We start from the raw sequence: 57,254 nt of genomic DNA on the forward strand, positions 1-57,254 counted from the left end.
TTCCAGCGCCCGACTGAGCCGCTGAGGATCGTTCGGATGAATACGTGCCGCGGACTCCGGGTCAATCAGCGCCAACTGCTCGTGCAGGGCCTGCCAGCCAAGACGCGTAGCCTCTTCCTCGATTTGCGCACGCACATCGGGATCGGCCGCTGGCATGTCTGCCAGCCCTTCAACCAGAGCCTTGTAGTAGAGCATCGTGCCGCCCACCAGCAGCGGGATTTTTCCGCGGGCGGTGATATCGGCCATCGCTTCCAGGGCATCGCGACGAAAATCGGCGGCCGAATAGCTCTCGGCCGGATCGAGAATATCGATCAGACGGTGCGGGTATTGCGCCAGCAGTTCCTTGGAAGGTTTCGCCGTGCCGATATCCATACCGCGATAAACCAGCGCCGAATCGACACTGATCAGTTCGCAAGGCAGGACTTTGGTGAGCTCGATGGCCAGGTCGGTCTTGCCGGCGGCGGTCGGGCCCATCAGGAAAATCGCAGGTGGGAGCTGGCTCATCAACGACCGCGCAAGAACAGTTTGTCCAGATCGTCCAGGCCCAATTGGGTCCAGGTCGGTCGGCCATGGTTGCATTGACCGCTGCGCTCGGTGTTTTCCATATCGCGCAGCAGACCGTTCATTTCTGGCAAGGCCAGCCGCCGATTCGCCCGCACCGCGCCGTGGCAGGCCATGGTGCCGAGCAATTCGTTGATGTGCGCCTGAATACGATCGCTGGTGCCGTATTCCATCAGGTCCGCCAGCACATCGGCGACCAGCCGGTTGGCTTCTGCCTGCTTGAGCAAGGCCGGGATCTGGCGGATGGCCAGGGTTTCCGGGCCCAGACGTTGTAGTTCGAAGCCCAGGCGCTGGAACCAGGCCACATGCTCTTCGGCGCAATCGGCTTCCCGCTGGCTCAGGGCCAGGGTTTCAGGCACCAGCAGCGGCTGGCCGCTCAGGCCTTCGCTGGCCATGGCCACTTTCAGGCGCTCGTACATGATCCGCTCGTGGGCGGCGTGCATGTCCACCAGCACCAGACCCTGGGCGTTTTCCGAAAGAATGTAGATGCCCTTGAGCTGTGCCAGCGCATAACCGAGCGGTGGAATATCGTCCTTGCCGTCCGGCAGCGCCACGGCATTGGCCTCAGGCAACGGCGCGAAGAACTCGCGATAGGCCGCCTGAGCCTCTCCCGCCGGCAAAGCCGACTGTGGACGCGGTGTGTATTGATACTGGTAGCTGGCACCCGCACCCGAACCGGCCGGGCTATTGAAGGACGGTTGGGACTGCGGTTGCTCCAGCAGCGCATTGGCGGCCAGACGCATTTCACCCTGTGGGCCGAACTCACCGGCCTCCAGACCGCTAGGCCGAACGATAGCCGTGGCAACCGGTGCCGCCAGGTGATCATCAGGACGCACGTCGCCCAAGGCACGGTGCAAGGTCCCGTAAAGGAAATCATGGACCATGCGCCCTTCACGGAAGCGCACTTCGTGCTTGGTCGGATGCACGTTGACGTCGACGCCGGTCGGGTCGACTTCGAAAAACAGCACGAAGGTCGGGTGGCGACCATTGAACAGCACATCGCGATAGGCCTGGCGCACCGCGTGAGCGACCAGTTTGTCGCGCACCGCACGGCCATTGACGAAGAAGTACTGCAAATCCGCCTGGCTACGGTTGAAGGTCGGCAAACCGACCCAACCCCACAGGTGCAGGCCATTGCGCTCGATCTCGATCGGCAATGCCTGCTCGAGGAAGCCCGGACCGCAAATCGCCGCCACACGCCGAGCACGGGCCGCATCATCGTGGGCCTCGTGCAGGCTGAGGATGGTCTTGCCGTTGTGGCGCAAATGGAACGCCACGTCAAAGCGCGCCAGTGCCAGGCGCCTGATCACTTCCTGCAAATGATCGAATTCGGTTTTTTCGGTCTTGAGAAACTTGCGTCGCGCCGGCGTGTTGAAGAACAGGTCGCGTACCTCGACCGAAGTACCTACCGGATGCGCCGCCGGCTGCACCCGGGGCGCCATGTCGCGCCCTTCGGTCTCGACCTGCCAGGCCTGATCGGCATCACGGGTGCGGGACGTCAGGGTCAGGCGCGCCACGGAGCTGATCGACGCCAGGGCTTCACCGCGAAAACCCAGGCTCATCACCTGTTCGAGGTCTTCCAGATTGCGGATCTTGCTGGTGGCGTGACGCGCCAGGGCCAACGGCAGGTCATCGGCCGAGATGCCGCTGCCATCGTCGCGCACCCGCAACAGCTTGACACCGCCCTGCTCGACATCGACGTCGATACGCTTGGCGCCAGAGTCGAGGCTGTTTTCCAGCAGTTCCTTGATCACCGACGCCGGGCGTTCAACCACTTCCCCCGCAGCAATCTGGTTCGCCAGTCGCGGGCTGAGCAGTTCGATGCGCGCACCGCCATTCACTGCCTGATTCATTCTTTGGCCGCCAGTTCAGTGCCTGGAATGGTCAGGTGCTGACCGATCTTGAGTTCATCGCTCGACAGGTTGTTCGCGCTGCGCAGCGTGGCCGGTGAAACCTGGTAACGCACGGCGATCATGGCCAGCGTCTCGCCCGGGCTGACCCGATGGTCGCGCGGTCCCTGGGCGATCTTGCCGGAGTCACGCAGCCAGGCAATGTAGGTGCCCGGTGGCGGGTTCTGCTGGAAGAACTGGCGTACGCCGCTGCTGATCGAACGCGCCAGCGCCTGCTGGTGGCTGGACGCGGCGAGCTTCGACGCTTCGTTGGCGTTGGAAATGAACCCGGTTTCCACGAGGATCGACGGAATATCTGGCGACTTCAGCACCATGAACCCGGCTTGCTCCACCCGTTGCTTGTGCAGAGGCGTGACGCGACCGATGTTGCTCAGGACCTTCTGGCCAACGTTGAGGCTGGACGTCAGGGATGCGGTCATCGACAGGTCGAGCAATACGCCGGCGAGCATGCGGTCCTTGTCATCAAGGCTGACGTTGCCGGCACCGCCGATCAGGTCGGAACGGTTTTCACTGTCGGCCAGCCAGCGCGCCGTCTCGGACGTGGCGCCGCGATCAGACAGGGCAAACACCGATGCACCGAAAGCCGCCGCGGAAGGCGCAGCGTCGGCGTGGATCGACACGAACAGGTCGGCGCCTTTCTTGCGGGCGATTTCGGTACGGCCGCGCAACGGGATGAAATAGTCGCCGGTACGGGTCAGTTCGGCGCGGAAGCCTTTCATGCCGTTGATCTGGCGCTGCAGCTCGCGGGCGATCTGCAACACCACGTCTTTTTCACGCTGACCGCGCGAACCTGAGGCACCCGGGTCCTCGCCACCGTGGCCGGCATCGATCACCACGATGATGTCGCGCTTGCCGGCCGGAGCCGGTGGCAACTTGATCGCAGGTTCTGTCGGCGTGACCGGCACCGCAGGCACAGTCGCCACCGAAGGCGTCGGCGTGGGCGGCGGCGCGGCATCGGCGGCGTTATCGAACAGGTCGACCACCAGGCGGTTGCCGTACTGGGCATTCGGCGCCAGGGAGAAGCTTTTCGGGGTGACGGCTTTTTTCAGGTCGATGACCACCCGCAGGTCGGTCGGCGTCCGTTGGGCCGAGCGCATGGCGGTAATCGGAGTATTGGAAGTGTTGACGTTCAGTGGCGCACCCAGGGTTGCGCCGTTGATGTCGATCACCAGACGGTCAGGTGCGGTCAGGGTAAAGACGCTGTGCTGCACCGGGCCGGTCAGGTCAAACACCAGCCGCGTGTTGTCCGGCGCCCGCCACAAGCGAACACTGTTGACCTTCGCATCGGCCACAGCGTCGACGGTCACCGCCAGAAACAACACCCCAACGGCAGCAACCAACGCGCGAAAGCGCATACCTAACCCCATCATCTATTTGGATTCCAATGCCAAAGCGGCACACCAGGCCTCGCCACGCGAGCCCTGGGGCAAAATTTTCAGCGATCGCCCGCTGTTATGCGGGCTAATGGTAATGGTCAGGTCAGGCTTTGGCAAAAAGCCTGCGCCCTTGTCGGGCCATTCGATCAGACACAGGGCGTCGTCTTCGAAGTAGTCACGGATACCGAGAAACTCCAGCTCCTCCGGATCGACCAGACGATACAAGTCGAAGTGGAAGGCACGGGCGTCACCGATTTCATAGGGTTCGACCAGGGTAAAGGTCGGGCTCTTGACCGCCCCGACATGGCCCAGGCCACGGATGATGCCCCGGGACAGCGTGGTTTTGCCCATGCCGAGGTTGCCTTCGAGAAAGATCAGGCCATGGCCCTGGGTAACGCGGGCAATACGTGCGCCAAAGTCGCTCATGGCCTGCTCATCGGCCAGGTACAGGGTTACTTCAGACACGGTGCTTGCTCCTCCAACAACTGACGAATGGCTGGTATCAGATCACTGGCCGCCAGCCCACGGCCGAATTTACCTTGTTGCGCCCCCGCGTTGGCGTGCAGCCAGACCGCCAGACAGGCGGCATCGAATGCTTTCATCCCTTGGGCAAGCAATGCACCGATCAATCCCGCCAGCACATCCCCCAGACCGGCGGTGGCCATGGCCGGGTGACCCTGATGACAGACCGACAAGCGCCCGTCCGGATGAGCAATCAGGCTGCCCGCCCCTTTGAGGACGACGACCGCTGTATATTTTTCACTCAATGCGCGAGCTGCCGCCGGGCGATTCGCCTGCACTTCAGCAGTGCTGATGCCCAACAGGCGTGCGGCCTCGCCAGGATGCGGCGTGATCACGCAATCCCCGGGCAGGCTGACATGCTCACTGGCCAACAGATTCAAGGCATCGGCGTCCCAGACTTGTGGCAGCGGCGCATTGGCCGCCGCCGACAGCAGGCTGCGCCCCCACGCGGCCTGGCCCAGACCGGGCCCGACCACCAGCACTGAAACCTTCTCCAGCAAACCCATCAACTGGTTGGCCGACGATGTACCCAGCACCATGGCTTCGGGAATACGCGCAAGCGCCGCCGGAACATGTTCCGGGCGGGTGGCCAGCGACACCATGCCGGCACCGCTGCGTAATGCCGATTGCGCGCTCAACAGAATCGCGCCGCCGAAACCGCGGTCACCGCCAATCAGCAGCACGTGGCCGAATTTGCCTTTATGGGCGGCCGGTGGCCGACAGGCGAGACGCGGCAAGTTGCCCGCACTCAAGCGTGCGGCGACAGAGGCGGCCTGGCTCAACAATTCTGGGTCAGCCTGCAAATCGTTGAACATCAGCTGGCCGACCACGTCGGCGGCTTCACCGGTGAACAACCCGAGCTTCAACCCGATAAAGGTCACCGTCAGGTCAGCCCGAACGGCATGACCGAGGATACGACCGGTGTCGGCACATAAACCTGACGGAATATCCACCGCTACCACAGGCAGACCACTGGCATTGATCGCAGCGATCGCCTGCGCATAAGGCTGGCGAACATCACCACTCAGACCGGTCCCGAGCAACGCATCCAGGACAACGCCGCGCAATTCGGACTGTGTTGTCCACGACACAATAGAAACATTTTCAGAAACCGCTTCTGCGTGGGCCAATGCCGCGTCGCCCTGCAATCGCGACGGATCCCCCACCGCCAGAACTCGAACCGTCCAGCCGGCGCGCCGGGCCAGCACAGCCACCAGATAACCGTCGCCGGCGTTGTTGCCATGCCCGGTCAGCACACTCAGTTCGTTCGCCGCCGGCCACCGACGCACCAGCGCGCGCCATGTCGCATAGGCCGCTCGCTGCATCAATTCGAAGCCCGGCGTGCCTGCCGCGATCAGGCTCGAATCCAGCGCTCGCACCTGCGCGGCGCTGTACAGCACGTCGGGTAATTCATCTTTAGTGTGCGGCATGCGTCTTCGGGCTCCGATGTCTGGCAGAATTATACGCACCTCAGCTCCGGTTTCTCTTGTCTCATGCCTGCTATTACCACCGATTTGCCCGCCCTCGCCCAATCCATCAAGGACTGGGGCCGCGAGCTCGGCTTTCAGCAAGTGGGCATCAGCGGTCTCGACCTGGCCGAGCACGAGCAACACCTGGAACGCTGGCTCGCCGCCGGCTACCACGGTGAAATGGAATACATGGGCGCCCATGGCAGCAAGCGCTCACATCCGGAGGAACTGGTCCCCGGTACGCTGCGCGTGGTATCGCTGCGCATGGACTACCTGTCCGGCGATACACAAATGGCGAAAATGCTCGCCCAACCAGAAAAAGCCTACGTCTCCCGTTACGCCCTGGGCCGCGATTATCACAAGCTGATCCGCAAGCGAGTGCAACAGTTGGCGGAAAAAATCCAGGCCGAGATCGGCCCCTTTGGCTACCGGGCCTTTGTCGACAGCGCCCCCGTTCTGGAAAAAGCCATCGCTGAACAGGCCGGCCTTGGCTGGATCGGCAAAAACACACTGGTCTTGAATAAAAAGGCCGGCAGCTACTTCTTTCTCAGCGAACTGTTCGTCGACCTGCCCTTGCCGGTCGACCCGCCCCACGCCACCGAACACTGTGGCCGTTGCACCGCGTGCCTCGACATCTGCCCGACCAACGCCTTCGTCAGCCCTTATGTGCTCGACGCCCGGCGCTGCATTTCCTACCTGACCATCGAACTCAAGGGCGCCATTCCCGAGGACTTGCGTCCGTTGATCGGCAATCGGGTATTCGGTTGCGATGACTGCCAGATCGTCTGCCCGTGGAACCGCTTTGCCCGTCCGTCCGGTGAAAACGACTTCAAACCCCGGCACAACCTCGACAACGCCGGCCTGGCAGAACTATTCATGTGGGACGAGGACAAGTTCCTGAGCAATACCGAAGGCTCGCCATTGCGCCGGGCCGGTTACCAGAGCTGGTTACGCAACCTGGCCGTCGGATTGGGCAACGCCCCGTCGACGATTCCGGTACTGGAGGCGTTGAAAGCGCGGCGCGAATATCCGTCCGAACTGGTGCGCGAGCACGTCGAGTGGGCACTCAAACAACATGCCGAGCGTCAGGCTTCGTCGTTGTAGACGAACTTGGGCATTTCCCAATGGAAGCGGATCGCCAGCAAGCGCAGCAGAAAACCGCCAAACAAGGTGATCAGGATCGATTGTTCGTTGGGTAATTGCAGATAGATGCAGAGCATGTAGCACCATGCCGCCGCGAACGACACGCTGGCGTAGAGCTCACGGCGGAAGATCAGTGGAATATCGTTGCAGAAAATATCCCTGAGGATGCCGCCGAACACCCCGGTGATCACACCGCTGACAGACGCCACCAGCATGCCATGGCCCATTTCCAGCGCAGTGATGCAGCCGATCAGGGTAAACGCCACCAACCCCATGGCGTCGAGTACCAGAAACATTGAGCGCAAGTGGCGCATCCAGCGCGCGGTGAACACCGTGATCATCGCAGCGACCGACGTCAACACCAGGTATTCCGGGTGCTTGACCCAGGTCAGCGGGTAATGCCCAAGCAGCACATCGCGTACCGAACCACCGCCCAGGGCTGTGACGCAGGCGATCAACACCACCCCAAACCAGTCCATGCCTCGCCGCCCGGCGGACAAGGCGCCGGTCATTGCTTCGGTGGTGATGGCGATCAGGTAGAGCATCAACAGCATGGTGGCGGTCCTTGCACAAAGGCGCGCAGTCTACTCAGTTCGTTCAGGCACCAAAAGAGGGCGAAACGCTTTGTAGTAGACGGCTTGCTAGCGAAGGCGTCTTCGCCAACAAGCCGGCTCTTACCCTTTGCATATCAAGCCTTGATGAAGTGCTTGCGATAATGCTGCAGCTCGGCGATTGACTCGCGGATGTCGTCCAGAGCCAGGTGGGTGCTGCCCTTCTTGAAGCTGTCACGCACGTCCGGCGCCCAGCGCGCAGCCAGTTCCTTGAGCGTGGAAACGTCGAGGTTGCGGTAATGGAAATAGCTTTCCAGGGATTTCATGTGGGTATAAAGGAAGCGACGGTCCTGGCAGATGCTGTTGCCGCAGATCGGCGACTTGCCCCTCGGCACCCATTTTTCCAGAAAGGCGATGGTCTCGGCTTCAGCCTCGGCCATGCTGATGCGGCTGTCACGCACACGTTGGGTCAGGCCCGAGTTGCCGTGGGTGCGGGTGTTCCACTCGTCCATGCGTGCGAGCACTTCGTCGCTGTGGTGAATGGCGATCACCGGACCTTCAGCCAGGGTATTCAGCTCACTGTCGGTGACAATGGTGGCCATTTCGATGATGACGTCGTTGTCCGGATCCAGGCCGGTCATTTCCAGGTCGATCCAGATCAGGTTCTGTGGGTTTTGCATGTGTCGGCTCCTAGGCAATGCTGCGCAGTTTAGCCTAGGCCGGTGGCCGGGCGTGCTAAACTCGCGGCCGTTTTACCTAATCGCTGCATTCTTGATACGGAACACCCATGGCCAAACGCCAACTCAATCGTCGTCAAAACTGGCGCATCGAAAAGATTCAGGGCGAACGCGCTGCCCGCGCCGCCAAACGCGAGTCCTCGGCTGTCGAGGCACTTGAGGGCGGCGACCTGGGCCCGGAACAGCACGGTCTGGTGATCGCGCACTTCGGTGTGCAGGTCGAAGTCGAGGCTCGCGACGGTGAACTGGCCGGTCAGGTGTTTCGTTGCCACCTGCGCGCCAACCTGCCGGCGCTGGTGACCGGCGATCAGGTGGTCTGGCGTGCCGGCAACCAGGGCATCGGTGTGATCGTCGCGCAACTGCCACGCAACACCGAGCTTTGCCGTCCGGACAGCCGTGGACAGCTCAAGCCGGTAGCAGCCAACGTCGACATGATTGTCATCGTCTTCGCCCCGCTGCCCGAGCCGCACGCCAACCTGATCGACCGTTACCTGGTCGCGGCTGAGCACGCGGGTATCAAGCCGCTGTTGCTACTGAACAAATTCGACCTGATCGACGAAAACAACGCGCCAGCGCTCAATGCCCTGCTCGCGGTGTATCGCACCCTGGGTTATCCGGTGCTGGAAGTGTCGGCGCACCACGGCAACGGCATGGAACAGTTGCAGAAGCAGTTGGACGGGCGCATCAGTGTGTTCGTCGGCCAGTCCGGCGTAGGCAAGTCCTCGCTGGTCAACAGCCTGTTGCCGAACGTCGAAACCCGCGTCGGCCCGCTGTCCGAGCTGTCGGGCCAGGGCACTCACACGACGACGACCGCGCGTCTGTTCCACTTCCCCGGTGGCGGCGAGCTGATCGACTCCCCGGGTATCCGCGAGTTCGGCCTGGGTCACGTCAGTCGCGCCGACGTCGAAGCCGGCTTCATCGAGTTCAACGACCTGCTCGGCACCTGCCGCTTCCGCGACTGCAAGCACGACCGCGAACCCGGTTGCGCCCTGCTCAAGGCGCTTGAAGACGGCCGTGTGCAACAACAACGCATGAACAGCTATCGCTCGATCATCGCCAGCTTGCCGGAAAACGGCTACTAAACAGCCCCATCGACCGCACCGCCTCAAGCGAGGCGGTCGGTGGCAGGATTTCCCCTCCACTTAAACATCAGAGATTTCTGTAAGGCGCCCGCACGCGCTCTTGTAGGACATTTCTCTTTCCACTCCGCCCCCTTGTGGCCGCCCTGCAATCGCCTAATTTCAAACCCTCTTCGCACAGCTGCGACACCGAGGGATCCCCATGCAAACCTACCACCTGTTCATCAGCCACTCGTGGACCTACTCCGATGCCCACGACAAGCTGGTGAAAATGCTCACCGCCCACCCGACTTTTACCTTCAAGAATTTCTCGGTGCCGACGCACAACCCGATAGTCGGAGCACAAACCGACAAACAACTCATCGACGCCATTGAAAACAAAATCCGCCCCTGCTCTGCCGTACTGATCATGGCCGGGATGTATTCCACCTACAGCAAGTGGATCAACAAGGAAATCGAAATCGCCAAGCGCATGGGCAAGGTGATCGTCGCGATCAAACCGTTCGGTGCCGAGCGAATTTCCACGGTGGTGCGTGATGCGGCGCATGCCGAATGCGCCTGGAATACCAACAGCATCGTCAATGCGATTCGCCAGCATACGGCGGTGTAATCATGCGCAAGGGACTGTTTATCGGTATTAATCACTACGAACATATCACCCCGTTAAGCGGTTGCAGCAACGACGCCATGGCCATGGCATCCGTGCTGAAAACCGACGCCAATGGCGATCCCAACTTCAAGAACCTGGTGCTGACTTCTGCTGAGGACTATCTGAGTCGGGAAAGACTCGAAGATCAGATACGCGATCTGTTTTCCGGAGATTGCAACGTGGCGCTGTTGTACTTCGCCGGTCATGGCAGCTTTGACAGCGATACCGACGAAGGCATGCTGGTCCCGCAGGACTACAGGACAGCCAAGGATGGCATCCGCATCAGCGATATCCTGAACTGGGCGACCAAAGCGACGAAGATCAAGAACAAGGTGATCATTCTCGACTGCTGCCAGAGCGGCTCCGCGGGGGAAGTGCGTGCGCTGCGCAGCGAAAGCAGCGTGGTTGGCGAGGGCCTGACCATTCTCACGGCGTGCAAAAAGGAACAACCGGCGATGGAAGGCGCCGGACACGGTGTCTTTACAGGATTGCTGCTTCAGGCGCTGCATGGCGGTGCAGCGAATATCCTCGGCAAAATCACCCCGGGCAGCCTTTACTCGTTCGTCGACAATGCCCTCGACGCCTGGGAACAACGCCCGGTGTTCAAGACCAATGTCTCGCAATTCATTTCGCTGCGCGAAGTCTCGCCACTGATTCCCAAGGAAATATTGCGCAAACTGCCCGAGTGGTTTGCCGAAGCAGAATCGATCTACCCCCTCGCCCCGAGCTTCGAGCCCACCGAACCAGACTTTAACCCGGAACAGGGCGAAGTCTTCGCTCAACTGCAAAAGTGCAACCGCCATAGCCTGGTCGAACCGGTGGACGCCGAGCACATGTACTACGCCGCCATCCAGTCCAGCGGCTGCCGCCTCACCGCCCTCGGTGCCTACTACCGCGAACTCGCGATCAAGGGACATTTCTGATGCCAGTGTTTATCAGCTACCGCCACATGGACCGCGCCCACGCGATCCACATCAACACGCGCCTGATGCAGGCCAACATCCGGACCTACCTCGACGTACTGGACCCCGAATCCCAGACCACTGAAGACATCACCGGGGTGATCACCCGCAACATCAGTGAATGCACGCACCTGCTGGCGGTGGTGTCGGAAAGAACCGCGCAGTCCTGGTGGGTGCCGTTCGAAATCGGCGAGGCGACCATCACCCACCGACGCATCTGCTCGTTCAAGACGGGCCCGACAGAACTGCCGCTGTACCTCGACAAATGGCCGAAGCTCAGCAGCGATCGGGATATCGAGTTCTTCATTGACGCTTATCGCAATGAAGTTACCCACAAGCGTTCGATGTCACTGGAGTCCATACACGGCAGCGAATCAGCCCGCAGCTACAACAGAAGCAACGCCGATCACTTCCACGCCGACCTCAAGGCTCGAGTCCTGCGCGGCTTTTGACGTAAAGGACGCCAACAAAAAAGCCGACATCGCTGTCGGCTTTTTGTTGGGTCACTGCTTCGGCGTCTCAGCCGCTTTGGCCGGCTCGCCCGGTTTGGGTACCGGGTCGTCGAACAGGTTCAGCCGCTCGCGCAACTCGTGGGCCGGCAAGGGTTCCTTGTCCGCCGGTAACGCATTCGGATCGACCGGCACAGCGGGTGCTCCTGGCGTTGCGGCCGGTGCAGCCGAACCTTGCGGCGCTTCGGTTGCAGGTGCCGGTTCCGCCCCTTGCGAGCCTTCGATGGCGCGCTGGGCTTTCTTGGTCAGGACCACGATATCGATACGACGGTTGACCGGGTTGAACGGATGCTCGCGGTCAAACAGTGCGGACGAGGCATAACCGACCACCCGCGCCACCTGCGCATCCGGATAGCTGCCGGCCACCAGCGCACGCCGTGCGGCGTTGGCCCGGTTGGCCGAAAGCTCCCAGTTACCGAAGTCACCGGTGCCGGTGTACGGCTTGGCGTCGGTATGGCCGCTGATGCTGATCTTGTTCGGCACCGCTTTGATGGTGTCGGCCATGGCCAGCAGGATGTCCTCGAAATACGGCTTCAGACGCGCACTGCCGGAATCGAACATCGGCCGGTTCTCCGCGTCCATGATCTGGATGCGCAGGCCGTCCGGAGTGATTTCAAACGAAATCTGATCCTTGAATTTCTGCAGTTGCGGGTTCTCTTCAACCTTGTTTTGCAGCTCTTGCAGCAACAGTTCAAGACGTTCTTTCTCGACCTGCTCGGCCATACCTTCGACTTGATCGGTATCGACGGTCACTTTGTCCGGCTGTGGCTGCGACTTCACCTCGGGGTTGAGGGTGTTTTCCGGCGCCAGGGTCGGCGTACCGCCCAGATCGATGATGTAGGGCGTACCGCTTTCGGAAAAGCCGATCGGGTCCTTGAAGTAGCCGGCGATGGCGATCTTCTGTTCCGGCGTGGCGGTGGACAGCAGCCACAACACAAGAAAGAACGCCATCATCGCCGTGGCGAAGTCGGCGAAGGCGATTTTCCAGGCGCCCCCGTGATGCCCGCCGGCGATGCGCTTGACGCGCTTGATGATTATCGGCTGGTTATTTTCCATTGAGAGTGCTCTGTCTCACAAATACTGTTCCTTTTTGACGGTGCCTGTTGTCGCCATACTGCGTTGCCGCTCCTCGCCATAGCGCGCTATGACTCGTCGCGGCGCCTTGTCCGGCAACAGCAGTCACTCGCCAAAAAAGGAACGTATTTGCGAAACAAAGCACTATCGACCACGAACCGCTTGTTCCAGCTCGGCGAAGCTTGGACGGTGCGCCGGGTACAGCACCTTGCGCCCGAACTCCACGGCCAGCGATGGCGGCATGCCGGAAGCCGAAGCCACCAGCGAAGCCTTGATGGCTTCATAAACGTTCAACTCTTCCTTGGCATCGTGAGCCAGGGAATGGGCCAACGGGCCGAAGAATCCGTAAGCCGCGAGAATACCGAAGAAGGTACCGACCAGTGCCGCACCCACATGCAGGCCGATGGACTTCTGGTCGCCTTCACCCAGGGAGGCCATGGTCACCACGATACCCAATACCGCCGCGACAATACCGAAGCCGGGCATGGCGTCGGCGATGCCGTTGACCGCATGGGATGGGTGTTCCAGGTCTTCCTTGAGACTGTACAGCTCCATGTCGAACAGGCCTTCCAGCTCATGGGGAGCCATGTTGCCGGAGGACATGATGCGCAGGTAGTCGCAGATGAATGCGGTCATGCGCTCATCTTTCAGGACGGTCGGGTATTTCGCGAAGATCGGGCTCGCGGCGGCATCTTCGATATCGCCTTCAATGGCCATCATGCCTTCGCGACGGCTCTTGTTGAGGATCTCGTAGATCAGGCCCAGCACTTCCAGGTAGAAGGCGTGGCTGAAGCGCGAGCTGAACATGCTCAAGGATTTCTTGAGCACGTGCATAGTCATGTAGCCGGGGTTGGCCTGCAGGAAAGCACCCAGTGCCGCACCACCGATGATCATCACCTCGAAAGGCTGGATCAGGGCGGCAATCTTGCCGTGGGAGAGCACGTATCCGCCGAGCACGCTCGCGAATACGACGATGATGCCGATAATTTTAGCCATAGGTAGGAAAGTACTTACTGAGTCGGGTTCAAGGTCATATTCGGAAGTTAAAAAATCTCTTCTTCTACTTATCGGCAAAACTGCGCCAGACTATAGCCAGTTCAGGCGAAAAGCTAATTTGACCCCATCCGGGCACAGGTAATGTTGACAATGATCGCCTCCCACCATGGTTAACGAAACGAACGTCCCAACACCAAAACCCTCAACACTCGAAGGCTGGGTCAAGCTTCTCGATGGCGTGCGCCTGCCCGTTCCGCAGGCCAGCCACGACCGGGTCTGCAAGGCCATCCGCGATAATCGCAGCTCATTGCGCGACATCGCCGAGCTGATGCAAGGCAGCCCAGCGCTTGCTTTGAGCGTTATCCGTGAAGCCAATCGGCACAGCCATGCCGGCATGACCGAGCCTGCGGAAAACCTCGAGGTGGCGATCAATCGCCTTGGTTTGAAGCGCACCGAAGAACTGCTCGCACGCCTGCCGGCCGAACCTGAGGCCGAGATTCCCAAGGCTTTGCGCCAGCTGCAGTTGATCAGTCAGCACGCCACGCAGCAGGCCAACGGTTTTTTTGCCAGCCGCCTGGCGCGGCTGTGGCAGGACATCCATTGGGGCAGCCTGTTGTTTTTGTCGCCGTTGTGGCCGCTGGCCCTAACCCATCCGAAGCTGCTCGAAGAGTGGGAGCTGCGGGTCATCCACAAAGGCGAGTCGGCACGCAAAGTCGAGAAACAACTGTTCGGCGTACGCCTGCTGGAGATCGGCCAGGCGCTGGTGGATATCTGGCGTCTGCCGATCTGGGTGCAGCAGGGTTATCGATTGCTGCTCACTGAACAGCGGGAACTGGTGAAAGTTCTGCGCATTGCCCGTGACAGCGAACACCCGTTGCGTCAGCAGAACCGCCTGGATGACGACCCGGACCTGCGTCGCTGGCTCAATCAGCCGGCCAACACCGTGTTGCTGGCCAATGGCCTTGCGCTGTCGGCGCAACAGGCCTGGGACAGCCCGCACAGCCAGCGCTGGCAGTACCTGACCAGTCTTTACCTGCAAATTCCGATGGAAGAAGTGCAGCAACAACTGCATCAGCAAGCGGCCAACAGCGCTCGCCATCACGCTATGTCCGACCTCTGGCACCCCGCCGAATCACTGATCTGGCCGTGGGGCATGAACCGTATCCACGCAGGGTTATTGCCAGCGGCGGCGCCCAGTGCAGAAGAGCTGGCGAAGTGGCGCAAGCAATGCGCCGAGCTACTCGTCGAGCCAAGTCGGTTCACCAATGCCATGCACCTGACCATCGCCGCCCGCGACGCGCTGGTGGCGTGTGGCATGCGTCGGGTGATGATCCTGATGGCCGATCGCACCCATGCCAATCTGCGGGTACACCAGACCGCCGGGTTGCCGAAGGAAGCGGCCGGACTGAATTTCGTGGTCAGTCAGAGCACGGTGTTACAGCGCCTGCTGGCCCAACAGGCGCAGGTACGTTTGACCCCGAGCAACAACGCGCAGTTTTCCGCGCTGCTGCCCAACAGCCTGCGCTCGCAGTTCAACGGCGAACACCTGCTGCTGCGTTCACTGGTCAACAATGGTCGGGTGATCATGATTGTCGTGGCCGATCAGGGCGGCAGCCAGTTTTCGGAGATCACCGTGCAAGCCTTCGGTAAAACCGCGCAGTGCATCGAAAAGGCCTTGCACAGCTTTAGCACCCGAGGCCAATGACCCTGCGCTACAATCCTCCCTTTTGTGCCCTGGAGACCTCACATGTCTGACTTCTCTGGCTTGCCGCTGGTGATCGAGCCGAGCGACTTGCTCCCTCGCCTCGACGCCCGCGATCTGATTCTGGTCGATCTGACCAGCAGCGTCCGCTATGCCGAAGGGCATATTCCCGGCGCGCGTTTTGTCGACCCCAAGCGCACGCAGCTGGGCCAGCCACCGGCGCCGGGCCTGATGCCGCCGCAAGCGGCGCTTGAGGCGCTGTTCGGTGAACTGGGCCACAACAAGGACGCGGTCTACGTGGTCTATGACGACGAAGGCGGCGGCTGGGCCGGGCGCTTCATCTGGTTGCTGGACGTGATCGGCCATACGAAGTACCACTACGTCGATGGCGGCCTGCTGTCTTGGCTGGCCGAAGGCTTGCCGGTTTCGACCGAGGTGCCTGCTTCGGCTGGCGGCCCGGTCAGCCTGACCTTTCACGAAGAACCCACGGCCACCCGCGAATACCTGCAAAGCCGCCTCGGCGCCGCCGACCTGGCGATCTGGGATGCACGCGGACCGCTGGAATATTCGGGCGAAAAAGTCCTCGCAGCCAAGGGTGGGCACATCCCCGGCGCGGTGAATTTCGAATGGACGGCCGGCATGGATCAGGCGCGCCAGTTGCGCATCCGTACCGATATGCCGCAGATCCTCGAACAGCTCGGGATCAGCAAGGACAAAGAAGTGATTACCCACTGCCAGACACACCACCGTTCTGGCTTCACCTATCTGGTGGCCAAGGCTCTCGGTTATCCGCGGGTCAAAGGCTACGCCGGCTCATGGGGCGAATGGGGCAACCATCCCGATACGCCCGTAGAAATGTAAGGTTTTTAAGGACCGTTAATGAACAAGCGTCTGTTTATCATCAGCCAGTACCTGCTGCCTCACCACTTGCTCTCGCGATTGGCCGGCTGCATTGCCGAATGCCGCGTGCGCTGGTTCAAGAATGCCTTCACCGCGTGGTTCGCCAAGCGTTATCAGGTGGACATGTCCCAGGCGCTGGTCGAAGACCTGACCGCCTACGAGCACTTCAACGCCTTCTTCACCCGTGCCCTGAAAGACGGCGCGCGCCCGCTGGACCAGACGCCGGGCGCGATCCTCAGCCCGGCCGACGGCGCCATCAGCCAACTGGGCCCGATCGAGCATGGTCGCGTATTCCAGGCCAAGGGCCACAGTTTCAGCGTGCTGGAACTGCTCGGTGGTGACGAGGCGAATGCGGCTCCGTTCATGGGTGGTGACTTTGCCACCATTTACCTGTCGCCGAAGGATTACCACCGCGTGCACATGCCGCTGGCCGGTACCCTGCGCGAAATGGTCTACATTCCGGGTCGCCTGTTCTCGGTCAACCAGACCACCGCTGAAAACGTGCCGGAACTGTTTGCCCGCAACGAGCGTGTTGCGTGCATTTTCGACACCGAGCGCGGGCCGATGGCCGTGGTACTGGTAGGTGCGATGATCGTTGCGTCGATCGAAACCGTCTGGGCCGGTCTGGTCACACCGCCGAAACGCGAGTTGAAGACTTTCCGCTACGACGAAGCTGCTCGCGCGCCGATTCACCTGGAGAAAGGTGCAGAACTGGGTCGCTTCAAGCTGGGTTCGACCGCCGTCGTGCTGTTCGGGCCGGATCAGGTGAAGTGGGACGACGACATGGTTGCCGGCTTGTCGGTGCAGATGGGTCAGGGTATGGGCTCGCCAAAAGCCTGATCCATAAAACACTTGTGGGAGCGCGCTTGCTCGCGATGCAGGCACTGCGGTCCATCTGCTGAACCGCGGTGATGCTATCGCGAGCAAGCTCGCTCCCACAGGGATTTACAGTTGTTTTGCGGCGTTAGAGCTGGCCGTCGCGATCGCGAAAGCCCAGCAGATACAGCACGCCATCCAGCCCCAGGGTAGAAATCGCCTGCTTGGCCGACTGCTTGACCAGTGGCTTGGCACGGAATGCCACGCCCAACCCGGCAATCGCCAGCATCGGCAAGTCGTTCGCACCGTCACCGACCGCAATGGTCTGCTCCAGACGCAAACCTTCCTTGTGCGCCAGCTCCTTGAGCAAATCCGCCTTGCGCTGTGCATCGACAATCGGCTCGACCGCAACACCGGTCACCTTGCCGTCCACCACTTCCAGTTCGTTGGCGAACACATAGTCGATGCCCAGTTTGGCCTGCAATTGCTTGGCAAAGTAAGTGAAGCCGCCCGAGAGAATGGCGGTTTTGTAGCCCAGGCGCTTGAGTTCGGCGAACAGGGTTTCGGCGCCTTCGGTCAGGCGCAACGAAGCACCGATGGAATCCAGCACGCCCACATCCAGGCCCTTGAGCAACGCCAGGCGCTCTTTGAAGCTGGCGCGGAAGTCCAGTTCGCCGGCCATCGCGCGCTCGGTGATTTCCGAGACCTTGTCACCGACACCGGCAGCCTTGGCCAACTCGTCGATCACTTCGGCTTCGATCAGGGTCGAGTCCATGTCGAATACCGCCAGGCGACGGTTACGGCGGAACAGCGAATCTTCCTGGAAGGCGATGTCGACGTTCAGTTCCTGGGCGACGCTGAGGAATTCGGCACGCAGCGCCTGCGGATCAGCCGCCTCACCGCGCACGGAAAATTCGATGCAACCCTTGCCCTTGTCCGCCGGCGTGTCCAGCGGCATACGCCCGGACAAGCGATCGATGTGATCGATGTTCAGACCATATTTGGCAGTGATCGAGCTCACCGCCTGCAATTGGCCAGCGGTGACCTTGCGGGTCAGCAAGGTCACGATATGACGCTTCTTGCCCTGGTTACCGACCCATTGCTGGTAGTCCTCTTCGGACACCGGCGTGAAGCGGACCTGTTGATCGAGCTCATAGCCCTTGAACAGGATGTCCTTGAGCACGGACTTGCCTTGCTCGGTGTCAGGAATTTCAACCAGGATGCCGAACGACAAGGTGTCGTGGATCACCGCCTGACCGATGTCGAGAATGTTCACACCACCCTGGGCCAGAACGCCAGTAATGGCCGCCGTCAGACCCGGACGGTCGGACCCCGTGATGTTTATCAGGACGATTTCGCGCAAGGCGCACCCCCGCAGGTGGAAAAAAACCGCATTCTACCCACTTTCAGTGACCATCGGGCACCGTGAGCGCTTTGCCGGTCTTGGGCCTGTCGCTATACTGCGCGTCAACTTCACGGACAAAAGAGCCGAGCTCAAGTGAACCGGCCCACGCCAGTAAAAACCGATAACTTCTTTCTGCTGATCTTCCGTGCACTGCGCCACCGCCGTGTACCGATTGCATTGCGCATTGCCAGCCATAACGTGATCCTGGTCGCCCTGGCCCTGGTCATCTATGCCGGTGTGATGGGTTTGCAGTTCAAGCAGGCCATGCACGAGCAGGCGGATGCGCTGGGCGAAAGCCTGACCACGCAGACCGCCACGTCGGCCACCGAGCTGCTGGTGTCCAACGACATCCTCAGCCTCAACGTGCTGCTCAACAACCTGACCAAGAACAAACTGGTGGCCCACGCGGCCATCTACAGCGTGGACAACCGCATCCTCGCCGAGTCCGGCCAGCGCCCCAAGCATGGCCTGCTGGGCGAAGCCGAGGGCATGTACCAGAGCAAGATCACCTTCCAGGACGTGACCGCCGGGCAACTGCGCATCAGCCTCGACATGGACCAGTTTCAGCAGCCGATGACCATCAGCCTGCAAAGCATGGGCATCTTGAGTGCGATCCTGCTGGCGTTGTCCCTGGCCTTGAGCCTGCGCATGGGCCGTTATCTGTCCACGCCGCTCCTGCAATTGCGGGTGTGGCTGCGCAACATCGACGAATACACCCCGGCCACCGACCGCCAGGACGAAATCGGCGACCTGGCCCGTCAGCTGCACGCCAACTTCGCTCCCGAACCGGCCGAACCGCCGCCAGCGCCAGAGCCTGAGTTCGACGAAGTTGAAGAAGAGCCGGAGTTCGAAGTGCGCAACCTGCGCGACCCGAGCTTCGACGAAAGCCGCCCGGTCGCTGCGCTCAAGCCAGCTCCGCGGCACATCGTCAGCACCGTCGAAGACGATGAAGATGACGATGCCTTCGCCGACCTGCGCGACGAGACACTGATCAACAATCCGCAACCGGTTGTTCGTCAGGCCACCCCGAGCGTACCGCAACACAGCGCCGTGCTCGCGGTACAACTGGGCTCCCAGGAACAACTGCGTCGACTGCCTCGCGCACGCCTGGAAGAGCTGCTGGAACGCTATCGCGATTGCCTCGACCAGGCCGCTTCGCTGTATCAGGGCGAAGTGGAAACCCTGAACGATGGCAGCACCCTGATGCTGTTCCACACCGAAGACTGCGGCGACGATTACCTGACCAATGCCATTTGCTGCGGTGAATTGCTGCGGGCCTTGGGCCATCAATTGCAGATCGAAGTCGCCGACAGCGGCATTACCCTGCAACTGCAACTGGGCCTGACCCTCGGCGACGAGTTGTTCGGCCTGAGCCAGATCGACCTGTTGCTGACAGATTCGGCGCAGGATGCCCTGGCCTTGTCGCAACACAGTCGCAACCTGCTGCTGGTGGAACGCAAGATCAGTGACGATGCGCTGATTCGCCAGCGTGCGCGGATCCGGCCGATCGCCAGCCCGGAAGGCGCGTGCTGCGTGGAGCGCTTGATGGAGCCTTATCCGTCGATGCTGGAGCGTCAGTTGGCACGAATGCACGAACGCCGTGCCTGAGGCCTTGATGTCAAGAAGCCCGCAGATGAGTGATTGTCTGCGGGCTTTTTTGTGTGTGGTGGTTTCGTGATCTCGCCCGGCTTTGGAGCCCCCTCACCCTAACCCTCTCCCAAAGGGAGAGGGGACCGATTGGGGGATGCTCGGGATCTACAACGACCTGAACGAGCAAGACCGAATCCATAATCGCCAAGATCTTTCAGGTCGATGTATGACGCCAGACACCTCGGTCGGCTCCCTCTCCCTCCGGGAGAGGGCTGGGGTGAGGGTAGCTTTTGATCTTCTAATCCCAGACACAACAAAGCCCGCACAAGGCGGGCTTTGTCCTGACTCGATCCAGCCTTAGAAGCGGAACACTTCCATATCCGTACGAATCGGCGCAGCCATTGGAATCTTCGGTTGCTTATCCTGCTCGGCCGCTGGCGCCGCAGGCTTGGCGGCTGCCGGTTTGCGCGGTGCCTCAGCAATCGGCGGCTGGTTGGCCAGTGGCTTGAGCGCTACCGACAGCTGCTCGGCCAGACGCTGCAGCAACACACCCTGAGCCTGAACCTGAGCAGCCGTTGTACCGGCATGCTGTTCCTGCAGGTGAACGATGCGGTTATCGCGAACCTGCCCGCGACGGTCGATCAAACGCCATTGCGCATCGAGGATTGCCGGTTGTTTTTCACCCGAATCCAGACGCGTGATGGTCAACAGCACCTGAACGTCCGGACTGAAGCCCAAAGTCGCGGGTGCCAGGACCACGCGTTGGCTGTCCAGATGACCGGCAACCTGACGCAACAGCAGTTGATCGATATCCGACGAAAGGCTGCCGGCCCAACGGCCGTCGGTCGAAGCTTGCAGGCTGCCGTCCGGCTGACGCTGCAGCAGGGTTTCGCGTTGCAGGTAGTCGGCAACGGTTACAGGGCCCAGCAAAACCGCCATGCCTGTGCTTTGCGCAGGCTGAACCGGACTTCCGCTGTCCAGTTGATACAGCGACACCGGCTGGTGAACGCTGCAACCCGCCAGGCCAAGAACGCCAGCGAGCATGAGAATTAAAGGAAGGCGCAGAGCAGTCATCGTCCCGTCCAGGTGATCGCCTCTTGGCGGATCACAGTGAAAATACTTAATAAATGTGAAGAACGCGCGGCAAAGCCGGCGTTTGGAAAGGCCATATCATCCGTGAATATGCGTTCCGACTCCAGCGCGAAAGCGCCGATCTACGGGTTAAATCGTAGATCGGCCGCCCTGGAACAGCTAACTGAGGTTTTCGACGAGCAGTGCATCTACTCGCTGGAAGCCTCTTGGCAGTTTGTTACCACGACGCCCGCGCTCACCCTTGTAGTGTTCGAGGTCGTCCGCTTTCAGCGACAAGGTACGTTTTCCGGCCTGCAACACCAGTGTTGCACCGTCCGGAATGACGGCGATGTCGGTGACATATTCTTCGCGGCTGGCCACACGTTCACCGGGAATGCCGATGATCTTGTTGCCTTTGCCCTTACCCAATTGTGGCAGATCGCTGATCTTGAAGATCAGCAGGCGACCTTCGGTGGTGACCGACGCCAGCCAGTTCTGCTCGCGATCGGCGACCGGGCGCGGCAGCATGACCTTGGCGTTGTTCGGCAGGCTCAACAGGGCCTTGCCCGCCTTGTTCTTGGCTTGCAGGTCTTCACCCTTGACCACGAAACCGTAGCCGGCATCGGAGGCGATCACATACAGCGCATCGTCTTCCGGCATCAGCACGCATTCGAAGCTCGCCCCTGGCGGTGGCGTCAGGCGACCGGTCAGCGGTTCGCCCTGGCCGCGGGCCGATGGCAGCGTGTGGGCGGCCACGGAATAACTGCGACCGGTCGAGTCAATGAACACCGCAAACTGGTTGGAGCGTCCAGCCGCCAGGGCCTTGAAGCCGTCGCCCGCCTTGTAGGAAAGCCCGGTTGCGTCGATCTCGTGACCCTTGGCCGAACGCACCCAGCCTTTTTCCGACAGCACCACCGTCACTTTCTCGTTCGGCAGCAGGTCATGCTCGGTCAGCGCCTTGGCTTCGGCGCGCTCGACGATTGGCGAGCGGCGGTCGTCGCCATAGGTCTCGGCGTCCTTGATCAGTTCGCTGCGCACCAGCTTCTTCAGCTTGGCTTCGCTGCTCAACAAGGCTTGCAGCTTGGCTTGTTCCTTGAGCAGTTCATCCTGTTCGGCACGCAGTTTCATTTCTTCCAGTCGTGCCAACTGGCGCAGACGGGTGTCAAGAATGTAGTCGGCCTGGATTTCGCTCAGGGCGAAGCGCTCGATCAACTTGGCTCGTGGATGCTCTTCGGTCCGGATGATGTGAATCACTTCGTCCAGGTTGAGGTAGGCAATCAGCAAACCGTCCAACAGGTGCAGGCGACGCTCGACCTTGTCGAGGCGGAATTGCAGGCGGCGACGCACGGTCTGTACCCGGAACTCCAGCCACTCGACCAGCAAGGCGCGCAGGTTTTTCAGCTGCGGCTTGCCATCCAGACCGATGATGTTGACGTTGACCCGGTAGCTCGACTCCAGATCGGTGCTGGCGAACAGGTGCTGCATCAGCGCGTCGTGGTCGAAGTTCTTGCGAGTGCCGGGAATGATCACGATCCGGCACGGGTTCTCGTGGTCAGATTCATCGCGCAGGTCGGCAATTTGCGGGGCCTTGGACGGCTTGGCCTGCATCATCGCAGCGATCTGTTCGAGCACTTTGGCACCCGAGACCTGATGCGGCAGCGCGGTGACGATGATGTCGCCGTCTTCGATGTGATACACGGCGCGCATGCGCACCGAGCCACGACCGGTTTCGTAGATTTTCAGCAGGTCGGCGCGGGGCGTGATGATTTCCGCTTCGGTCGGATAATCCGGGCCCTGGATGTGTTCGCAGAGCTGCTCGACCGTGGCTTTCGGTTCATCGAGCAACCGCACGCAAGCGGAGGCCACTTCGCGCAGGTTGTGAGGCGGCACGTCGGTGGCCATGCCCACGGCGATACCCGTGGTGCCGTTGAGCAGGATATTGGGCAAACGTGCCGGCAACACCAGGGGCTCGTCGAGGGTGCCGTCAAAGTTCGGGCCCCAATCGGCGGTGCCCTGCCCCAGTTCGCTGAGCAGAACTTCGGAGTACCGCGACAGGCGCGCCTCGGTGTAACGCATGGCGGCGAAGGACTTGGGATCATCCGGCGCACCCCAGTTACCCTGGCCGTCGACCAGCGTGTAGCGGTAGCTGAACGGCTGGGCCATCAACACCATGGCTTCATAGCAGGCCGAATCACCATGGGGGTGGAACTTGCCGAGCACGTCACCGACAGTACGCGCCGATTTCTTGTGCTTGGAATCGGCGTCCAGCCCCAATTCACTCATGGCGTAGACGATACGCCGCTGTACCGGTTTCAGACCGTCGCCGATATGCGGCAAGGCACGGTCCATGATCACGTACATGGAGTAGTTGAGGTAGGCATTTTCGGTGAAGTCAGCCAGCGAGCGGCGTTCTACACCGTCCAGGCTGAGATCAAGGGAGTCGCTCATGCGGGCCTCATCGGTTCGTTGTCTGGCGCAGCAGCATGGTGCCACCGCGCTGGGTAAATTCAAGTTTGTTCAGTGCGCTCATGCCGAGCAACACCTGGTCGCCATGCAACCCCGGCGCCACCAGTGCACGCACGTCGTGCAGCACGATGTCGCCCAGTTGCAGGCGTTCAATGCGGGTGCGATAGCCCTCGCTCAGGCCGTTGGCCGTGCTCAGGGTCACACCGAATCCTTCTTCCAGTTTCAAGCGTTTGGCCAGGTCCGCCGGAATCGACACATCGGTAGCGCCGGTATCGAGCATGAAGTTCACCGGTTGACCGTTGATCTGCCCGCTGGCAACAAAATGGCCCTGCACGTTACTGGCCAGCCTCACTTCGACAAAACCGTCGCCCTGTTCCGAGCTGACCACCACATTGGGGTTTTGCTGACGCGCCTCCCACTGGGCAAAAAACCGCGTGGCCAGGAACAACGCGGCGCACCAGGCCAGCACCATGAACACCCGGCCGATACGCTGCCCCGGTGTCTGCTGGCTCAAGGTTTGGCGCTCCAGCCACCCTCAGGCGCAGCAAAGCGCCAGACAATCGGGCGAACCTCGCCATCCACGCGGGCACCGTTGTTATTGTCGACGCCAATCCAGGCCCCGTCGGCGTCAATGATCAACGCTTCCTCTAGCCCGTAGTTCTGCGAGTAACGGCGATTGGGCTGCAACAACTCGTTCGCGTACGACCAGCAACGCTCAACCTTGACCGTTTGCAGGTCACGGCGGCAAATCTGGTAGGCGTTACGTTCCAGGGTATAGAGCTTGCCGTTGTACAAGGACAAATCGGAAAAATCCCGGGGTACAGGCTTGGCATGGGGAAACTGCGGCGGTTGCATTTCCAGGCCGGCTTCGCTCAGCAGCACGCAGCCACCATCGCAATCCCAAACGGTCTGCTTGCGCTTGATCATCAGCAAACCGCGTCCTTCGCGCTCGGCGGCCAGCCACATCTGGTCACCGGCCGGATTGATCGCAATACCTTCGAAAATCGCGTTGAATTTCTGCAGCAAGCCACGCGCCCGCGCTTCACGCACCATCATCGGGCTGATTTTCAGCCAGGACGCCGGGCCCGTGGGCGGTACCTGCAAGACGGCGGCGTGGCCTTCGCTGACCAGGTAGCGATTGCCCGCGCTGTCGCAGGTGATGCCTTCGAAATCCAGGTCGCCGCCACGGACAAAGGATGCGCCCCAGACTCGGGACTTCAGCCCCCAGGGCAAACCGCTGTCCGGCACCGGCGGGACATAGATGTGCACGGCTTGCGCCTGCCAGACGGTTTCGCGGGTATCGAGACGGTAGATCTGGTCATCGTCGCGGTCCGACTCGGCCCACAGCTCATCGCCGCATTGGGCCAGACCCGACAGGTTGCCGCCGCGCATGCCTTCGACGGCATGCTCGGACAACAGACGCAGCTCCGGCGCCGGCTCGGCAGACGCCATGATCGATGTCAGCAGCAACCCACAAGCCAGGGCAAAGCCCAGCCGCATCAGCCCAGAACCTCGGCCAGGTTACCTTTGGATTCCAGCCAGGTCTTGCGGTCACCGGCGCGTTTTTTCGCCAGCAGCATGTCCATCATTTCCGATGTCGCGTCGAAGTCCTCGCCCAGCGTCAGTTGCACCAGACGCCGGGTGTTCGGGTCCATGGTGGTTTCGCGTAGCTGCGGCGGGTTCATTTCACCCAGGCCTTTGAATCGTGTGACCTGCGGCTTGCCACGCTTCTTCTCGGCCACCAGGCGATCGAGAATGCCGTCGCGTTCGGCTTCATCGAGGGCGTAGTAGATTTCCTTGCCCAGGTCGATACGGTACAGCGGCGGCATGGCGACGTAGACGTGGCCGGCATCCACCAGTGGACGGAAATGCTGGACGAACAAGGCGCACAGCAAGGTCGCGATGTGCAGACCGTCGGAGTCGGCGTCGGCGAGGATGCAGATCTTGCCGTAGCGCAGCTGGCTCATGTCCGCCGCACCCGGATCGACGCCGATGGCGACGGCGATGTTGTGGACTTCCTGGCTGGCCAGCACTTCGCTGCCGTCGACTTCCCAGGTGTTGAGGATCTTGCCGCGCAACGGCAGGATGGCCTGGAACTCCTTGTCTCGTGCCTGCTTGGCCGAACCACCGGCGGAATCACCTTCCACCAGGAACAGCTCGGAACGCATCGGGTCCTGTCCGGCGCAGTCAGCCAGTTTGCCTGGCAACGCCGGCCCCTGGGTGATGCGCTTACGCTCAACCTTCTTGCTGGCCTTGAGACGACGACCGGCGTTGTTGATCGCCAGCTCCGCCAGCGCCAGACCGGTTTCCGGGTTGGCGTTGAGCCACAGACTGAACGCATCCTTGACCACACCGGAGACGAACGCCGCCGCTTCACGGGACGACAGACGCTCTTTGGTCTGGCCGGAGAATTGCGGTTCCTGCATTTTCATCGACAGCACGAAAGCGATGCGTTCCCAGACGTCTTCCGGCGCCAGCTTCACACCACGCGGCAGCAGGCTGCGGAATTCGCAGAACTCGCGCATGGCGTCGAGCAGGCCCTGACGCAAGCCATTGACGTGGGTACCGCCCTGGGCGGTCGGAATCAGGTTGACGTAGCTTTCCTGTACCGCGTCGCCACCTTCCGGCAGCCACAGCAGTGCCCAGTCCACGGCTTCCTTGTTACCGGCCAGGCTGCCGCAGAACGGCTCGTCCGGCAGGCGTTCGAATTCGCTGACCGCGTCGACCAGATAGGAGCGCAGGCCATCTTCGTAATGCCATTCGACTTTCTCGCCGGTGGCCTTGTCCTCAAAACTGACCAGCAGCCCCGGGCACAACACGGCCTTGGCCTTGAGCACGTGCTTGAGACGGCTGATGGAGAATTTCGGCGAGTCGAAGTATTTCGGATCCGGCGCGAAGAACACGCTGGTGCCGGTGTTGCGCTTGCCAACGGTGCCGACGATTTCCAGCTCGGTGGCCTTGTAGCCATCCTTGAAGGTCATCTGGTATTCGTTGCCGTCACGCTTGACCCGCACACGCACTTCATTGGACAGGGCGTTGACCACGGAAATGCCCACGCCGTGCAGACCGCCGGAGAACTGGTAGTTCTTGTTGGAGAACTTGCCGCCCGCGTGAAGCTTGGTGAGGATCAGCTCGACGCCCGACACGCCTTCTTCGGGATGGATGTCCACCGGCATGCCGCGGCCGTCATCGCTGACTTCCAGCGAATGATCGGCATGCAGGATGACCTGCACCGATTTGGCGTGCCCGGCCAAGGCTTCGTCGACGCTGTTGTCGATCACTTCCTGGGCGAGGTGGTTCGGCCGACTGGTGTCGGTGTACATGCCGGGGCGCTTGCGCACCGGGTCGAGGCCCGAGAGGACTTCGATGGCGTCTGCGTTATAAGAGCTAGCGCTGGGAGTGGCCATGGGGTCTCGTCGTCAGTGTCTGGTGAAAAAAGAGAAACATGAAAGCAGGCATTGCATCACAAAGATGTGAAATCAATCGCCTGATACAAATCGGCGCCGATACCGGCAAAACTCAACATCGCCGGCAACTGTGCGGCAAAGCCTTGAAAACTGTGGTCGCCGCCCGCCTGGATACGCAAGGCACATGCGCGGTAATACTGTTGGGCGAGGCGATAGTCCAGCGTTTCATCACCCGTTTGCAACCATACCTGATAACGCTGCGGGTCCTGGGGAGCCGGCACTTCCAGCTCGGCCAGGGCCGTCACGTGGTCGTGGGTCAACTCCCAGGTTTCTTCGGTATACAGGTTTTTCTGCGTCCCCAGGTAGCCGTCGAACATACGGTGCGGACTGACCGCCGGGTTGACCAGCAGGGCCTTGAGACCAAGGCGCTCGGCCAGGTGAGTGGCATAGTAGCCGCCGAGTGAGCTGCCGACCAGCAGCGGCCGCCCCAGCTCGGCAATCGCCTGCTCCAGCTGACCGATGGCTTCACGGGGATGGTGATGCAAGGTCGGTACGCGCAAGTGATCGCTCAAGCCCAGACGCTCCATCACCTGCATCAACTGGGTGGCCTTTTTTGAGGAAGGCGCGCTGTTGAAGCCGTGGATATAAAGGATCGAGCCGGACATGTGAACTCCCTGTGCGTCGGGTAAAGAAGGCGGAGTTTACAGGGTGTTGGCACGAATGACTCGTTGTGTTGTGGCGAGGGAGCTTGCTCCCGTTGGTCTGCGCAGCAGACCTTAAATCAGCCATCACTTTATGACAGTCAGACTGCGGGGGCTGGGTTTACGACTGCTGCGCAGCCGAGCGGGAGCAAGCTCCCTCGCCACAGAGGGGCTTGTCAGTAGCCGTTGGAGCCGTAATCCACGGTGAAATCAAACCCCGTGACCCGCTCTACCCCTGTCTCAAGCTGCCCGTCCGGCATCAACCGCAACCAGCGATAACCCGGCGCTTGCTCGCCGACCTTGAAATCCTCGCTGCCCGGCTCGAACTGAATACAGGTCGATGGCGAAGCGATCAGGCGCACACCATCGCGCATCTGGTCGATTTCCTGATGCACATGCCCCCACAACACCGCACGCACTTGCGGGAAGCGATCCAGCACGGCAAACAGCGCCTCGGGATTGCGCAAGCCGATCGGCTCCATCCATGGGCAGCCGATGGACACCGGATGATGGTGGAAGCACACCAGATGATGACGCTCCGGCGCCTCACTCAGCGAACGGGCGAGCAGTTGCAGCTGCTCGTCCTGCAAGTACCCCGGCACCGAGCCCGGCACTGCCGAATCAAGCAAGGTGATTCGCCAGTTGCCGATATCCACCACCGGTTCGAGCAGCGCGCTCTGCACCGTCGCTTCAGCCATGACCTGCGGCTCATCGTGATTGCCGGGAATCCAGCGTGCCGGAGCATCCAGTTGCTGCGTCATCTGGCGGAAGCGCTGGTAGGACGCCAATGTGCCGTCCTGGGAAAGGTCGCCACTGGCAATGACCAGGTCAATCTGCGGCTGTTGCGCGCGCACCAGCTCAATGACCTTTTGCAGGCTATCGGCGGTGTTCATGCCCAGCAACGTGCCGTCCGCTTCGGCAAACAGGTGGCTGTCGGAAATCTGCACCAGCAACGCCGGATCGGCGGGGGTCAATATGGATACGCTCGGCAAGACGTTCTCCCAGGGCGTGATCACGGGAATGGGGGTAAGTGGCGCCAGTATGCTGGGGGACGAGCGAAAGGGGAAACCCGCGAATCTGACACAGTTCACAACTGTGGCGGACAGTTAACGTACCACTTCGTACTCATGACCCAACGCCAGGCAGTGGCTGAGCCATTCGCCGAGGAACATGTTCAGCTGCGCCTTTTCGTCCGGCTGATGCATCAAGGCGTTCGGATAGGGGTAGATGCCGCGAAAGCGCCGTGCGTGCTCGGCACTGACCACTTCGGCCATACAGGCATCGTGATAGACCTGTACTTCCAGTTGCGGCACCGGCAGCCAGGGCAGGCTGTGTTCCTGACGCACTTGCAAGGTGGTGGTGTAGGGACAGACCTGCAGCACTTCCAGCGCCAGCACGCCCAGCATCTGTTCGCCATGGGTCACGGCGATGCGCCGGGCCGCGGGTTCGTTGCGCATGTCCGGCAACAGTCGCATCAGGCGCGCGTAGTTCGCCTCGCAGGACGCTTGCAGCCCTGCCAGGTCTACCCGATAACGATCGCGCACCTTGTTTACGACCATAACCCCCTCACTTCAACGCGGTTCAAAGCCAGCCATTGCAAGGCAATGATGCTCGCCGCGTTGGCAATACGTCCGTCGCGCACGGCTTGCAGGGCATCTTCAAAGGCCCAGACCGTGACGCGGATATCTTCTGCCTCTTCCTCCAGCCCATGCAGGCCGCCAACCCCTGATGTGTCACAACGCCCCAGGTACAAATGCACGAACTCGTTGCTGCCGCCCGGCGACGGGAAATATTTGAGCATCGGCCACAGCGCCGCGATGTCCAGTCCAGCTTCCTCCTGCGCTTCGCGGTGAGCAACTGCTTCCGGCACTTCATCCTTGTCGATCAGACCAGCGACCAGTTCGATCAGCCACGGGTTGTCAGTCTTGCCCATGGCCCCCACGCGAAACTGCTCGATCAACACCACTTCATCGCGTTGCGGGTCATACGGCAGCATGCACACGGCATCGTGACGAACGAACACCTCACGGTCGATTTCGCGGCTCATGCCCCCGGCGAACAACTCGTGGCGCAAGTGCACGCGCTCGAGCTTGTAGAAGCCCTCATAGCATTTTTCACGCCGCACGATATCCACGGCGGTCGGAATGGCGTTGGCGAAATCCTTCATGACAATCCTCGTTACTGCTAAACCTTTACGAGGCTTCATCTTCCCGGGCCTCGACTTCGCGCCATCCTAACGCGCCCGAGACGTTTGATGCAGCCCCTTTACCGTCAGCGGGATGGACGGTGAAGGCGAAACCCACTCTAATTAGCTTAGTGGCGAACTGATTGCTTCGTTGAGAGTCGAAGCCGTTAGCTTTTTGCCTTCCCCTGTTTCAGAAAGGACGCCCATGTCGCTTTTCAAAATGGCCTCCGTGGCCGCCATTGCGCTGACTCTGGGCGCTTGCCAGAGCCTGTTCCAGCCCAATTATCGGGCGCCACTGGAAACCACCCGTGACGCCTCCGAGCAGTTGCAGCCGGGCTGCAAGGCGCAGGATTGCCCGCTGGTGAACATCGATGTCGTGCATTTCCCTAACGAGCCGCAACTGGATGCCATCGTCGAGAAACGCTTGTTGCAACTGACCCGGACTTCGCCGGACGCGCCGGTTGCTCCGACTCTGGCGGCCTATCGCGAGCAGTTCCTGCGTAACGCCGGCCCACGCAACAGCAGTTATTTGCAGGCCAAGGTACGTGAGCAGCATGACGGACTGGTGATCATCGAACTGTCCAGCTACCTGGACACCGGTGGCGCCCACGGCACGCCAGGCCGTGGCTTCATCAACTATTCACGCCAGCAGCAAAAAGTGCTGACGCTGTCGGACATGCTGGTGCCAGGACAGGAAGAGGCCTTCTGGAAAGCCGCGCAAGTGGCGCATAACAGCTGGCTGATCAGCACCAAGCTCGATCAGGAGCAGGAGTTCGTGAAGAGCTGGCCGTTCCAGAAAACCCAGCACGTGGCGCTGACCTATGGCGCGGTGATCCTCAAGTACGACGTGAGCACCATCGCGCCTTATGCGCTGGGCCACGTCGAACTGAAGATCCCTTACCCGCGCCTGAACGGCATCCTCAAGCCCGAGCTGTTCCCCGGCCGTAACTGAAGGCAGAACCCAGCACCAGCTGCAACAGCCCTGCCAGCACCAGCGCCGGCAGGGTTGCACCGACATCCGGATACAGGTTGGCCAACAAGTGATAGGTGCTGACCCCGCCCAGCCAGGCGAGCAGTGCCGGCCAGCGCAGGGCAACCGCAGCCACCTGGCCACTGCGTTTGCGCAGGATGAAGTGGTCCACCAGCACCACGCCGAACAGCGGCGCGAACACCGAACCGATCAGCAGCAGGAAGTTCTGGTACTGGGCCAACGGCGCCAGCAGGGCGATCAGGGTGCAGACCACGCCGATGGCCAGCGCCAGATGCTCGACTTTCAGGCGCAGCAGAATGCCGCTGGAGACCGCCGCCGAGTGAATGTCGGCAAAGGCGTTTTCCGACTCGTCCAGCAGGATCAGCAACAGTGGAATCCCCAGGCCGGCACCGGCCAGCGCCAACAACAAGGCATTGACTTCACCGCTCGGCGCGAACGCCAGGGTGTAAGCCACGCCCAGGCTCATCAGCCAGAAGTTACCGATAAAGAAACCGATGGCCGTGCCGCCAAACACGTTTTTCGCCCGCTTGCCGAAGCGCGAGTAGTCGGCGATCAGCGGCAGCCATGACAACGGCATGGCAATCGCGATGTCAAAACCCACGGCGAACGGCATCGAACCGTCACCGGCCTGGGCCCACAAAGCCGCCAGATCAGCTTTGGCGAACAGGTTCCAGGTCAGCCAGGTGCACGCGGCCAGTAGCAGCCAGATGCCCCACTTGCGCAGGATCTGCCGCACGAAGGTCAGCGGTCCGCTGACCGCGAGCAAGGTCGCCAGCGCACCGAAGAACAACGTCCAGAGCATAGGGTTGGACAGCAGGCTGCCTTCGCTGAAGGCTTTGGCCCCCAACAAGCTGGCGGCATCGCGCATGACGATGATTTCAAACGAGCCCCAACCGATCAGTTGCAGCAGGTTCAGTACTGCCGGCAGGCTCGCACCTTTAGCGCCGAGGCTGAGCTTGAGCGCGGCCATCGACGACAGGCCAGTGTCGCTGCCGATTACGCCAACGGCGGCCAGCAACAGAACGCCGACCAGCGTGCCAAGAAAAATCGCCAGCAACGAACCCGACAGGCCCAGACCCGGCGCGAGCAAGGCGCCGGTCTGCAGCACCATCAGGCCGATGCCGAGGGAAAACCACAGGGAAAACAGATCGCGACCGCCGAACACACGTTTGTCGGTCGGCACCGCGATGTCAGGTGAGTAAGTACTGGGTTGAATGCTCAAGGGTGTTATCTCAGAGGGACATTTGTTGTTTTTTTGATCGCCATCGCGAGCAAACTCGCTCCCACAGGGATTTGTAAACGACACAGATCATTGTGGGAGCGAGCTTGCTCGCGATGGCGGCGGCACGAACGCCGCCGGACTCAGGTCAGATCAAACTTTCTGGTACAGCTGGCTACCTTCCTGCTTGAAGCGCTCGGCCTGTTCGGCCATGCCCTGGGCGACGTCCACGTCGACCGCTTCGATCCGTTGGTTGGCCGCATATTCGCGGACTTCCTGGGTGATCTTCATCGAGCAGAACTTCGGCCCGCACATGGAGCAGAAGTGCGCGACCTTGGCCGAATCCTTCGGCAGGGTTTCATCGTGATAGGAACGGGCGGTGTCCGGGTCCAGGCCGAGGTTGAACTGGTCTTCCCAACGGAATTCGAAACGCGCCTTGCTCAGGGCATTGTCACGGATCTGTGCGCCCGGATGCCCTTTGGCCAGATCGGCGGCATGGGCGGCGATCTTGTAAGTGATGATCCCGGTCTTCACGTCATCCTTGTTCGGCAGGCCCAGGTGTTCCTTTGGCGTCACGTAGCAAAGCATGGCGCAACCGAACCAGCCGATCATCGCGGCACCGATGCCGGAGGTGATGTGGTCATAGCCTGGCGCAATGTCAGTGGTCAGCGGACCGAGGGTGTAGAACGGCGCCTCGTCGCAGCACTCGAGCTGCTTGTCCATGTTCTCCTTGATCAACTGCATCGGCACGTGGCCAGGGCCTTCGATCATGCACTGCACGTCGTGTTTCCAGGCAATCTTGGTCAGTTCGCCGAGGGTTTCCAGCTCGCCGAACTGCGCTTCGTCGTTGGCGTCGGCAATCGAGCCCGGACGCAGGCCATCGCCCAGCGAGAAGCTGACGTCGTAGGCCTTCATGATTTCGCAGATGTCTTCGAAATGGGTGTAGAGGAAGTTTTCCTTGTGATGCGCCAGGCACCACTTGGCCATGATCGAGCCGCCACGGGAAACGATGCCGGTTACACGCTTGGCGGTCATCGGCACATAACGCAGCAATACGCCGGCATGGATGGTGAAGTAGTCGACGCCCTGCTCGGCCTGTTCGATCAGCGTGTCGCGGAACAGCTCCCAGGTCAGGTCCTCGGCCACTCCGCCGACTTTTTCCAGGGCCTGGTAGATCGGCACCGTACCGATCGGCACCGGCGAGTTGCGGATGATCCACTCGCGGGTTTCGTGGATGTGCTTGCCGGTGGACAGGTCCATGACCGTGTCCGAACCCCAGCGGATGCCCCAGGTCAGTTTCGCCACTTCTTCTTCGATGGACGAGCCCAGGGCGCTGTTACCGATGTTGCCGTTGATCTTCACCAGGAAGTTACGGCCGATGATCATCGGTTCCAGTTCGGTGTGGTTGATGTTCGCCGGAATGATCGCGCGACCGCGGGCGATCTCGTCACGGACGAATTCCGGGGTGATGATTTTCGGCACGCTGGCGCCGAAGCTGTGGCCGGCGTGTTGCTGGTCGAGCAAACCGGCGGCGCGGGCCACTTCCAGCTTCATGTTTTCGCGGATGGCGACGTATTCCATCTCGGCGGTGATGATGCCCTGGCGCGCGTAGTGCATCTGCGTGACGTTGGCCCCGGCCTTGGCCCGGCGCGGGTTGTTGACGTGGGCAAAGCGCAGCTTGGTCAGCTCGGGGTCGGCAAGACGTTCCTGACCAAAATTCGAGCTCAAGCCGGACAGGCGCTCGGTGTCGCCACGGGCTTCGATCCACGGCGAGCGCACGTCTGCCAGGCCTTTGCGCACGTCGATGATGACGTTGGGGTCGGTGTACGGGCCGGAGGTGTCATAGACCGTGACCGGCGCGTTGACCTCGCCACCGAAGTCGGTCGGCGTCACGTCGAGGCTGATTTCGCGCATCGGCACGAGGATGTCGGGACGCGAGCCCTGGACATAGATTTTTTGCGAGCGGGTAAACGGCTGAACCGATTGCTGATCGACCTTGGCCGAGTCACTCAGGTTGGTGGCGATTTTTGCTTTTGTGGTCATCACGGGCTCTCCAGACAGCATCCAGGCAGTGGAATTTTGTCGGAGCGAACCTGTAACGAATGGACGCGACCCACCAGCGAATACATCCAGCCAATGGGTGCTGTGCTCAGTGCTCGAGGGGTGTTCGATTGTCGAACAACATCCCGGACGAAGCACAAGAGGACTCGCCGGGTGACGAGAAATCTTGTTCCCTACGCAGGCGCTAACCTGATCAGGTTCAACGGGATCCGAAATTATTCGATCTCAGCCTCATAGCAAGGCACCCCGACAAGAACGCGCCCAGTCTAGACACAACTGCCGAAGAACGCCAACCCTGCAGCAAACACCGTGATGAATGGCGTAATAACACCACGCGCCAGGATTGTTGCCGTTCGAATGCGCAACTACACTCGCTACGCTGTGCCTCGCGTTGACGCTGCGCGTGCAGCGCCTTAGCCTTGGCGCTCAAATTACTTGTGTAATATTTATCTAGGGAACGCCTATGCTGCGCAAACTTTCACTGGCCCTTGCCGTGTCTTGTGCGTCCAACGGAATGGCCTGGGCAGAAGCGCCCTTATCGACCAAGACGGATCTGGTCAGCGTCTATCAGGAAGCCGTCAACAACAACGCCGACCTGGCCGCCGCCATCGCCCAGTACGGTGCACAGAAAGAAGTCGTACCCCAGGCCCGCGCCGGCCTGCTGCCCAACCTCTCGGGCGGCGCCAATGTCGCCGAGGTGCGCACGGCGCTCGACCAGCCGTCCTCCACCGTCAACCGCGATGCGCACTCGTACCAGGCAACCCTGGCCCAGCCGCTGTTCCGTGCCGATCGCTGGTTCCAGTTCCAGGCAGCCAAGGACGTCAACGAGCAGGCTGCGCTGCAGCTCTCGGCGACCCAGCAGAACCTGATCCTGAACACCGCCAACAGCTACTTCAACGTGCTGCGCAGCCAGGACAACCTGGCCTCGAACAAGGCTGAAGAAGCTGCGTTCAAGCGCCAGCTCGATCAGTCCAACGAACGTTTCGATGTCGGCCTGTCGGACAAGACCGACGTACTGCAATCCCAGGCCAGTTACGACACCGCCCGCGCCAACCGGATCGTTGCCCAGCGCCAGGTGGATGATGCTTTTGAAGCGTTGGTAACCCTGACCAACCGCCGGTACAACTCGCTGTGGGGCATCAGCCACAACCTGCCGGTCCTGCCACCGGCGCCGAATGACGCCAAGGCCTGGGTCGAAACGGCAGCCCGCCAGAACCTTAACCTGCTGGCCAGCAACTACGCCGTCAGCGCCGCCGAACAGACCATCAAGCAGCGCAAGTCCGGGCACTTGCCAACACTGGACGCGGTGGCCAAATACGAAAAAGGCGACAACGATGCGCTGGGTTTCAGCAACCCGAGCCCATTGGGTCAACCCTATGGCGGCAACGTCGAACAGACGACCCTGGGCCTGCAACTGAACATCCCGATCTACAGCGGCGGCCTGACCAGTTCGCAAGTGCGTCAATCCTATGCACAACTGGACCAGACCGAGCAGCAACGTGAATCCCTGCTGCGCCAGATCGTGGAAAACACCCGCGACCTGCACCGCGCGGTGAACACCGACGTCGAGCAGGTACAAGCGCGCAAGCAATCGGTCATTTCCAACCAGAGTGCGGTGGAAGCGACTGAAATCGGTTATCAGGTGGGTACCCGCAACATCGTCGACGTACTGGATGCCCAGCGCCAGCTATACACCTCGGTGCGCGACTACAACAACACCCGCTACGACTACATCCTCGATAACCTGCGCCTGAAGCAGCAGGCCGGCACGCTGAACCCGGGCGACTTGCAGGACCTGTCCCGCTGGCTCAACGCGAACTACAACCCGGACAAGGACTTCCTGCCGCCGGACCTGGCCAAGGCTGCAGCCGAACAGTTGAAGTCACGGCCTAGCCAATAAACCTGAAAGAGCACGGCTTGCCGGCGATGACAATCTCAAGATAGGCATCGCCGGCAAGACGGCTTCTACTGGTCAGGTTTTGATCAATCGCCCCAACCCATCCAGCAATCGCTGCAACGCGCCCTGATTGGTGCGCATCACCTTCAACCCTGCCTCCGCCATCCGCTGCGCATCGCGCGGCAGTTCGAACAGCCGCTGCACCGCCAGCGCCAGCCCTTCGGCATCTTCCACTTCCTGCAACGCCCCGGCATTGCGCATTTGCGCGGCGATCTCGAGGAAGTTGAACAGGTGCGGTCCGCTCAGCACAGGCTTGGCCAAAGCGGCCGGCTCCAGCAGGTTGTGCCCGCCATTGGCGACCAGGCTGCCACCGACAAACGCACTATCGGCCAAGGCGTAGAGAAACAGCAACTCGCCCATGGTATCGCCCAAGAGCACGGAAGTGCCCGCGCCGACCGCATCACCGGTGGAACGACGAACCGTGGTGAACCCTTGCTGCTCGCACAGCGCGAAGACCGAATTGAATCGCTCCGGATGGCGCGGCACCAGAATCAGCAAGGCATCGGGATGACTGGCCAGCAAGCACCGATGCGCCGCCAGCACCACTTCATCTTCGCCCTCGTGGGTACTGGCCGCGATCCACACCGGACGTTCCTGGGCCTGCCATTGCCCGCGAAGTTCAGCGGCGCGCTCGAGCAGTTGCGGGTCGATGGTCAGGTCGAACTTGATCGAGCCGGTCACCTCAACCGTTTCCGGGCGCGCGCCCAGATCGAGGAAACGCCCGGCCTCAGCTTCGGTCTGCACGGCAAACAGGCTCATTTCGGCGAGCATCGGTTGCGTCAGCTTGCGAAAGCGGCCATAGCCTTTCGCCGAGCGTTCGGACAATCGCGCATTGGCCAACGCCACGGGAATACCGCGCCTGGCGCACTGATGAATATGGTTGGGCCACAGCTCCGTTTCCATGATCACGGCCAGCTTCGGCTGCACGCGATCAAGGAAGCGCCTCGCCGCACAGGGCAAATCGTAAGGCAAGTAGCAGTGCTGGATACGCGGTTCATTGGCAAACAGCGCCGCGATGCGCTCAGAACCGGTCGGGGTCATGCAGGTTACGGTAATCGGCAGCGCCGGATAGCGCTGCAGCAGGGCGCGGATCATCGGCGCTGCGGCAATGCTTTCGCCCACCGACACTGCGTGCACCCAGATACCGCCCGGCTTCATCGGTGGCATGCCATAGGAAAAGCGCTCGCCAACGCGCTTGGCATAGGCCGGCGCCTTGCGCGCGCGCAACCAAAGCCGAATCGCTACCAGTGGCAGCCCCAGGTAAAACAGCGCGGTATAAAGAGTTCTATTCATGGCGGCGGAGTTTATCGGCTTTTTTAATCGATCGCCTGCAAGTGCACGGCAAAACGCTCGGCCAGCCAGCGCGCGGCCGGCCCCAGCGGTTCATCGCGACGCCAGACCAGCTCCACGACCAGCGCCGGCGGCGCCCATTCGCTGATCAGTTCGACCATCTGCTGCTGATAGGTCGGGTACTGCACCACGTGCCGTGGCAACCACGCCCAGCCAAGGCCGCGCACCAGCCATTCAGCCATCACGTAGAAACTGTCGGCGCGCCAGACTTGCGGGCTGGCCGGCTCGCTGCCGGGATAGAGGCTGGATTGCGTGGACATCAACAACTGACGATGCCGTGCCAGTTGCTGGCCATCGACCCGCTTCTGTTTCGCCAAGGGGTGATCGACGCCACAGACCGTGACCATTTCCACGCTGCCCAAGACGCGACGTTCCAGTGCCTCGGGGATCTGATCATGAAAGAACAGCAAGCCGAGATCAGCACGCCGTTCCACCAGCTTGCGAGCGACCTCGCCTTGCGCCGCGCTGGTCAGTTGCACTTCCACACTGGGAAATTTTTGCGACAGCGCTTCAAAGCTTTCAATGATCGGCTGATAAGGCATGGCTTCATCCTGCGCCACCCGCAACCGCGCCTCCTGCCCGCGCATCATCGCCAGTGCACGCCCGTTGAGCCGCTCGCACTGGCGGAGCACTTCTCGCGCTTCATCCAGCAAGGCGGTGCCGGCTTCGGTGAGGATCGGTTGACGACCGCTGCTGCGGGCGAACAGGCTGACGCCCAGGTCTTCTTCCAGCAGGGCAATCGAACTGCTGACCGCCGATTGTGCCTTGCGCTGATCCCGCGCCACGGCAGAAAACGAGCGCTGCTCCGCTACGCTGACAAACAACCTCAGCTGCTCCAGATTCCACTGCATGCTCATTGCGCAACCCATCTCTAAAACAGATAGGTAATGACTTTACCGCATCTGGAGAATCTCTAGAATGCCCAGCTCAGAAAGCAACACTTCACACGAGGATTGAACCATGACCGCCTACTACTACCTGGCCATAGCCATCTGCGCCGAAGTGATTGCCACCGTTTCGATGAAAGCCGTCAAAGGCCTCAGTACCCCGCTGCCATTGGTGCTGGTCATCCTCGGCTACGGCATTGCCTTCTGGATGCTCACCCTGGTGGTACGCAGCGTGCCGGTGGGGGTTGCCTACGCCGTGTGGGCCGGCATGGGCATCGTGATGGTCAGCGTGGCCGCGCTGTTCATCTATGGGCAGAAGCTGGATGTGCCGGCAATGCTGGGGATGGCGCTGATTGTGCTGGGTGTCGTCGTCATCCAGCTCTTCTCGAAAACTGCCGGACATTGAGACCTGGCTGGAGCCAGCATCCAGCAACAGTTCCTGTAGATGCCTTGTATACTGCGACCTTGTCTTGAACGCTGAGGTCGCCGCATGCCATCCGTAATTTCCACCGACGTTCTGATTGTCGGCGCTGGTGTCGCCGGTCTCTGGCTGAATGCGCGCCTGCGCCGCCAAGGGTTTTCGACGGTGCTGGTGGAAAGTGCCAGCCTCGGCGGCGGGCAGAGCGTGAAATCCCAGGGCATCATCCACGGCGGCGCCAAATACGCGCTGCACGGTGCCCTGACCGGCGCCTCGGAGGCCATCGCCGACATGCCGCGCCGTTGGCGCGAAGCCATGAGCGGGAACGGCGAGCTCGACCTGTCTGGCGTGCGCCTGCTCTCCGAAGCGCATTACCTGTGGTCCCCCGGCACCCTCGCCGGCAACCTCACCAGCTTCTTCGCCAGCAAGGCCGTGCGTGGCCGTGTCGATCAGGTCAAGGGCGAGCAACTGCCGCCAGCCCTGCAAGACAAGCGCTTCAAGGGCAAGGTCTATCGCCTGGCTGAGCTGGTCATCGATGTGCCGAGCCTGATCGAGCGCCTGGCTGACCTGGCAGGAGATGGCCTGCTTGCCGGGCAGAATATCCAACCGCTGCTGGAAGGTGGCGTGCTGGTCGGCCTGAAGGTGGATGAGCGCGAAATCCGCGCGCAACGCATCGTTCTCAGCGCCGGCGCCGGCACCGCGGCACTCCTTGAAACCCTGGGCCTGAGCCAGCCGGCCATGCAGCGCCGGCCACTGCACATGATCATCGCCAAGGGCCCGGGGCTCAAACCTCTGTACGCCCACTGCCTGGGCGGCGGCACCAAACCGCGCCTGACCGTGACCACCCACCCGGCCGCCGATGGCCAGTGGGTCTGGTACATGGGCGGTGATATTGCCGAAGCCGATGGCGTGGCCCGCGAGCCCGCCGAGCAAATCGCCACGGCACAAAAAGAACTCGGCCAATTGCTGCCGTGGATCGACCTGAGCACCGCGCAATGGGCCACCCTGCGCGTGGATCGCGCCGAGCCGCTGCAATCCGGTCTGGTACGTCCCGACAACGCCTTTGTCGCCGAGGAAGGTCGGCTGCTGGTGGGCTGGCCGACCAAACTGGCCTTGGCGCCTGACTTCGCCGACCGGGTCATCGCCAGCCTGAGTCGCGATGGCATCCAGCCAGGCCATCCGGCGCCGCTGCCGGAGTTGCCAAAACCTCCAATGGGCGTACCGGCCTGGGAGCAACTGCTGCCATGAGCCAACCGACCTTGCATGAACTGCATCGCCCACTGGGCAGCACCGGTCTCATGGTTTCGCCGCTGGGCCTGGGCACGGTCAAGCTGGGCCGTGATCAAGGCGTGAAGTACCCCAATGGCTTTCGGATTCCCGATGACGACGAAGCGCGGATGCTGCTCAAACTCACCCGCGACCTGGGCATCAACCTGATCGACACTGCCCCGGCCTATGGCCGCAGCGAAGAGCGCCTCGGGCCTCTGTTGCGCGGCCAGCGCCACGACTGGGTGATTGTCAGCAAGGTGGGCGAAGAGTTTGCCGACGGCCTGTCCCGTCACGATTTCAGCGCTGCCCACACGCGACTGTCGGTCGAGCGTAGTCTGCAACGCCTGGAAACAGACTTTATCGACCTGGTGTTGGTGCATTCCGACGGCAACGACCTGGCGATCCTCAATGAATGTGAGGTTTACGCAACGCTTGCCGAGCTCAAGGCCGAAGGCAAGATTCGTGGCTTCGGTTTTTCCGGCAAAACCGTCGAGGGCGGCTTGAAGGCACTGGAGCAAGGCGACTGTGCCATGGTCACCTACAATCTGAACGAGCAAAACGAAAAAGCCGTGATTGACTATGCTGCTGTCCACGGCAAAGCCATCCTGGTCAAAAAAGCCCTTGCCAGCGGTCATGTCTGCCTGAGTCCCGGCGTGGACCCGGTGCGCGCCAGTTTCGAGCTGTTGTTTGAACAACCGGGTGTTGCCAGTGCTATTGTCGGTACCATCAACCCGCTGCACCTTGCCCACAACGTCGCGACCGTTGCCCAGGTCCTACGTAGCCACTGATGCCGCCCCGCGGCCTTAAGCAGGAGCCGACATGCCGCGTACGCTCATAAGAAAAAACCCGAGCAACTTCAAGACCCTGCCGTTATTCGTCGAAGCCACCCCCGAAGGCCTGAGTTATCAGAGCGTCGGCAGGGCGCTGAATTTTTCCCAGACCTTGCAACGTCGTCGGCCGGTGACGGTCGAGAACAGTGAACGGTTTTCCCTGGAGCTGGCCAACCTCGGCGTGTCGGTGCGACTGACCCTGCACTGGCAGAATCGCGACTATTGGGTGCTGGTCCGCCAGCGTCGGCAGGACCGGGGCGACGTGGTGCTCAAGCTGATTTCCGGCTATGTGCCGGCCCATGAATTGAACCTGCCGTTGCACACGGCAATTCAGGAAATCGCTGAAGAATGCCTGCTGGAAACACCGGAAGGCTGGCTGGGCGGACGATTCAATGACACCTGGTTGCCGGCCCCCTACTCGGCTGCGTTGCATTACCGCGAGGCCCTGCCGTTTCGTTTGACACCCCTTTCAGGCTCGGCGCGCCCGGTGCGTTGCGCCAACCTGATGTTGATCGAGCGGCCGCAGGCCTATGTACATGTGCCAACGGCTTCGCTGCAGTTGATCTACGACTTGCGTCTGGACGTCCCCAAGGAAGCCAAGCCCTTGAGCCTGTTCCATGTCGACGAACGCCTGGAAGGTGATCAACTCGTCGCCCGCCTCGATCGCAAACGCCCCGACCTTTACCTGATGCCCTTGCACGATGGACACCCTACGGCCGAGCTGTACACCTTGAAAAAGGACCAGCTGTACCCGGCGAGCACACGCGGGCTGTATCTGGCAGAAAGTTTTGCTCAACAGGAAGGTTGGCTGGTGAGGGATGAGCGAATTCGCTGGAAGGACTGGATGAGGCAGCAGGGGCTGACGCCGCCGGAGAAACATTCCGGTCTTGCGCGGTTACGCGGCAAGGCCAAGTTGTTATTGAAGAAGATGGTGCCGAGGAAAAAAGTCAGTTCCTGAGGACACACACAAAACCTTGTAGGAGCGAGCAAGCTCGCTCCTACAAAAGCTGTCTCACTCCGACTTGCGGATCTTCTCGACTATGGCCGTGGTCGAGCTGTTTTCCACCAGCCCCAACACTTTCACGGTGCCACCGTAGGCGCTGACGATATCCGCGCCGACCACCTGGTCGATCGAATAGTCGCCGCCCTTGACCAGCACATCCGGCTTGACCGCGCTCAGCAGGTTTTCCGGAGTACCCTCGGAGAAACTGATTACCCAGTCCACCGCACCCAGACCCGCCAGCACCGCCATGCGCCGGTCGACGCTGTTGATCGGACGACCAGGGCCTTTCAGGCGGCTGACTGAAGCATCGTCGTTGATCGCGACGATCAGGCGATCGCCTTGGGCCCGGGCCTGCTCCAGATAGGTCACGTGACCGGCATGCAGGATGTCGAAGCAACCATTGGTAAAGACAATGCGCTCGTTGTGCGCACGGGCGTCGTCAACGGCCAGTAGCAATTGTTCCAGACCCAGCACGCCACGTTCTGAACCTTCCTCGCGCTGAATCGCGCGACGCAGTTCCGGTGCACTGATGGCTGCAGTACCCAGTTTACCCACCACGATACCTGCGGCCAGGTTGGCCAGCGCCACCGCGTGGGGCAGTTCCTCGCCGGCAGCAATCGCCGCGGCCAGGGTAGAAATCACTGTGTCGCCGGCACCGGTCACGTCGAACACTTCACGGGCACGGGCAGGCAGGTGCAACGCCGGGTGATCCGGACGCAACAAGGTCATGCCGTGTTCACCACGGGTCACCAGCAGCGCACCGAGGTCGAGGTCGTGCATCAACTGCGCGCCTTTGTTCACCAGTTCGTGCTCGTCGGCGCAACCACCGACGATGGTTTCGAATTCGCTGAGGTTTGGTGTGATCAGGCTCGCGCCACGGTAAATCGAGAAATCCTTGCCTTTCGGATCGGCCAGCACCGGAATGCCGCGGGCACGGGCAGCCTGGATCAGCGCCTGATGGTTTTTCAGTGCGCCTTTGCCGTAGTCGGACAGCACCAGCACCTTGATACCTTCGAGCAATTCGTCGACCTGCGCGGCCAACGCCAGGGCGTCGGTGGCGAACGGTTCTTCGAAGTCGATACGCAGCAGTTGCTGGTGACGACTCATGACCCGCAGCTTGACGATGGTCGGCTGGTGGGCAATACGCTGGAAAATGGCCCGCACGCCTGCGCCCTTGAGGCTGTTGACCAGGCTGTTGGCGGCTTCATCATCGCCGGTCACACCGACCAGCGAGGCCGGCGCGCCCAGGGCGGCAATGTTCAAGGCAACGTTGGCGGCACCGCCCGGACGATCTTCAATGTGATCGACCTTGACCACCGGCACGGGCGCCTCAGGGGAAATCCGTGAGGTACCACCATGCCAGTAACGGTCGAGCATGACATCGCCGACCACCAAGACGGGGGCTTGATCGAATCGCGGCATGGACAACTTCATGGAGCAACCCACATACAAAATGAACGAAGGCGCGATATTAACACAGGGTTGGTGTCGGCTTGTGTGGTGGCTGCAACGGGATGATTCCTCAGGCTTTTCTGCTTATTTTTTGAGCAGCAAAGCCGCCAGGCGAAGACAGGCATCCTCCATGTCGATGGCCTGTGTATCGATTTCGCACTCCGCCTGAAGCGGTGCTTCGTAGGGGCTGTCGATGCCGGTGAAATCCTTGATCCGTCCTTCCAGCGCTGCCCGGTACAGACCCTTTGGATCGCGCTGGGCGCAGACCTCGAACGGGGTGCTCACATACACCTCAATGAAATCACCCTCGCTGAACAATTGCCGCGCCGCCTCGCGCTCGGCGCGGAACGGCGAGATCGTCGCGACGATCACGATCAGCCCCGCATCCACCATCAGACGCGCCACTTCGGCGGTGCGACGGATGTTTTCCCGGCGACTGTCCGCCCCCATCCCGAGGTCTCGGCACAGCCCGGCACGCAGATTGTCACCATCAAGCACAAAGGTATGCAGCCCGAACCGGTTGAGTTGCAACTCAAGCGCATTGGCCAGCGTCGACTTGCCTGCGCCTGACAATCCCGTGAGCCAGAGGCAGCGCGGCTTCTGCGCTTTGATGGCCGCGCGGTCGTTGCTGGACAGGAGTAACTCGTAAGGCCTGATCTGCAAGCCCGACATCGACACGACTTCATTCATAGCCCAGCATCTCGTAATCACGCTGATACACACGGCGCACCAGACGTCGGGTGCGCATCGAGCAGAAGTCGCGCACCGGCTCCGAGTGACGTTGCTCCGTTCTATTCACATGAGGCAAGCCTGCCGACAAGCCCAAACGCTGGCAAATCAGGCCGAAATCCCGCGCCAGATGCTCTTGATAACCGATGAAATCGAGGGCCAGACGCCCCATGGAGTCGGTGAGAAAATCGGTTTGTGCGGCGAAATGCAGTTGCCGATGGATCGTCTCGGGGTGCAGCCAGCGACCGACGAAGTCATCAAAATCACGGTAGTGGCTGACCAATTGCTGCGCGGCATGATCACGCCGGCCCAAGGTGTTGCTCTTGAGAAAGGCGTAGGCCGAATAGGCTCTTTCCAGCGGGTCACGAACAAACGTGAATTTGAAACTGCCGGCAAACTGTGCGGGAAACTGCTGCTCGTACCAGTACAACGGCAGGTGCCCTGGTCGCCAGTCACCGAACATGGCTTCGCAGACACTGCTGCCAGCACATTTGGGGACATGAATGAACAGACAGGAGCGCTGCTCGAAGAGTTTAGGGAAGACCACGCTGGCTGACATCGACTTGTCCACGACTTGCCGATCCACAACCGACAAGCGCCCCAGCAAAAACGCACGCTGCGACTTCGGCAACAGCTTCCAGAGATAACGTTGCAACATTGCAGCACCCGCGCAAAAGGGATGGCCCTTTCGATTGAAGTCAAAGTTCGTTCAGGAACCTTAACAAGCGCGTTGCCGAGTTTTATTCCGGTTTGGTCAAGACGTGTAAAGACCCGGATACAAATCACCTGACGCATTGCACGTCAGGTGTTCACGAGGGCGAGCCAGGCTCACCCTCATGACGATGTCAGGCGATGTCTTCGGTCGGGGTGTCGAGGCCCATTGCATGCAACCGCGAGTAGTAGCCGTTTTGCGTCAGCAACTGCGCGTGGGTCCCGCGTTCGACGATCTGCCCCTGGTCCATGACCAGGATCAGGTCAGCCTTCTCGATCGTCGACAGTCGATGCGCGATGACCAGTGTGGTGCGGCCTTTCATGACATGATCCAGCGCCGCCTGAATATGGCGTTCGGATTCGGTATCCAGTGCCGAGGTGGCCTCGTCGAGAATCAGCAACGGCGCATTCTTCAACAACGCCCGGGCAATCGCCAGACGCTGACGCTGGCCACCGGACAGCAACACGCCGTTTTCACCGACCTGGGTATCCAGGCCTTCGGGCAACTGCGAGATGAAGTCCATTGCATAGGCATCCGTCGCCGCCTTCTCGATGTCGGCACGTGGCGCGCCGGCCAGATCACCATAGGCAATGTTGTTGGCGATGGTGTCGTTGAACAGGGTCACATGCTGCGTCACCTGAGCCACATGCCGGCGCAGGTTGCGCAGGCGGTAATCTTCGATCTCGACATCATCGAGCAGAATCTCCCCAACTTCATGGTGATAGAAGCGCGGAATCAGGCTGGCCAGGGTTGACTTGCCGCTGCCGGAGCGGCCGACCAGCGCAATCATCTGCCCAGGTGCTGCGGTGAAGCTGATGTTCTTCAGCACTTCACGCTCGGTCCCCGGGTAGGAGAAACTCAGGTTGCGTACCTCCAGGTAGCCATTGACGCGCTCGCGCTCCACGGTACCCAGGTCAACTTCCGGTTCGACGTCCAGCTGCTCGAAAATGCTTTCGGCACCCGCCACCCCTTTCTGGATGGTCGAGCTGACTTCCGACAACTGGCGGATCGGCTTGGGCAACAGGCCTGCCGCGGTGATGTAGGCCACCAGATCGCCCGCTGTCGCATCCCCGCGCAGCAGCAATACCAGGAACATCAGCGCGGCCATGGCGGTGTAGATCACCAGTTGCAGCATCGGCGTGTAGACCGCACCGGTCTTGGTCATGCGCAGCTGTTTGTCGGTGTTGCCCTGGCTGGCGGCGGCAAAACGCTGTTCTTCGTAGCTTTCGCCACCGAAACTGCGCACCACGCGATAGCCCTGGATGGTTTCCGAGGCTACGTGAGTCACGTCGCCCATGGCCACCTGGATCTTCTTGCTTTGCTTGCGGAATTTTTTGCTGGAGCTGCCCACCATAAAGGCGATCAACGGCAGGATCGCGAGCATCACGAGCGTCAGTTTCCAGTTCATCCAGATCAGGTAACCGAACAGGAACACCACGGTCAGGCCTTCACGAAAGACCACCTTGATCGCATCGGTTGCGGCACCGGTGACCATGGTGACGTTGAAGGTGATGCGCGAGATCAGATGCCCGGAGTTGTGGGTATCGAAATAGCGGTTTGGCAGCACCAGCAACTTGTTGAACAGTTCGACTCGCAGGTCATGCACCAGACCCAGCGAAACTTTCGCCAGGTAATAGTTGCCGAGGAAGGAGCCCAGCCCCTGCCATGCAGCGATCAGAACGATCAGCAACGGCACGGCCATCAACAGTTGCAGGTCCTTCAGGTACGGGACATTGGGAAAGAGCACGGCTTCCGGGTTGCTCAACCCGTCGACGAAGTACTTGAGGATCCCGGCCAGCATCGGCTGCGTGGAGGCAAAGATCACGAAGCCCACGATACTCAGCAGGAAAAGGCCGACATAGGGTTTCACGTAACCCAACAGTCTGAGGTAGATCTTCAGGCTGGAATCCTGTCCCGCTTTGGGCGGTGCTTCACTCATCGGAGAGCTCACTGGTTAGGAAGAACGCGGAATTTTATCACAAGCGCCGGAACTGGCCCGCGCCCATACCAAAACACTGGCCAGGCCTATTGGCAACCAGCTGATGAACCACTCGGCTCTCGGTGTTCCATTCAGGCTGGCCGCATCGAACTGCATCGCCAGAGTGGAGAAAACCCAGATCCCGATGACACCTTGGGCATAGTAGGTTTCCCTGACTTTCCAGGCCTCACGCAAAATGCCGAACCATACCGCAGCCCACAACAGTAATCCGGGGATCCCCAGCATGATGGTGACATGGGTGAACAAGTTGTGAGCGTGATCAAAGTACAGGCCTTCGGCGAACACTTTGTAGTCAGCGCCAAGCCCCAGGCCGGTCCATGGGTGCTGGGCAATAATGTGCAGACTGGACATGAATATCTGCGGACGGAAGGACGCGCCACGCGACAACATCAGCGCCTCCATCACCCAAAACGCCAACACCGCTACCACCAAGGCACAGGCGGCCACGATACGGCTGCGCCGGTCGCGACACCAGATCGGCATGGCGAGCAGAGAGAACAGCAACGCCAGGGCGGCGCCCCGGCTCTGGCTCAACAGTACGAATGCACTTAAGAAGGCGAATGCCAACGCCCAGACTGGCAGCAGATATCGCGAACGCGGCAGCCAGTGGATAAGCCATACGGCGGCCACGCCAAGCACATAACCGCCCAGAATCGGATGGGCCAATTCGCCCAACCCCTCGGCGCGCCCACTCCAGCCATTGCCATTGATCACATAGAACTTGATGATCGCGACCAGCGCCGTCAGTGCCAGGCCTATGCCACCCCACTGCATGACCCGTACCACCTGCTGCCAGCGACCATCGGCAAACACAGGAAAGAACAGCAGGAACACCAGGATGTACAGCACGCGCTTGTACTCACGGGAAGGGTCATCCACGTTCGTCCATAAAAGACTGATCATCGACCAGACAATCAGACAGAATAACGGCAGATAGATCCAGCGCTGCTCGTACAAAAGCTCCTTTAACCGCGCACGTGCGGGCCACGCCATCGCCATGGCCGGCAACCAGAGAAATGCCACCAACCCTTGCTGGTAGAGTTTGTTGGTAGGCGCAACGGCGATGGCCAGAAGAAACCACAACAGCCCCATCGACATCCATACTTGCGCCCAGCGCGATGATTGCATCAAATTGCTCCCGAGAGGTTCACGCCCCAAACCGGCATGGTTAAAACTGTAACTTTTCGGCATCATTGCCCGCCGACGTACCCTGCCATTCGAACAAGGCTTTCCACGATGCAATGCTCCCGGCTTCCGCAAGCCGCTCTAAATCAATTGATTGAAGGCGCCAGAGTACTGGAGGCCGATAGCTTCGGCCCGAAAGTCTACCTGTTGCAGGATGGGAATATCCTCAAACTGTTCCGACGCAAGCGTATTTTTTCTTCCGCATTGTTTCGACCCTACTCGAAACGCTTCATCGACAATGCTGTAGAACTGCAAAAACGCGGTGTACCGACCTTCAGAGTCTTGCAGTTCCATCGACTGGACACACCAGGCATGACGGCTGTGCTTTATCAGCCTCTGCCGGGGGAAACCTTGAGCCAGATTGCCCGCAAGCCAGGCTTTACCTGGCAACAGGGGTTACCGGCACTGGTCGGTTTGATACGCAGCCTGCACACGGCGGGGATTTACTTTCGCTCATTGCACCTGGGCAATATCGTTGTCACGCCGGACAACCAGATGGGACTGATCGATGTAGCGGACATGCGCTTTACGCGGGCGCCATTGCCCAAGCGCTTGGTCAAACGCAACCTGCAGCACTTCGCGCGCTATATTGCACGCGAAAACCTGAACGACAGCTTTCCAATGCAGGCGCTCGAACAGGCCGTACTGTCCTCATGAGAGCAGGGCGCGGGCTGTCCGGCTAAAGCGCTGCCAGGCCTGATCAGGCGCGAGCGCCTGATACTGCTCGGCCGCAACCGATTCGGCAGGAACACTGAATGCCCGCACGATCAGATCACTCCAGGCCTTGACGTCATCAGCCGGGGCATACCAACCCGTGCCCGCCAATTGTTCGCGAAACACCGCGAGTTCACTCGACAACACGGGAACACCGGCCATCACCGCCTCTTGCATGGTCAGGCCCAGGCCTTCCTCCCGCGAAGGAATGGCGACCCAGTCAAACGCCCGATAGAGTCTGGCTGCATCGTTCAAATGACCCGGTAACGAGACGTTGCCCCTCAACCCCAGACGATCGACTTGTGCCTCAAGGGCGGAACGCGCCGGGCCTTCGCCAATGATGACCAGGCGCAGATCGGGTTGGCGCCTGACGGCTTCGGCAAAAGCGTCGAGCAGGCAGGTAAAACCCTTCTTCGAGACCAGCCGCCCCACTGTCCCCAGTACTGGCGCACTGTCCAGAGGCAAACCCAACCGGGCCCGTGCGTCGTCTCTGGAGAGCGCCTCAGTACGGTAAATGACCGGATCATAGGCACTGCGCAGCGCCAGGACGGGTAGCTGGAGACTGCGGCTCAACGACTCGGCAAGGGTGTTCGAGACGGCCGTCATTTTCAACTGTGCCGCCGGAAAGCGTTGAAACAGCAATTTATCCGCTGCACTCAGGCGGGTAGAACTGTGAAAAATAACCACCACCCGAACATGCGGCATCGATTTGAGTATCGGCAGCAGCGCGCGTGCCACGCCCATGCCATCGAGCAATAACACATGGGCCTCACTGTCCTGCAAAGCGTGGCGAAATCCGGCCTGCATCCACGGCTTCGCCAGCCGCCAGAAATGGCGACCCTTCAGGCGGGCGGATGATAATCGCCACTCCCGAATCTCCCCGACATTCGCCTCACACCCCGATGCGGTCCCCTGAAGCAGCCACGTCTTGATTGGCGAGGAAGACTCAGCCTGGGCCAGAATCTGCTGATGGACCTTGTGAATGGAGGCAAAGGGAGCACCGCCAGCCCACATAACATTCAAAATACTCATAGGGCAAATAGCCAATGCACGGGGTTCTGAATACAAGCTGCAGCGCTATCAGTTGACAACCCAACCAATGCAGACTCCCAGCAATAAAAATAATGCAAGCTTCAACCGCTCGCGACGACTGCGCCTAGCCTTGCGTTGACGCTCGACAGACGTTTGTACATGCAGGCCGAAACCTATGTGCATGACGGCGTCAGCTTCCAGCGTCAGCGCTGCCAAATTCAACGCTGCGTAACGCTCTGACAACGCCTTTTCACCACTGTGCCCGGAAAAAGGCGCACACAACCGATATTCCCTGATTCGACGCAACCCTGGGTTCAGCGAAAAACCCTGCCACTCCGGTTTATCGGAGATTAGCGGGTAGCACGCCACTGCGTCGATGACTTGACGTGGCCCAAGACTGATATAGGGACTATGGACCTGCAGATCATAAATATAGCTGCGCAGCCAAACCTGCAAGATATCCGGGCGCGATTCAAGAATCGTCATGGAGTCCTCAACAAACCCCGGACGATAGAAGCGCCAGTCATCCTCGCAATGGAAAATGTAAGGTGTCTTGACGTGCTCGTATGCCAGATCGATGGACGCCAACTGGCCAAGCTTCGGGCGATTGACGAACACTGTGCAGTGATCCTTCCAATGCGCCGGAATGACCTCTTGCACCTTTTCATCGCCCGAATCTTCGGTAATGAATACTTCGCGAATGGCAGCCGTATTGAATTGGTCGAAGCTCTCGAGCGTTGCCTTGAGCAGATCCAGCCGGCCACAGCTGGTGACGACCAATGTGATGTTACTGTCGTGGGAAAAGCGCACTTGATTCTCAATAAGATTTAAAATGCCAGCAATATCAATTGCCCACTAACGCTTGTCAAATTCCCATTTTCAATCGAATGCGTTCCATCATGCTCAACGGCGCACGGGGACGCAGAGGCGGCTCAAGCTCCTCGACTATTCGCTGCCCAATCCGCGCAAAGCTGAATTGGCTCACAGCCAGGTCACGGCCATTGAGCGCAATGCGTTGCGACAGCTCGGGGTCAGCACGCAGCCTTGCCAGTTTTTCCTGTAATTGTGGAATATCGCGATAAAACACCACGTTGTGCATGTCTTCAAGGCCCAGCGCACGGTTTTCTTCTGCACCTTGATCATAGGCCAACAATACACACCCACAGGCCATGGCTTCGAAGTTCTTGATCATGAACTCGCCCATGCCGACGTCGGCGCTGACAAAAAAACGAATTCGGTTGAGCGTATCGCAGTACTCTTCGCCGGACTTGGTCCGGGTCACCACCAGCGACTCGACGCGTCCCAATTCGTCCAGTAAGGCCTTGCGACCGCTGTAGGCAACACTGTTTGTGCTGCCGACGAATGCCAGTTCGATATCCCGCTCACGACCCTGGTCCTGTAGCAGCGTCTGGTCATAGCCTTTGGGCACGAACACCGCATCGAAACCTTCCCCGCGCAAACGCTCGGACACGACAAATCCGGAACTGATCACCCGCGCCCACGGCAGGCGACGGTAGTGCGCGCTGAACTTGCCGGTGTATTTGCAGGGGATGTAGTTCTGGTAGGCGTCGTGTTCGAGAATCACCAGATTGGGAACGGTACGGATAAAGCCGGCCTGACGGATTTCCTGCTTGAAACGCAGGAAGAACACAATACGGTCATACCGTGACACATCGACTTCACGGCGGAAGTAACCGCGCAAGTCGCGCTGTTCGGCACTGCTCAACCAACGCAGATCGCACTCGCAGTGAGCCGCGACACCGTCGTACAAACGGTCCAGGATGGCCCGCTGATCTTTCTGTACCAGAAATAGAACTTTCATCGTCTTCCTTGCCGCAACAGGCAAACCGGGCAAACCTGAAATCGTCACGGCTCAGAGGCGGACGTCTTTCAAACCTTTAACATCTTACAAGCGCCAGAACAGCTCATGACGGCGGACAGCCTTGCGAAAAAACTCGTTTTCGCCAAATGGTGAGCCGGAGCGACCGGCCAGCAAGCGCTGCAATCCTCGACGCAAACGCCGCTTGAACGGCGCCCGCGGTTGCAAGTCGTGCATCATGCCAAGCGCCATGGCCTTGTCACACTGCAACGGACGGTCAAGCGCCAGGCACCAGGGATGCAGCGGCTGATTCGCTTCAAACAGCGGCGGCAATGTGATGCCGGCACCGGTGTCGCCCATCGGCCAGCGGTCGTTGTCATGCAAATGGTTGGCATAGCCCAACAAAGTCGGCTGCCAGTCAAGACCTTGCAAGGCTTCGATGACCGCCGCCTGCGCACAGATATGATCCGGGTGCGGATCCAGGACCGGGTGCGGCAGCACGATCACCTCCGGCTGCGCCCGTAGTAACAGCTCACGCAGATCAGCCAACAGGTTGTTCCAGGTCGGCGCACCGTCGACATCCCCCGGTAGCGCAAAAGCATTCAATTGGCGGAACGGACGCGTGTCACTCATGTCCGCTTCCCGAGATCCCACAGGCGTAGCGGGTGCAGCCCGCATGGCCGGCAATTGCAGGCAGAAATACCCCAACTGCACGCAATGCGCCTCGGGCACACCGGCCCAGCGTGGCACGGCAATGCTGTCCCAGGCGCGCAGACGCCCCTTCAATCGGGCTGCCTCGACCTTGCCCAGCCCCATCTGCTGGTAGTGTTCAGCTTCGATTTCGCCAGCCGTGAGGGTGACGATCCAGGCTTCGTCAGCCTGACTGTACAAGCCATACGCCGCCAGCTCGGCATCATCGGCATGCGGAGCGATGACCATGACCCGCTGACGACGGTAATCCGGGTGTTCGAATGCCCACAGGACCGGCTCGCCAAGCAGTCGACAGAAGCGCCCACGCAGACGCAACTCCCCGCGCGACAACACTGGCGCCTGACCGCTGAGATTGAGGTAGCGCAGGCCATCAACGCCGCGCTCGAAGGTTTGCCGGTCGGGATTATCACCACCGTTCAACTCCACCAGCGGATCGAAGAAGCGACCCAGCCAGGTGCTTTTCACCCGTATAGCCAGCACCAGCGTCGCCGCTTCAACCAGCATGACCCCGTCATCCAGCCGCAGGTGCTCACCGTTGAGATGCACCTTGGGCTGAGGTGTATAGGGAGGAAAGCTGTACTGGTAGTCGTCGCCTGGCGAATAGAAAAGATGATCGGCGAACCAGGCTTCGTGGGCGACCCAGGCCAGTACCGCAAGTACCGGCACCAACCACCAGGCCACCAGCACACCGGCGATCAGCAGCAACGCCAGGGTGATCAACAGACCGATTCGTTTATTGCGCCGATGGCGCTTGAGCAATTGCTGTTTACGGCTCATGGCTTGACTCATACGGTGAAGACCGGCACAGGGTTGCACCAGCGATCCTTGTATTCGCGATCAGCGCGACCAAAGGAAAACCGCAGCGGTTTGTCCTGCGCGCGAGCATGCTCCCACGCGCTTTGCGTGTTGAGAAAGCTCAACACGCTGCCGGGACTGAATTCACGGGTTTGCGGATCGACACCACCGTTGACGTACTCGACGCTGATCCACTGCGGGGTTTCGACGCGATACACCAGTTGAATCGCGATCGGCGCATCGTTGAGGAAAATCACCGAGCCAATCAGCCACTCACGCAGCAACTCGATGACCTCGGCCATGCGCGCGGCGCCTGTTGCGGCAAAGCCCCAACGGCGCTGGAACAGGTCGCAGTACATCGCCGCCAATTCTGCACTGGAGAACTCGGAGACCGGCCGCACCACACCGCCGGCCTCCTCCAGCAGGCGCAACTCGCGACGCTGGTTGTAGCGAAACTTCTTCGACAGCTCTTCCGGCGTGCGGGCCATGGCCAGTTGCTCGGTCTGCAACCTGATACCGGTGAAGCGCCCTTCATTCAGCGCCGACAAGTAACGACCGCGATGCCGCAAGGCGGCTTGCGCATCCGGCGCTGCAGGCAGGATGATCTCGGCATTACCCAGATCGAACAGGCCTTTTTTACCGCGGCGCTTGAGCACGTCCTTGGACAAGGCCAGGTCGCGCCCCCAGGTAGGAATGGCGGCCTTGATGTCGCCGTTTTGCGTCCAGGCCAGGTAACGCACCGGAATGTCGGCCAGTTTCGCCAGCCGCTCGATCACCTGGGGATGAGTGGCGACGCTGCCGCCGTAACGCTGCCAGGTTTCAGCGTAAGTGGCGGCATCAACCACCGCCCAGCCACGTTCACGCCAGCCTTGGAATCGGTTGAGCATCAGCCCCTCTGTGCCAGTTCGGTAACTTGTGGCAAATGCCAGAACGCATCACTGACCGCACGGTCGCTGAAACACTCACGCAAACGATCGAGCATCAGCTCGGCACATTGGTGGCGCTGCTGCTCATCCATGGCTGCCAGGTGTTGCAGACCTTGCGCCAAGTGAACGGCATCGCCCAACGGGAACAGGATCCCTACGCCCTCGACCACTTCCTTCGCTCCGCCACAGGCCGTAGCCAGCAACGGCAGGCCAGCTGCCATCGCTTCAAGCAGCACCATGCCGAACGGCTCATGGTCCGAGCTCAGGGCGAACACATCGAAGGCTCTGAAATAGTTGCGCGCATCCGGCACCTGGCCGAGAAACAACACGCGATCACCAATGCCCAGTTCACGAGCCTGCGACTTGAGTTTCTCTTCAAGGCGCCCGGAACCGAGGATGACCAACTGACTACTGGCCGGCAGACCCGGCAACGCTTGGGCAAACCCCTGCAGCAGCGTGGCTTGATCCTTGTCCGGATGCAGGCGTCCGACGTTGCCGACGATCCACGCATCCATCGCCAGCCCCAGGGTTTCCCGGGCTTCGCGCCTCGACACCTGAGCAGCCTTCAAGGCGTCCACATCGATCCGGTTGTACAGGGTCTGAATACGCGTTGCCGGCCATGTCGGCAGGCAGCTGCGCATGTCGTCACGCACCGCATCGGACACACCGATCAGGCTCAGACGCTTGCGGAAGATATTGGCGAAGAGTTTGCGACTGCCGCGTTTGTAATCATCAAACGCATGATGAACGCCAATCACCGGCAACGACGTACCGAGCAAGGCGATGTAGATAGGCTTGAAGCGATGGGCGATGCAGAAACTGAAGTTGCGTGAAGCAGCGATCTTGCGCAGATCGCTGATGGCACCCAGTTTCAAACCCCGAATGGCCTTGGAGCTGTACTCCATGAACAGCACTTCATCGCTGGCACAGGCGGCGGCGACCTGGCTATCGGCGGCCCCGGTGAGAAACACCGTGGTCACCCGATAGCCGGTGCCCGCAAACAGGCTGGCGTACTGCCGTGCGCAGTCCAGAAACGGCCCGTCATAGCCGTGGCAGAACTGCAGCACATGGCGTTCAGCCGAGCGTGTCATAGGCGTTCGCGCCCTCTTTGACCACCAGAATGTCTTCCATGATCAGGTACTGGAGGTCCGACCCGAAGAACATGTTCAACGCATCCGTTGGCGAGCAGATCATCGGCTCACCGCGACGGTTGAGCGAGGTGTTCAGCGATACGCCGTTACCGGTCAACACTTCCAGCGCTTTCATCATGTCGTAGTAGCGCGGGTTGTACTCACGCTTGAGCACCTGGGCGCGGGACGTGCCGTCTTCGTGGACGACTTCAGGCACGCGGGTTTTCCACTCTTCCGCGACTTCAAAGGTGAAGGTCATGAACGGTGCCGGGTGATCGATCTTGATCATCTGTGGCGCAACGGTGTCGAGCATCGACGGGCAGAAAGGCCTCCAGCGCTCGCGGAACTTGATCTGGTGGTTGATACGGTCAGCCACACCGGCCACGCTCGGGCAACCGATGATCGAGCGACCACCCAGTGCCCGCGGACCGAACTCCATGCGGCCCTGGAACCAGGCCACCGGGTTGCCGTCGACCATGATCCTGGCGATCTGCTCCGGCATGTTGTCGAGCTTGCGCCAGGTCGGCTTGTTCTCGTGACGGGCGCACGCGGCAATCACGTCTTCGTTGCTGTACGACGGGCCGAGGTAGACGTGCTCCATCTTCTCGACCGGTACACCACGGGCGTGGGACACATAGGCCGCAGCGCCGACCGCCGTGCCGGCGTCGCCGGAGGCAGGCTGTACGAACAGCTCCTTGACGTCGTCGCGAGCGATGATTTTCTGGTTGAGCTTGACGTTCAACGCACAGCCGCCGGCGTAGGCCAGCTTGCCGGTTTCCTTGAGCACGTCGCCCAGGTAATGGTCGATCATCTGCAACGCGATTTTTTCAAACAGTGCCTGAATGCTGGCCGCGTAGTGGATGTAAGGCTCGTCGGCGATATCGCCTTCGCGCTTCGGACCCAGCCACTCGATCAGCTTCGGCGAGAAGTAGTAACCCTTGCCTTTCTCTTTGTAGCGGCGCAGGCCGATCACGTTGGCGTAGTCGGTGTTGATCACCAACTCGCCGTTTTCGAACGAGGCCAGGCGCGAGAAATCGTATTTGCTGGCGTCGCCGTACGGCGCCATGCCCATGACCTTGAATTCGCCGTCGAGCATGTCGAAACCGAGGAACTCGGTGATCGCGCCGTACAGGCCACCCAGGGAGTCCGGATCGAAGAACTCCTTGATCTTGTGGATCTTGCCGTTTTCGCCGTAGCCAAAGAAAGTCGTGGCGTACTCGCCCTTGCCGTCGATACCGAGGATCGCGGTTTTCTCTTTGAAACCGGAGCAGTGGTAAGCGCTGGAGGCGTGAGCCAGGTGGTGCTCGACCGGTTCGATCTTGATTTTCTTCGGATCGAAACCCAGTTGCTCCAGGCACCAGACGATCTTGTTGCGATAGCGCTTGTAGCGACGGTTGCCCATCAGGATCGCATCGAGCGCGCGGTCCGGGGCGTACCAGTAACGCTTGGCGTACTGCCAGCGGGCTTTGCCGAACAGGCTGATCGGGGCGAACGGAATCGCGACCACGTCAACGTCGGATGGCTTGATGCCCGCTTGTTCCAGACAGAACTTCGCCGACTCGTAAGGCATGCGGTTCTTTGCATGTTTATCGCGTACGAAGCGCTCTTCTTCAGCCGCCGCGACCAGCTTGCCGTCGATGTACAGGGCTGCGGAAGGATCATGGCTAAGGGCGCCGGACAGGCCAAGAATCGTCAATGCCACAGGGGTCTAGCCTCTTTAGTCTGCATGCAGGCGCTGTAAGCGCCTCAAAAATGATGTGCCTTCTCAAGGAGCGAGAGACAGCTAAAGGGCGGGATTATAGCGTAAAAGCAGCGGCAAGCCTCTAGCGGCAACGACCAGGCAGCGCATGAGGCCGCTCAGATTGTTTCAGCCGCGCGATGGTCGCCAATAAACAGGAATGTTGCCGTCCACGGTTTGCCGGTAAATCGTGTACGGCAGGACCATGGTGTCGAGCGTGCCAGAGAGCGCGAGATCCAGAAGGACGAGGGGCACGAGAACGCCCGTGGGATCAGGTGGCGCGTTCAAGACGCAGAAGTCGAAAGCCAGGCCGCTGTAGATGCGGGGAATGCTCTGACAATAGGTTTTTTGCCGACGCAGGCTTTGCGCCGCCTCGGCATCATCCTGCAAGACCGTCGAGACAGTCCCGCATCCGGCCATGGCCAGTGATAAAGCACCTGATGAAACCGCCATCTTGATCGACAAAGTCTGCCCTCCGAAAACGTCAGGCAAACTAGCATCGCGGTGGTTGGCACCACAGTTCATGGCTTCCCAAGACTGCGTAGG

General features: G+C 60.6%; 52 protein-coding genes and 1 riboswitch (1 of these 53 running past the window's edge). Of the genes, 16 read left to right on the top strand and 36 right to left on the bottom strand.

The features are described 5' to 3' along the window. The 5 genes in view from miaA to EIY72_RS15040 are tightly spaced (at most 3 nt apart) and all read right to left on the bottom strand, a layout consistent with a single transcriptional unit that may run on beyond the window. On the bottom strand, window positions 1–504 hold the 5' portion of the coding sequence (gene miaA / locus EIY72_RS15020) for a tRNA (adenosine(37)-N6)-dimethylallyltransferase MiaA (protein WP_093227204.1). 468 nt of this gene lie to the left of the window's left edge; only the first 504 of its 972 coding nucleotides appear in the window; the start codon lies at window positions 502–504; its stop codon lies off the left edge, out of view. Then, window positions 504–2,414 carry a DNA mismatch repair endonuclease MutL gene (gene mutL / locus EIY72_RS15025; protein WP_132680146.1) on the bottom strand — a complete coding sequence of 637 codons (1,911 nt, stop codon included), beginning with the start codon at window positions 2,412–2,414 and terminating at the stop codon, window positions 504–506. Before mutL ends, miaA begins: the two co-directional genes overlap by 1 nt. Further along, entirely contained in the window at window positions 2,411–3,838 is a 1,428-nt protein-coding gene (locus EIY72_RS15030; protein ID WP_197678877.1) for an N-acetylmuramoyl-L-alanine amidase, read from the bottom strand. Before EIY72_RS15030 ends, mutL begins: the two co-directional genes overlap by 4 nt. 3 nt (window positions 3,839–3,841) lie before the next feature. Continuing rightward, window positions 3,842–4,312: a tRNA (adenosine(37)-N6)-threonylcarbamoyltransferase complex ATPase subunit type 1 TsaE gene (gene tsaE, locus EIY72_RS15035; protein ID WP_093227210.1), complete on the bottom strand. Its 471-nt coding sequence runs from the start codon at window positions 4,310–4,312 to the stop codon at window positions 3,842–3,844. After that, the gene (locus EIY72_RS15040; protein WP_093227212.1) at window positions 4,300–5,799 is read right to left on the bottom strand and encodes an NAD(P)H-hydrate dehydratase; all 1,500 of its coding nucleotides are present in this window, start codon (window positions 5,797–5,799) and stop codon (window positions 4,300–4,302) included. The genes tsaE and EIY72_RS15040 overlap by 13 nt, the downstream gene beginning before the upstream one ends. 63 nt (window positions 5,800–5,862) lie before the next feature. On the opposite strand from EIY72_RS15040, the gene queG reads away from it, so the two are divergent. Then, window positions 5,863–6,942, top strand: a complete 1,080-nt coding sequence (queG, locus tag EIY72_RS15045) for a tRNA epoxyqueuosine(34) reductase QueG (protein ID WP_093227214.1) — start codon at window positions 5,863–5,865, stop codon at window positions 6,940–6,942. Here the strand turns inward: queG and EIY72_RS15050 are convergent. Both EIY72_RS15050 and orn read right to left on the bottom strand, forming a co-directional pair. After that, entirely contained in the window at window positions 6,924–7,535 is a 612-nt protein-coding gene (locus tag EIY72_RS15050; RefSeq protein WP_093227216.1) for a trimeric intracellular cation channel family protein, read from the bottom strand. The two genes, queG and EIY72_RS15050, sit on opposite strands and share 19 nt — an antisense overlap. Window positions 7,536–7,669: 134 nt before the next feature. After that, complete coding sequence (gene orn, locus EIY72_RS15055; protein ID WP_093227218.1) at window positions 7,670–8,212, bottom strand: oligoribonuclease; 543 nt, start codon at window positions 8,210–8,212, stop codon at window positions 7,670–7,672. A 107-nt stretch (window positions 8,213–8,319) separates the two neighbouring features. On the opposite strand from orn, the gene rsgA reads away from it, so the two are divergent. From rsgA to EIY72_RS15075, 4 genes are all read left to right on the top strand, one after another. After that, a complete protein-coding gene (rsgA, locus tag EIY72_RS15060) occupies window positions 8,320–9,351 on the top strand; it encodes a small ribosomal subunit biogenesis GTPase RsgA (RefSeq protein WP_093227220.1) in 1,032 nt (343 codons plus the stop codon). A gap of 199 nt (window positions 9,352–9,550) precedes the next feature. Beyond that, entirely contained in the window at window positions 9,551–9,958 is a 408-nt protein-coding gene (locus EIY72_RS15065) for a TIR domain-containing protein (protein WP_093227222.1), read from the top strand. A 2-nt stretch (window positions 9,959–9,960) separates the two neighbouring features. After that, a complete protein-coding gene (locus EIY72_RS15070) occupies window positions 9,961–10,920 on the top strand; it encodes a caspase family protein (RefSeq protein WP_093227224.1) in 960 nt (319 codons plus the stop codon). Then, window positions 10,920–11,411 (top strand): toll/interleukin-1 receptor domain-containing protein, encoded by a 492-nt coding sequence (locus EIY72_RS15075; protein WP_093227226.1) that lies wholly within the window; start codon window positions 10,920–10,922, stop codon window positions 11,409–11,411. Before EIY72_RS15070 ends, EIY72_RS15075 begins: the two co-directional genes overlap by 1 nt. A gap of 51 nt (window positions 11,412–11,462) precedes the next feature. Here EIY72_RS15075 and motB read toward each other — a convergent pair whose 3' ends face one another. Together motB and motA are read right to left on the bottom strand one after the other, a co-directional pair. Beyond that, window positions 11,463–12,524, bottom strand: coding sequence for a flagellar motor protein MotB (motB, locus tag EIY72_RS15080; RefSeq protein ID WP_093227228.1), 1,062 nt, complete (start codon window positions 12,522–12,524; stop codon window positions 11,463–11,465). Between the two features lie 162 nt (window positions 12,525–12,686). Next, window positions 12,687–13,538: a flagellar motor stator protein MotA gene (gene motA / locus EIY72_RS15090; RefSeq protein ID WP_093227230.1), complete on the bottom strand. Its 852-nt coding sequence runs from the start codon at window positions 13,536–13,538 to the stop codon at window positions 12,687–12,689. A 166-nt stretch (window positions 13,539–13,704) separates the two neighbouring features. On the opposite strand from motA, the gene EIY72_RS15095 reads away from it, so the two are divergent. The 3 genes from EIY72_RS15095 to asd are packed head-to-tail and all read left to right on the top strand — an operon-like array spanning window position 13,705 to window position 16,980. After that, a complete protein-coding gene (locus EIY72_RS15095; protein ID WP_093227232.1) occupies window positions 13,705–15,243 on the top strand; it encodes an HDOD domain-containing protein in 1,539 nt (512 codons plus the stop codon). A 42-nt stretch (window positions 15,244–15,285) separates the two neighbouring features. Next, window positions 15,286–16,101: a rhodanese-like domain-containing protein gene (locus tag EIY72_RS15100; protein ID WP_093227234.1), complete on the top strand. Its 816-nt coding sequence runs from the start codon at window positions 15,286–15,288 to the stop codon at window positions 16,099–16,101. Between the two features lie 18 nt (window positions 16,102–16,119). After that, complete coding sequence (asd, locus tag EIY72_RS15105; protein ID WP_093227236.1) at window positions 16,120–16,980, top strand: archaetidylserine decarboxylase; 861 nt, start codon at window positions 16,120–16,122, stop codon at window positions 16,978–16,980. Window positions 16,981–17,104: 124 nt separating this feature from the next. Here asd and serB read toward each other — a convergent pair whose 3' ends face one another. After that, window positions 17,105–18,319, bottom strand: a complete 1,215-nt coding sequence (serB, locus tag EIY72_RS15110) for a phosphoserine phosphatase SerB (protein WP_093227238.1) — start codon at window positions 18,317–18,319, stop codon at window positions 17,105–17,107. 135 nt (window positions 18,320–18,454) lie between these two features. Between serB and EIY72_RS15115 the strand changes: the two genes are divergently transcribed. Next, complete coding sequence (locus EIY72_RS15115) at window positions 18,455–19,969, top strand: AhpA/YtjB family protein (protein WP_093227240.1); 1,515 nt, start codon at window positions 18,455–18,457, stop codon at window positions 19,967–19,969. Between the two features lie 339 nt (window positions 19,970–20,308). Here EIY72_RS15115 and EIY72_RS15120 read toward each other — a convergent pair whose 3' ends face one another. From EIY72_RS15120 to EIY72_RS15160, 9 genes are all read right to left on the bottom strand, one after another. Beyond that, window positions 20,309–21,025 carry a PqiC family protein gene (locus EIY72_RS15120; RefSeq protein WP_093227242.1) on the bottom strand — a complete coding sequence of 239 codons (717 nt, stop codon included), beginning with the start codon at window positions 21,023–21,025 and terminating at the stop codon, window positions 20,309–20,311. A gap of 177 nt (window positions 21,026–21,202) precedes the next feature. Next, on the bottom strand, window positions 21,203–23,470 hold the full coding sequence (gene parC / locus EIY72_RS15125; protein ID WP_093227244.1) for a DNA topoisomerase IV subunit A: 2,268 nt from the start codon (window positions 23,468–23,470) through the stop codon (window positions 21,203–21,205). A gap of 7 nt (window positions 23,471–23,477) precedes the next feature. After that, window positions 23,478–24,002: a retropepsin-like aspartic protease family protein gene (locus EIY72_RS15130; protein ID WP_093227245.1), complete on the bottom strand. Its 525-nt coding sequence runs from the start codon at window positions 24,000–24,002 to the stop codon at window positions 23,478–23,480. Continuing rightward, window positions 23,999–24,988: an esterase-like activity of phytase family protein gene (locus tag EIY72_RS15135; RefSeq protein WP_093227247.1), complete on the bottom strand. Its 990-nt coding sequence runs from the start codon at window positions 24,986–24,988 to the stop codon at window positions 23,999–24,001. Before EIY72_RS15135 ends, EIY72_RS15130 begins: the two co-directional genes overlap by 4 nt. Then, entirely contained in the window at window positions 24,988–26,895 is a 1,908-nt protein-coding gene (parE, locus tag EIY72_RS15140) for a DNA topoisomerase IV subunit B (RefSeq protein WP_093227249.1), read from the bottom strand. Before parE ends, EIY72_RS15135 begins: the two co-directional genes overlap by 1 nt. 56 nt (window positions 26,896–26,951) lie before the next feature. After that, window positions 26,952–27,560 carry a YqiA/YcfP family alpha/beta fold hydrolase gene (locus EIY72_RS15145; RefSeq protein ID WP_093227251.1) on the bottom strand — a complete coding sequence of 203 codons (609 nt, stop codon included), beginning with the start codon at window positions 27,558–27,560 and terminating at the stop codon, window positions 26,952–26,954. A gap of 212 nt (window positions 27,561–27,772) precedes the next feature. Further along, entirely contained in the window at window positions 27,773–28,588 is an 816-nt protein-coding gene (cpdA, locus tag EIY72_RS15150) for a 3',5'-cyclic-AMP phosphodiesterase (RefSeq protein WP_093227253.1), read from the bottom strand. Between the two features lie 114 nt (window positions 28,589–28,702). Then, complete coding sequence (locus tag EIY72_RS15155) at window positions 28,703–29,155, bottom strand: DUF1249 domain-containing protein (protein WP_093227255.1); 453 nt, start codon at window positions 29,153–29,155, stop codon at window positions 28,703–28,705. Next, the gene (locus tag EIY72_RS15160; RefSeq protein ID WP_093227257.1) at window positions 29,146–29,763 is read right to left on the bottom strand and encodes an NUDIX domain-containing protein; all 618 of its coding nucleotides are present in this window, start codon (window positions 29,761–29,763) and stop codon (window positions 29,146–29,148) included. The genes EIY72_RS15155 and EIY72_RS15160 overlap by 10 nt, the downstream gene beginning before the upstream one ends. Window positions 29,764–29,986: 223 nt before the next feature. On the opposite strand from EIY72_RS15160, the gene EIY72_RS15165 reads away from it, so the two are divergent. Beyond that, a complete protein-coding gene (locus EIY72_RS15165) occupies window positions 29,987–30,733 on the top strand; it encodes an RsiV family protein (protein ID WP_093227259.1) in 747 nt (248 codons plus the stop codon). On the opposite strand, the gene cytX is transcribed toward EIY72_RS15165, so the two are convergent. Together cytX and thiC are read right to left on the bottom strand one after the other, a co-directional pair. Further along, window positions 30,702–31,994 (bottom strand): putative hydroxymethylpyrimidine transporter CytX, encoded by a 1,293-nt coding sequence (gene cytX / locus EIY72_RS15170; RefSeq protein ID WP_093227261.1) that lies wholly within the window; start codon window positions 31,992–31,994, stop codon window positions 30,702–30,704. The genes EIY72_RS15165 and cytX overlap by 32 nt on opposite strands. A gap of 150 nt (window positions 31,995–32,144) precedes the next feature. Next, window positions 32,145–34,034 (bottom strand): phosphomethylpyrimidine synthase ThiC, encoded by a 1,890-nt coding sequence (gene thiC / locus EIY72_RS15175; protein ID WP_093227263.1) that lies wholly within the window; start codon window positions 34,032–34,034, stop codon window positions 32,145–32,147. A gap of 171 nt (window positions 34,035–34,205) precedes the next feature. Continuing rightward, a riboswitch (TPP riboswitch) is annotated at window positions 34,206–34,311 on the bottom strand. Window positions 34,312–34,515: 204 nt separating this feature from the next. Between thiC and EIY72_RS15180 the strand changes: the two genes are divergently transcribed. Further along, window positions 34,516–35,952 (top strand): TolC family outer membrane protein, encoded by a 1,437-nt coding sequence (locus tag EIY72_RS15180; RefSeq protein ID WP_093227265.1) that lies wholly within the window; start codon window positions 34,516–34,518, stop codon window positions 35,950–35,952. Between the two features lie 72 nt (window positions 35,953–36,024). On the opposite strand, the gene waaA is transcribed toward EIY72_RS15180, so the two are convergent. Both waaA and EIY72_RS15190 read right to left on the bottom strand, forming a co-directional pair. After that, window positions 36,025–37,302 (bottom strand): lipid IV(A) 3-deoxy-D-manno-octulosonic acid transferase, encoded by a 1,278-nt coding sequence (gene waaA, locus EIY72_RS15185; protein ID WP_093227267.1) that lies wholly within the window; start codon window positions 37,300–37,302, stop codon window positions 36,025–36,027. A gap of 23 nt (window positions 37,303–37,325) precedes the next feature. Further along, window positions 37,326–38,216, bottom strand: coding sequence for a LysR family transcriptional regulator (locus tag EIY72_RS15190; RefSeq protein WP_093227269.1), 891 nt, complete (start codon window positions 38,214–38,216; stop codon window positions 37,326–37,328). Between the two features lie 103 nt (window positions 38,217–38,319). Here EIY72_RS15190 and EIY72_RS15195 point away from each other — a divergent pair, with 103 nt between their 5' ends. The 4 genes from EIY72_RS15195 to EIY72_RS15210 all read left to right on the top strand — a co-directional run bounded on the left by EIY72_RS15195 (window position 38,320) and on the right by EIY72_RS15210 (window position 41,721). Continuing rightward, window positions 38,320–38,652, top strand: coding sequence for a DMT family transporter (locus EIY72_RS15195; RefSeq protein ID WP_007977444.1), 333 nt, complete (start codon window positions 38,320–38,322; stop codon window positions 38,650–38,652). An 84-nt stretch (window positions 38,653–38,736) separates the two neighbouring features. Beyond that, window positions 38,737–39,912, top strand: coding sequence for an NAD(P)/FAD-dependent oxidoreductase (locus tag EIY72_RS15200; RefSeq protein ID WP_093227271.1), 1,176 nt, complete (start codon window positions 38,737–38,739; stop codon window positions 39,910–39,912). Further along, window positions 39,909–40,721 carry an aldo/keto reductase gene (locus EIY72_RS15205; protein ID WP_093227273.1) on the top strand — a complete coding sequence of 271 codons (813 nt, stop codon included), beginning with the start codon at window positions 39,909–39,911 and terminating at the stop codon, window positions 40,719–40,721. The genes EIY72_RS15200 and EIY72_RS15205 overlap by 4 nt, the downstream gene beginning before the upstream one ends. A 31-nt stretch (window positions 40,722–40,752) precedes the next feature. Further along, window positions 40,753–41,721: a metal ABC transporter ATPase gene (locus EIY72_RS15210; RefSeq protein WP_093227275.1), complete on the top strand. Its 969-nt coding sequence runs from the start codon at window positions 40,753–40,755 to the stop codon at window positions 41,719–41,721. A gap of 54 nt (window positions 41,722–41,775) precedes the next feature. Here EIY72_RS15210 and hldE read toward each other — a convergent pair whose 3' ends face one another. The 5 genes from hldE to EIY72_RS15240 all read right to left on the bottom strand — a co-directional run bounded on the left by hldE (window position 41,776) and on the right by EIY72_RS15240 (window position 47,786). Beyond that, window positions 41,776–43,200, bottom strand: coding sequence for a bifunctional D-glycero-beta-D-manno-heptose-7-phosphate kinase/D-glycero-beta-D-manno-heptose 1-phosphate adenylyltransferase HldE (gene hldE, locus EIY72_RS15215; protein ID WP_093227277.1), 1,425 nt, complete (start codon window positions 43,198–43,200; stop codon window positions 41,776–41,778). A 102-nt stretch (window positions 43,201–43,302) separates the two neighbouring features. After that, window positions 43,303–43,908 (bottom strand): adenylyl-sulfate kinase, encoded by a 606-nt coding sequence (gene cysC, locus EIY72_RS15225; protein WP_093227279.1) that lies wholly within the window; start codon window positions 43,906–43,908, stop codon window positions 43,303–43,305. Continuing rightward, on the bottom strand, window positions 43,901–44,605 hold the full coding sequence (locus EIY72_RS15230; protein ID WP_093227282.1) for a sulfotransferase family 2 domain-containing protein: 705 nt from the start codon (window positions 44,603–44,605) through the stop codon (window positions 43,901–43,903). The genes cysC and EIY72_RS15230 overlap by 8 nt, the downstream gene beginning before the upstream one ends. A 187-nt stretch (window positions 44,606–44,792) precedes the next feature. Beyond that, window positions 44,793–46,598 carry a lipid A export permease/ATP-binding protein MsbA gene (msbA, locus tag EIY72_RS15235; protein WP_093227285.1) on the bottom strand — a complete coding sequence of 602 codons (1,806 nt, stop codon included), beginning with the start codon at window positions 46,596–46,598 and terminating at the stop codon, window positions 44,793–44,795. 15 nt (window positions 46,599–46,613) lie between these two features. Beyond that, the gene (locus EIY72_RS15240) at window positions 46,614–47,786 is read right to left on the bottom strand and encodes an O-antigen ligase family protein (RefSeq protein ID WP_093227287.1); all 1,173 of its coding nucleotides are present in this window, start codon (window positions 47,784–47,786) and stop codon (window positions 46,614–46,616) included. A 108-nt stretch (window positions 47,787–47,894) separates the two neighbouring features. Here EIY72_RS15240 and EIY72_RS15245 point away from each other — a divergent pair, with 108 nt between their 5' ends. Beyond that, entirely contained in the window at window positions 47,895–48,500 is a 606-nt protein-coding gene (locus EIY72_RS15245; protein WP_093227289.1) for a BUD32 family EKC/KEOPS complex subunit, read from the top strand. On the opposite strand, the gene EIY72_RS15250 is transcribed toward EIY72_RS15245, so the two are convergent. The 8 genes from EIY72_RS15250 to EIY72_RS15285 form a co-directional block, all read right to left on the bottom strand. After that, entirely contained in the window at window positions 48,495–49,589 is a 1,095-nt protein-coding gene (locus EIY72_RS15250) for a glycosyltransferase (RefSeq protein WP_093227291.1), read from the bottom strand. The two genes, EIY72_RS15245 and EIY72_RS15250, sit on opposite strands and share 6 nt — an antisense overlap. Window positions 49,590–49,637: 48 nt before the next feature. Beyond that, window positions 49,638–50,399, bottom strand: coding sequence for a glycosyltransferase family protein (locus EIY72_RS15255; protein ID WP_093227293.1), 762 nt, complete (start codon window positions 50,397–50,399; stop codon window positions 49,638–49,640). A 55-nt stretch (window positions 50,400–50,454) separates the two neighbouring features. Further along, window positions 50,455–51,411, bottom strand: coding sequence for a glycosyltransferase family protein (locus tag EIY72_RS15260; RefSeq protein ID WP_093227295.1), 957 nt, complete (start codon window positions 51,409–51,411; stop codon window positions 50,455–50,457). Window positions 51,412–51,495: 84 nt separating this feature from the next. Further along, window positions 51,496–52,896, bottom strand: a complete 1,401-nt coding sequence (locus tag EIY72_RS15265) for a PIG-L family deacetylase (protein WP_093230739.1) — start codon at window positions 52,894–52,896, stop codon at window positions 51,496–51,498. 8 nt (window positions 52,897–52,904) lie between these two features. Next, window positions 52,905–53,801: an antimicrobial resistance protein Mig-14 gene (locus EIY72_RS15270; RefSeq protein ID WP_093227297.1), complete on the bottom strand. Its 897-nt coding sequence runs from the start codon at window positions 53,799–53,801 to the stop codon at window positions 52,905–52,907. Then, window positions 53,801–54,931, bottom strand: coding sequence for a glycosyltransferase (locus tag EIY72_RS15275; protein WP_093227299.1), 1,131 nt, complete (start codon window positions 54,929–54,931; stop codon window positions 53,801–53,803). Before EIY72_RS15275 ends, EIY72_RS15270 begins: the two co-directional genes overlap by 1 nt. After that, entirely contained in the window at window positions 54,915–56,672 is a 1,758-nt protein-coding gene (locus EIY72_RS15280) for a carbamoyltransferase family protein (RefSeq protein WP_093227301.1), read from the bottom strand. The genes EIY72_RS15275 and EIY72_RS15280 overlap by 17 nt, the downstream gene beginning before the upstream one ends. Before the next feature lie 165 nt (window positions 56,673–56,837). Then, window positions 56,838–57,173 carry a YceK/YidQ family lipoprotein gene (locus EIY72_RS15285; RefSeq protein ID WP_093230742.1) on the bottom strand — a complete coding sequence of 112 codons (336 nt, stop codon included), beginning with the start codon at window positions 57,171–57,173 and terminating at the stop codon, window positions 56,838–56,840. Window positions 57,174–57,254 lie beyond the last annotated feature (81 nt).

This window comes from Pseudomonas vancouverensis, from assembly GCF_004348895.1.
In the GTDB taxonomy this organism is placed as follows: Bacteria; Pseudomonadota; Gammaproteobacteria; order Pseudomonadales; family Pseudomonadaceae; genus Aquipseudomonas; species Aquipseudomonas vancouverensis.

Excerpts from the sequence above, each read along its gene's own strand:
- EIY72_RS15265 (WP_093230739.1), bottom strand. The coding sequence starts at position 52,896 with ATGAGCCGTAAACAGCAATTGCTCAAGCGCCATCGGCGCAATAAACGA.
- EIY72_RS15135 (WP_093227247.1), bottom strand. The coding sequence starts at position 24,988 with ATGCGGCTGGGCTTTGCCCTGGCTTGTGGGTTGCTGCTGACATCGATC.
- EIY72_RS15245 (WP_093227289.1), top strand. The coding sequence starts at position 47,895 with ATGCAATGCTCCCGGCTTCCGCAAGCCGCTCTAAATCAATTGATTGAA.
- EIY72_RS15180 (WP_093227265.1), top strand. The coding sequence starts at position 34,516 with ATGCTGCGCAAACTTTCACTGGCCCTTGCCGTGTCTTGTGCGTCCAAC.
- EIY72_RS15160 (WP_093227257.1), bottom strand. The coding sequence starts at position 29,763 with ATGAAGGATTTCGCCAACGCCATTCCGACCGCCGTGGATATCGTGCGG.
- EIY72_RS15260 (WP_093227295.1), bottom strand. The coding sequence starts at position 51,411 with ATGAAAGTTCTATTTCTGGTACAGAAAGATCAGCGGGCCATCCTGGAC.
- parE (WP_093227249.1), bottom strand. The coding sequence starts at position 26,895 with ATGGCCACTCCCAGCGCTAGCTCTTATAACGCAGACGCCATCGAAGTC.
- thiC (WP_093227263.1), bottom strand. The coding sequence starts at position 34,034 with ATGACCACAAAAGCAAAAATCGCCACCAACCTGAGTGACTCGGCCAAG.
- EIY72_RS15145 (WP_093227251.1), bottom strand. The coding sequence starts at position 27,560 with ATGTCCGGCTCGATCCTTTATATCCACGGCTTCAACAGCGCGCCTTCC.
- msbA (WP_093227285.1), bottom strand. The coding sequence starts at position 46,598 with ATGAGTGAAGCACCGCCCAAAGCGGGACAGGATTCCAGCCTGAAGATC.
- EIY72_RS15270 (WP_093227297.1), bottom strand. The coding sequence starts at position 53,801 with ATGCTCAACCGATTCCAAGGCTGGCGTGAACGTGGCTGGGCGGTGGTT.
- cysC (WP_093227279.1), bottom strand. The coding sequence starts at position 43,908 with ATGAATGAAGTCGTGTCGATGTCGGGCTTGCAGATCAGGCCTTACGAG.
- asd (WP_093227236.1), top strand. The coding sequence starts at position 16,120 with ATGAACAAGCGTCTGTTTATCATCAGCCAGTACCTGCTGCCTCACCAC.
- EIY72_RS15165 (WP_093227259.1), top strand. The coding sequence starts at position 29,987 with ATGTCGCTTTTCAAAATGGCCTCCGTGGCCGCCATTGCGCTGACTCTG.
- motA (WP_093227230.1), bottom strand. The coding sequence starts at position 13,538 with ATGGCTAAAATTATCGGCATCATCGTCGTATTCGCGAGCGTGCTCGGC.
- waaA (WP_093227267.1), bottom strand. The coding sequence starts at position 37,302 with ATGAATAGAACTCTTTATACCGCGCTGTTTTACCTGGGGCTGCCACTG.
- EIY72_RS15190 (WP_093227269.1), bottom strand. The coding sequence starts at position 38,216 with ATGAGCATGCAGTGGAATCTGGAGCAGCTGAGGTTGTTTGTCAGCGTA.
- EIY72_RS15040 (WP_093227212.1), bottom strand. The coding sequence starts at position 5,799 with ATGCCGCACACTAAAGATGAATTACCCGACGTGCTGTACAGCGCCGCG.
- motB (WP_093227228.1), bottom strand. The coding sequence starts at position 12,524 with ATGGAAAATAACCAGCCGATAATCATCAAGCGCGTCAAGCGCATCGCC.
- rsgA (WP_093227220.1), top strand. The coding sequence starts at position 8,320 with ATGGCCAAACGCCAACTCAATCGTCGTCAAAACTGGCGCATCGAAAAG.
- orn (WP_093227218.1), bottom strand. The coding sequence starts at position 8,212 with ATGCAAAACCCACAGAACCTGATCTGGATCGACCTGGAAATGACCGGC.
- hldE (WP_093227277.1), bottom strand. The coding sequence starts at position 43,200 with ATGAAGTTGTCCATGCCGCGATTCGATCAAGCCCCCGTCTTGGTGGTC.
- mutL (WP_132680146.1), bottom strand. The coding sequence starts at position 2,414 with ATGAATCAGGCAGTGAATGGCGGTGCGCGCATCGAACTGCTCAGCCCG.
- EIY72_RS15275 (WP_093227299.1), bottom strand. The coding sequence starts at position 54,931 with ATGACACGCTCGGCTGAACGCCATGTGCTGCAGTTCTGCCACGGCTAT.
- EIY72_RS15100 (WP_093227234.1), top strand. The coding sequence starts at position 15,286 with ATGTCTGACTTCTCTGGCTTGCCGCTGGTGATCGAGCCGAGCGACTTG.
- EIY72_RS15210 (WP_093227275.1), top strand. The coding sequence starts at position 40,753 with ATGCCGCGTACGCTCATAAGAAAAAACCCGAGCAACTTCAAGACCCTG.
- EIY72_RS15230 (WP_093227282.1), bottom strand. The coding sequence starts at position 44,605 with ATGTTGCAACGTTATCTCTGGAAGCTGTTGCCGAAGTCGCAGCGTGCG.
- parC (WP_093227244.1), bottom strand. The coding sequence starts at position 23,470 with ATGAGCGACTCCCTTGATCTCAGCCTGGACGGTGTAGAACGCCGCTCG.
- EIY72_RS15095 (WP_093227232.1), top strand. The coding sequence starts at position 13,705 with ATGGTTAACGAAACGAACGTCCCAACACCAAAACCCTCAACACTCGAA.
- queG (WP_093227214.1), top strand. The coding sequence starts at position 5,863 with ATGCCTGCTATTACCACCGATTTGCCCGCCCTCGCCCAATCCATCAAG.
- EIY72_RS15050 (WP_093227216.1), bottom strand. The coding sequence starts at position 7,535 with ATGCTGTTGATGCTCTACCTGATCGCCATCACCACCGAAGCAATGACC.
- EIY72_RS15155 (WP_093227255.1), bottom strand. The coding sequence starts at position 29,155 with ATGGTCGTAAACAAGGTGCGCGATCGTTATCGGGTAGACCTGGCAGGG.
- EIY72_RS15240 (WP_093227287.1), bottom strand. The coding sequence starts at position 47,786 with ATGCAATCATCGCGCTGGGCGCAAGTATGGATGTCGATGGGGCTGTTG.
- EIY72_RS15205 (WP_093227273.1), top strand. The coding sequence starts at position 39,909 with ATGAGCCAACCGACCTTGCATGAACTGCATCGCCCACTGGGCAGCACC.
- EIY72_RS15065 (WP_093227222.1), top strand. The coding sequence starts at position 9,551 with ATGCAAACCTACCACCTGTTCATCAGCCACTCGTGGACCTACTCCGAT.
- EIY72_RS15250 (WP_093227291.1), bottom strand. The coding sequence starts at position 49,589 with ATGAGTATTTTGAATGTTATGTGGGCTGGCGGTGCTCCCTTTGCCTCC.
- EIY72_RS15075 (WP_093227226.1), top strand. The coding sequence starts at position 10,920 with ATGCCAGTGTTTATCAGCTACCGCCACATGGACCGCGCCCACGCGATC.
- EIY72_RS15200 (WP_093227271.1), top strand. The coding sequence starts at position 38,737 with ATGCCATCCGTAATTTCCACCGACGTTCTGATTGTCGGCGCTGGTGTC.
- EIY72_RS15070 (WP_093227224.1), top strand. The coding sequence starts at position 9,961 with ATGCGCAAGGGACTGTTTATCGGTATTAATCACTACGAACATATCACC.
- EIY72_RS15120 (WP_093227242.1), bottom strand. The coding sequence starts at position 21,025 with ATGACTGCTCTGCGCCTTCCTTTAATTCTCATGCTCGCTGGCGTTCTT.
- EIY72_RS15030 (WP_197678877.1), bottom strand. The coding sequence starts at position 3,838 with ATGGGGTTAGGTATGCGCTTTCGCGCGTTGGTTGCTGCCGTTGGGGTG.
- EIY72_RS15195 (WP_007977444.1), top strand. The coding sequence starts at position 38,320 with ATGACCGCCTACTACTACCTGGCCATAGCCATCTGCGCCGAAGTGATT.